Source organism: Hyphobacterium sp. CCMP332, from assembly GCA_014323545.1.
Taxonomy (GTDB): domain Bacteria; phylum Bacteroidota; class Bacteroidia; order Cytophagales; family CCMP332; genus CCMP332.
This window is the reverse complement of the sequence record CP058647.1, coordinates 842,170-899,840: the sequence shown is the minus strand read 5'-3', so window position 1 is coordinate 899,840 and position 57,671 is coordinate 842,170. Positions and strand designations below refer to the sequence as shown.

The 57,671-nt window shown below is 36.4% G+C and carries 60 protein-coding genes, 1 tRNA gene and 1 pseudogene (2 of these 62 only partly in view); 37 read left to right on the top strand and 25 right to left on the bottom strand.

What is annotated here, in order from left to right:
- The 5 genes in view from HZR84_03955 to HZR84_03935 are tightly spaced (at most 49 nt apart) and all read right to left on the bottom strand, a layout consistent with a single transcriptional unit that may run on beyond the window.
- A protein-coding gene (locus HZR84_03955; GenBank protein QNL21126.1) for a WG repeat-containing protein crosses the window boundary here: on the bottom strand, window positions 1-1,084 show its 5' portion. The gene continues 932 nt to the left of window position 1, outside the view; 1,084 of the gene's 2,016 nt are visible here — the first part of the coding sequence; it begins with the start codon at window positions 1,082-1,084; the stop codon falls past the left edge of the window.
- Window positions 1,085-1,133: 49 nt separating this feature from the next.
- Window positions 1,134-2,675, bottom strand: coding sequence for a DUF814 domain-containing protein (locus HZR84_03950; GenBank protein ID QNL21125.1), 1,542 nt, complete (start codon window positions 2,673-2,675; stop codon window positions 1,134-1,136).
- Between the two features lie 9 nt (window positions 2,676-2,684).
- Window positions 2,685-3,446, bottom strand: a complete 762-nt coding sequence (locus HZR84_03945; protein ID QNL21124.1) for an MBL fold metallo-hydrolase — start codon at window positions 3,444-3,446, stop codon at window positions 2,685-2,687.
- The gene (locus HZR84_03940) at window positions 3,443-3,718 is read right to left on the bottom strand and encodes a hypothetical protein (GenBank protein ID QNL21123.1); all 276 of its coding nucleotides are present in this window, start codon (window positions 3,716-3,718) and stop codon (window positions 3,443-3,445) included. The genes HZR84_03945 and HZR84_03940 overlap by 4 nt, the downstream gene beginning before the upstream one ends.
- 1 nt (window position 3,719) lies before the next feature.
- Window positions 3,720-4,097 carry a response regulator gene (locus HZR84_03935; protein QNL21122.1) on the bottom strand — a complete coding sequence of 126 codons (378 nt, stop codon included), beginning with the start codon at window positions 4,095-4,097 and terminating at the stop codon, window positions 3,720-3,722.
- 111 nt (window positions 4,098-4,208) lie between these two features.
- On the opposite strand from HZR84_03935, the gene miaA reads away from it, so the two are divergent.
- Genes miaA through HZR84_03920 form a run of 3 tightly spaced genes read left to right on the top strand, consistent with a single transcriptional unit; the run spans window position 4,209 to window position 6,216 of the window.
- Complete coding sequence (gene miaA, locus HZR84_03930) at window positions 4,209-5,105, top strand: tRNA (adenosine(37)-N6)-dimethylallyltransferase MiaA (GenBank protein ID QNL23181.1); 897 nt, start codon at window positions 4,209-4,211, stop codon at window positions 5,103-5,105.
- Window positions 5,092-5,418, top strand: coding sequence for a Rieske 2Fe-2S domain-containing protein (locus HZR84_03925; GenBank protein QNL21121.1), 327 nt, complete (start codon window positions 5,092-5,094; stop codon window positions 5,416-5,418). Before miaA ends, HZR84_03925 begins: the two co-directional genes overlap by 14 nt.
- A 24-nt stretch (window positions 5,419-5,442) precedes the next feature.
- Window positions 5,443-6,216, top strand: a complete 774-nt coding sequence (locus HZR84_03920) for a 1-acyl-sn-glycerol-3-phosphate acyltransferase (protein QNL21120.1) — start codon at window positions 5,443-5,445, stop codon at window positions 6,214-6,216.
- A 5-nt stretch (window positions 6,217-6,221) separates the two neighbouring features.
- Here HZR84_03920 and HZR84_03915 read toward each other — a convergent pair whose 3' ends face one another.
- Both HZR84_03915 and HZR84_03910 read right to left on the bottom strand, forming a co-directional pair.
- The gene (locus tag HZR84_03915) at window positions 6,222-6,452 is read right to left on the bottom strand and encodes a hypothetical protein (protein ID QNL21119.1); all 231 of its coding nucleotides are present in this window, start codon (window positions 6,450-6,452) and stop codon (window positions 6,222-6,224) included.
- A 31-nt stretch (window positions 6,453-6,483) separates the two neighbouring features.
- On the bottom strand, window positions 6,484-7,068 hold the full coding sequence (locus tag HZR84_03910; protein QNL21118.1) for a nitroreductase: 585 nt from the start codon (window positions 7,066-7,068) through the stop codon (window positions 6,484-6,486).
- A gap of 108 nt (window positions 7,069-7,176) precedes the next feature.
- On the opposite strand from HZR84_03910, the gene HZR84_03905 reads away from it, so the two are divergent.
- The 5 genes from HZR84_03905 to HZR84_03885 are packed head-to-tail and all read left to right on the top strand — an operon-like array spanning window position 7,177 to window position 12,515.
- Window positions 7,177-9,189: a BatA domain-containing protein gene (locus HZR84_03905; protein ID QNL21117.1), complete on the top strand. Its 2,013-nt coding sequence runs from the start codon at window positions 7,177-7,179 to the stop codon at window positions 9,187-9,189.
- A gap of 1 nt (window position 9,190) precedes the next feature.
- Complete coding sequence (pyrC, locus tag HZR84_03900) at window positions 9,191-10,456, top strand: dihydroorotase (protein QNL21116.1); 1,266 nt, start codon at window positions 9,191-9,193, stop codon at window positions 10,454-10,456.
- The gene (locus HZR84_03895; protein ID QNL21115.1) at window positions 10,443-11,036 is read left to right on the top strand and encodes a hypothetical protein; all 594 of its coding nucleotides are present in this window, start codon (window positions 10,443-10,445) and stop codon (window positions 11,034-11,036) included. The genes pyrC and HZR84_03895 overlap by 14 nt, the downstream gene beginning before the upstream one ends.
- Window positions 11,026-11,544, top strand: a complete 519-nt coding sequence (locus tag HZR84_03890; protein QNL21114.1) for a DUF4199 domain-containing protein — start codon at window positions 11,026-11,028, stop codon at window positions 11,542-11,544. Before HZR84_03895 ends, HZR84_03890 begins: the two co-directional genes overlap by 11 nt.
- 11 nt (window positions 11,545-11,555) lie before the next feature.
- The gene (locus HZR84_03885; GenBank protein ID QNL21113.1) at window positions 11,556-12,515 is read left to right on the top strand and encodes a glycosyltransferase family 2 protein; all 960 of its coding nucleotides are present in this window, start codon (window positions 11,556-11,558) and stop codon (window positions 12,513-12,515) included.
- On the opposite strand, the gene HZR84_03880 is transcribed toward HZR84_03885, so the two are convergent.
- Both HZR84_03880 and HZR84_03875 read right to left on the bottom strand, forming a co-directional pair.
- On the bottom strand, window positions 12,512-13,279 hold the full coding sequence (locus HZR84_03880; protein ID QNL21112.1) for a class I SAM-dependent methyltransferase: 768 nt from the start codon (window positions 13,277-13,279) through the stop codon (window positions 12,512-12,514). The two genes, HZR84_03885 and HZR84_03880, sit on opposite strands and share 4 nt — an antisense overlap.
- A 57-nt stretch (window positions 13,280-13,336) precedes the next feature.
- Complete coding sequence (locus HZR84_03875; GenBank protein QNL21111.1) at window positions 13,337-13,918, bottom strand: pseudouridine synthase; 582 nt, start codon at window positions 13,916-13,918, stop codon at window positions 13,337-13,339.
- Window positions 13,919-14,051: 133 nt separating this feature from the next.
- Here HZR84_03875 and HZR84_03870 point away from each other — a divergent pair, with 133 nt between their 5' ends.
- Window positions 14,052-14,468, top strand: a complete 417-nt coding sequence (locus HZR84_03870) for a hypothetical protein (GenBank protein QNL21110.1) — start codon at window positions 14,052-14,054, stop codon at window positions 14,466-14,468.
- A gap of 4 nt (window positions 14,469-14,472) precedes the next feature.
- Here HZR84_03870 and HZR84_03865 read toward each other — a convergent pair whose 3' ends face one another.
- Window positions 14,473-14,718 carry a hypothetical protein gene (locus HZR84_03865; protein QNL21109.1) on the bottom strand — a complete coding sequence of 82 codons (246 nt, stop codon included), beginning with the start codon at window positions 14,716-14,718 and terminating at the stop codon, window positions 14,473-14,475.
- An 81-nt stretch (window positions 14,719-14,799) separates the two neighbouring features.
- On the opposite strand from HZR84_03865, the pseudogene HZR84_03860 reads away from it, so the two are divergent.
- Window positions 14,800-15,152, top strand: a pseudogene (locus tag HZR84_03860) (DUF3127 domain-containing protein).
- On the opposite strand, the gene HZR84_03855 reads toward HZR84_03860, so the two are convergent.
- On the bottom strand, window positions 15,149-15,412 hold the full coding sequence (locus tag HZR84_03855) for a hypothetical protein (protein ID QNL21108.1): 264 nt from the start codon (window positions 15,410-15,412) through the stop codon (window positions 15,149-15,151). The pseudogene HZR84_03860 and the gene HZR84_03855 sit on opposite strands and share 4 nt — an antisense overlap.
- A 164-nt stretch (window positions 15,413-15,576) precedes the next feature.
- On the opposite strand from HZR84_03855, the gene HZR84_03850 reads away from it, so the two are divergent.
- Window positions 15,577-16,650 (top strand): endonuclease, encoded by a 1,074-nt coding sequence (locus HZR84_03850; GenBank protein ID QNL21107.1) that lies wholly within the window; start codon window positions 15,577-15,579, stop codon window positions 16,648-16,650.
- A gap of 15 nt (window positions 16,651-16,665) precedes the next feature.
- On the opposite strand, the gene HZR84_03845 is transcribed toward HZR84_03850, so the two are convergent.
- Window positions 16,666-19,062, bottom strand: a complete 2,397-nt coding sequence (locus HZR84_03845) for a TonB-dependent receptor (protein ID QNL21106.1) — start codon at window positions 19,060-19,062, stop codon at window positions 16,666-16,668.
- A gap of 236 nt (window positions 19,063-19,298) precedes the next feature.
- Here HZR84_03845 and HZR84_03840 point away from each other — a divergent pair, with 236 nt between their 5' ends.
- Entirely contained in the window at window positions 19,299-19,712 is a 414-nt protein-coding gene (locus tag HZR84_03840; protein QNL21105.1) for an OsmC family protein, read from the top strand.
- Window positions 19,713-19,836: 124 nt separating this feature from the next.
- Here HZR84_03840 and HZR84_03835 read toward each other — a convergent pair whose 3' ends face one another.
- Both HZR84_03835 and HZR84_03830 read right to left on the bottom strand, forming a co-directional pair.
- Window positions 19,837-20,007 (bottom strand): hypothetical protein, encoded by a 171-nt coding sequence (locus HZR84_03835; GenBank protein ID QNL21104.1) that lies wholly within the window; start codon window positions 20,005-20,007, stop codon window positions 19,837-19,839.
- 39 nt (window positions 20,008-20,046) lie between these two features.
- Window positions 20,047-21,380 (bottom strand): IS3 family transposase gene (locus HZR84_03830; GenBank protein QNL21103.1). Its coding sequence is split into 2 segments (ribosomal slippage): window positions 20,047-20,939 and window positions 20,939-21,380, totalling 1,335 coding nucleotides; the frame shifts between segments, so codons are not numbered across the junction.
- A 131-nt stretch (window positions 21,381-21,511) separates the two neighbouring features.
- Between HZR84_03830 and HZR84_03825 the strand changes: the two genes are divergently transcribed.
- Genes HZR84_03825 through HZR84_03815 form a run of 3 tightly spaced genes read left to right on the top strand, consistent with a single transcriptional unit; the run spans window position 21,512 to window position 24,098 of the window.
- Complete coding sequence (locus HZR84_03825; GenBank protein ID QNL21102.1) at window positions 21,512-22,267, top strand: hypothetical protein; 756 nt, start codon at window positions 21,512-21,514, stop codon at window positions 22,265-22,267.
- Window positions 22,264-23,055, top strand: coding sequence for a hypothetical protein (locus HZR84_03820; protein QNL21101.1), 792 nt, complete (start codon window positions 22,264-22,266; stop codon window positions 23,053-23,055). Before HZR84_03825 ends, HZR84_03820 begins: the two co-directional genes overlap by 4 nt.
- A 5-nt stretch (window positions 23,056-23,060) precedes the next feature.
- Window positions 23,061-24,098 (top strand): hypothetical protein, encoded by a 1,038-nt coding sequence (locus HZR84_03815; protein QNL21100.1) that lies wholly within the window; start codon window positions 23,061-23,063, stop codon window positions 24,096-24,098.
- On the opposite strand, the gene HZR84_03810 is transcribed toward HZR84_03815, so the two are convergent.
- Both HZR84_03810 and HZR84_03805 read right to left on the bottom strand, forming a co-directional pair.
- A complete protein-coding gene (locus tag HZR84_03810; GenBank protein QNL21099.1) occupies window positions 23,986-24,852 on the bottom strand; it encodes a DDE-type integrase/transposase/recombinase in 867 nt (288 codons plus the stop codon). The two genes, HZR84_03815 and HZR84_03810, sit on opposite strands and share 113 nt — an antisense overlap.
- A 14-nt stretch (window positions 24,853-24,866) precedes the next feature.
- Window positions 24,867-25,217 carry a transposase gene (locus HZR84_03805; protein ID QNL21098.1) on the bottom strand — a complete coding sequence of 117 codons (351 nt, stop codon included), beginning with the start codon at window positions 25,215-25,217 and terminating at the stop codon, window positions 24,867-24,869.
- A gap of 880 nt (window positions 25,218-26,097) precedes the next feature.
- Here HZR84_03805 and HZR84_03800 point away from each other — a divergent pair.
- The 3 genes from HZR84_03800 to HZR84_03790 all read left to right on the top strand — a co-directional run bounded on the left by HZR84_03800 (window position 26,098) and on the right by HZR84_03790 (window position 28,922).
- A complete protein-coding gene (locus tag HZR84_03800; protein QNL21097.1) occupies window positions 26,098-27,417 on the top strand; it encodes a phage integrase SAM-like domain-containing protein in 1,320 nt (439 codons plus the stop codon).
- On the top strand, window positions 27,407-27,841 hold the full coding sequence (locus HZR84_03795) for a hypothetical protein (protein ID QNL21096.1): 435 nt from the start codon (window positions 27,407-27,409) through the stop codon (window positions 27,839-27,841). Before HZR84_03800 ends, HZR84_03795 begins: the two co-directional genes overlap by 11 nt.
- A gap of 349 nt (window positions 27,842-28,190) precedes the next feature.
- On the top strand, window positions 28,191-28,922 hold the full coding sequence (locus HZR84_03790; GenBank protein ID QNL21095.1) for a hypothetical protein: 732 nt from the start codon (window positions 28,191-28,193) through the stop codon (window positions 28,920-28,922).
- A gap of 212 nt (window positions 28,923-29,134) precedes the next feature.
- On the opposite strand, the gene HZR84_03785 is transcribed toward HZR84_03790, so the two are convergent.
- Window positions 29,135-29,809 carry a hypothetical protein gene (locus HZR84_03785; GenBank protein ID QNL21094.1) on the bottom strand — a complete coding sequence of 225 codons (675 nt, stop codon included), beginning with the start codon at window positions 29,807-29,809 and terminating at the stop codon, window positions 29,135-29,137.
- A gap of 363 nt (window positions 29,810-30,172) precedes the next feature.
- Between HZR84_03785 and HZR84_03780 the strand changes: the two genes are divergently transcribed.
- Genes HZR84_03780 through HZR84_03770 form a run of 3 tightly spaced genes read left to right on the top strand, consistent with a single transcriptional unit; the run spans window position 30,173 to window position 32,836 of the window.
- The gene (locus HZR84_03780; protein ID QNL21093.1) at window positions 30,173-31,105 is read left to right on the top strand and encodes a Dam family site-specific DNA-(adenine-N6)-methyltransferase; all 933 of its coding nucleotides are present in this window, start codon (window positions 30,173-30,175) and stop codon (window positions 31,103-31,105) included.
- Window positions 31,106-31,127: 22 nt separating this feature from the next.
- Window positions 31,128-32,009 (top strand): type II restriction endonuclease, encoded by an 882-nt coding sequence (locus HZR84_03775; protein ID QNL21092.1) that lies wholly within the window; start codon window positions 31,128-31,130, stop codon window positions 32,007-32,009.
- Window positions 32,006-32,836: a site-specific DNA-methyltransferase gene (locus tag HZR84_03770; GenBank protein QNL21091.1), complete on the top strand. Its 831-nt coding sequence runs from the start codon at window positions 32,006-32,008 to the stop codon at window positions 32,834-32,836. The genes HZR84_03775 and HZR84_03770 overlap by 4 nt, the downstream gene beginning before the upstream one ends.
- Here HZR84_03770 and HZR84_03765 read toward each other — a convergent pair.
- The 4 genes from HZR84_03765 to HZR84_03750 all read right to left on the bottom strand — a co-directional run bounded on the left by HZR84_03765 (window position 32,820) and on the right by HZR84_03750 (window position 34,645).
- Window positions 32,820-33,392: a hypothetical protein gene (locus tag HZR84_03765; GenBank protein ID QNL21090.1), complete on the bottom strand. Its 573-nt coding sequence runs from the start codon at window positions 33,390-33,392 to the stop codon at window positions 32,820-32,822. The two genes, HZR84_03770 and HZR84_03765, sit on opposite strands and share 17 nt — an antisense overlap.
- Window positions 33,393-33,395: 3 nt before the next feature.
- Window positions 33,396-33,881, bottom strand: a complete 486-nt coding sequence (locus tag HZR84_03760; GenBank protein ID QNL21089.1) for a hypothetical protein — start codon at window positions 33,879-33,881, stop codon at window positions 33,396-33,398.
- 5 nt (window positions 33,882-33,886) lie between these two features.
- Window positions 33,887-34,378 carry a DNA adenine methylase gene (locus HZR84_03755; GenBank protein ID QNL23180.1) on the bottom strand — a complete coding sequence of 164 codons (492 nt, stop codon included), beginning with the start codon at window positions 34,376-34,378 and terminating at the stop codon, window positions 33,887-33,889.
- A gap of 193 nt (window positions 34,379-34,571) precedes the next feature.
- Window positions 34,572-34,645, bottom strand: a tRNA-Asp gene (locus HZR84_03750).
- A 574-nt stretch (window positions 34,646-35,219) separates the two neighbouring features.
- Between HZR84_03750 and HZR84_03745 the strand changes: the two genes are divergently transcribed.
- The 5 genes from HZR84_03745 to HZR84_03725 all read left to right on the top strand — a co-directional run bounded on the left by HZR84_03745 (window position 35,220) and on the right by HZR84_03725 (window position 40,040).
- On the top strand, window positions 35,220-36,164 hold the full coding sequence (locus HZR84_03745) for an acetyl-CoA carboxylase carboxyltransferase subunit alpha (protein QNL21088.1): 945 nt from the start codon (window positions 35,220-35,222) through the stop codon (window positions 36,162-36,164).
- A gap of 61 nt (window positions 36,165-36,225) precedes the next feature.
- Entirely contained in the window at window positions 36,226-37,062 is an 837-nt protein-coding gene (locus tag HZR84_03740; GenBank protein ID QNL21087.1) for an MBL fold metallo-hydrolase, read from the top strand.
- Window positions 37,063-37,069: 7 nt separating this feature from the next.
- Complete coding sequence (locus HZR84_03735) at window positions 37,070-37,690, top strand: class I SAM-dependent methyltransferase (GenBank protein ID QNL21086.1); 621 nt, start codon at window positions 37,070-37,072, stop codon at window positions 37,688-37,690.
- A gap of 54 nt (window positions 37,691-37,744) precedes the next feature.
- Window positions 37,745-39,433 carry a urocanate hydratase gene (gene hutU / locus HZR84_03730; protein QNL21085.1) on the top strand — a complete coding sequence of 563 codons (1,689 nt, stop codon included), beginning with the start codon at window positions 37,745-37,747 and terminating at the stop codon, window positions 39,431-39,433.
- 4 nt (window positions 39,434-39,437) lie between these two features.
- Entirely contained in the window at window positions 39,438-40,040 is a 603-nt protein-coding gene (locus HZR84_03725; GenBank protein QNL21084.1) for a PorT family protein, read from the top strand.
- On the opposite strand, the gene HZR84_03720 is transcribed toward HZR84_03725, so the two are convergent.
- Together HZR84_03720 and HZR84_03715 are read right to left on the bottom strand one after the other, a co-directional pair.
- A complete protein-coding gene (locus HZR84_03720) occupies window positions 40,037-41,323 on the bottom strand; it encodes a tyrosine--tRNA ligase (GenBank protein QNL21083.1) in 1,287 nt (428 codons plus the stop codon). The genes HZR84_03725 and HZR84_03720 overlap by 4 nt on opposite strands.
- Before the next feature lie 2 nt (window positions 41,324-41,325).
- Entirely contained in the window at window positions 41,326-42,435 is a 1,110-nt protein-coding gene (locus HZR84_03715) for a T9SS type A sorting domain-containing protein (GenBank protein QNL21082.1), read from the bottom strand.
- Window positions 42,436-42,537: 102 nt separating this feature from the next.
- On the opposite strand from HZR84_03715, the gene holA reads away from it, so the two are divergent.
- The 11 genes from holA (at window position 42,538) to gdhA (ending at window position 56,966) form a co-directional block, all read left to right on the top strand.
- A complete protein-coding gene (gene holA / locus HZR84_03710; protein ID QNL21081.1) occupies window positions 42,538-43,560 on the top strand; it encodes a DNA polymerase III subunit delta in 1,023 nt (340 codons plus the stop codon).
- Window positions 43,561-43,672: 112 nt separating this feature from the next.
- Window positions 43,673-46,000, top strand: coding sequence for a carboxypeptidase-like regulatory domain-containing protein (locus tag HZR84_03705; GenBank protein ID QNL21080.1), 2,328 nt, complete (start codon window positions 43,673-43,675; stop codon window positions 45,998-46,000).
- 7 nt (window positions 46,001-46,007) lie between these two features.
- Complete coding sequence (locus HZR84_03700; GenBank protein ID QNL21079.1) at window positions 46,008-49,046, top strand: tetratricopeptide repeat protein; 3,039 nt, start codon at window positions 46,008-46,010, stop codon at window positions 49,044-49,046.
- Window positions 49,039-50,688, top strand: coding sequence for a hypothetical protein (locus HZR84_03695; GenBank protein QNL21078.1), 1,650 nt, complete (start codon window positions 49,039-49,041; stop codon window positions 50,686-50,688). Before HZR84_03700 ends, HZR84_03695 begins: the two co-directional genes overlap by 8 nt.
- The gene (locus HZR84_03690; GenBank protein QNL21077.1) at window positions 50,688-51,752 is read left to right on the top strand and encodes a hypothetical protein; all 1,065 of its coding nucleotides are present in this window, start codon (window positions 50,688-50,690) and stop codon (window positions 51,750-51,752) included. Before HZR84_03695 ends, HZR84_03690 begins: the two co-directional genes overlap by 1 nt.
- Window positions 51,753-51,757: 5 nt before the next feature.
- Complete coding sequence (locus HZR84_03685; GenBank protein QNL21076.1) at window positions 51,758-52,435, top strand: MotA/TolQ/ExbB proton channel family protein; 678 nt, start codon at window positions 51,758-51,760, stop codon at window positions 52,433-52,435.
- A complete protein-coding gene (locus HZR84_03680; GenBank protein ID QNL21075.1) occupies window positions 52,435-52,824 on the top strand; it encodes a biopolymer transporter ExbD in 390 nt (129 codons plus the stop codon). The genes HZR84_03685 and HZR84_03680 overlap by 1 nt, the downstream gene beginning before the upstream one ends.
- Complete coding sequence (locus HZR84_03675; protein ID QNL21074.1) at window positions 52,824-53,663, top strand: hypothetical protein; 840 nt, start codon at window positions 52,824-52,826, stop codon at window positions 53,661-53,663. The genes HZR84_03680 and HZR84_03675 overlap by 1 nt, the downstream gene beginning before the upstream one ends.
- 6 nt (window positions 53,664-53,669) lie before the next feature.
- Window positions 53,670-54,944, top strand: a complete 1,275-nt coding sequence (locus HZR84_03670) for a bifunctional folylpolyglutamate synthase/dihydrofolate synthase (protein QNL21073.1) — start codon at window positions 53,670-53,672, stop codon at window positions 54,942-54,944.
- Window positions 54,945-54,946: 2 nt separating this feature from the next.
- Window positions 54,947-55,615, top strand: a complete 669-nt coding sequence (trmB, locus tag HZR84_03665) for a tRNA (guanosine(46)-N7)-methyltransferase TrmB (GenBank protein QNL21072.1) — start codon at window positions 54,947-54,949, stop codon at window positions 55,613-55,615.
- A gap of 1 nt (window position 55,616) precedes the next feature.
- Window positions 55,617-56,966 carry an NADP-specific glutamate dehydrogenase gene (gdhA, locus tag HZR84_03660; protein QNL21071.1) on the top strand — a complete coding sequence of 450 codons (1,350 nt, stop codon included), beginning with the start codon at window positions 55,617-55,619 and terminating at the stop codon, window positions 56,964-56,966.
- On the opposite strand, the gene HZR84_03655 is transcribed toward gdhA, so the two are convergent.
- The gene (locus tag HZR84_03655; GenBank protein QNL21070.1) at window positions 56,963-57,595 is read right to left on the bottom strand and encodes a PorT family protein; all 633 of its coding nucleotides are present in this window, start codon (window positions 57,593-57,595) and stop codon (window positions 56,963-56,965) included. The two genes, gdhA and HZR84_03655, sit on opposite strands and share 4 nt — an antisense overlap.
- Window positions 57,595-57,671, bottom strand: partial view of a hypothetical protein gene (locus tag HZR84_03650; GenBank protein QNL21069.1) — the 3' portion only. It continues 517 nt past the right edge of the window; 77 of the gene's 594 nt are visible here — the last part of the coding sequence; its start codon lies off the right edge, out of view; the stop codon is at window positions 57,595-57,597. Before HZR84_03650 ends, HZR84_03655 begins: the two co-directional genes overlap by 1 nt.

Sequence of the window (57,671 nt, the reverse complement as noted above, 5' to 3'; positions counted from 1 at the left end):
AAAATTTTTCCGATTCTGCTTTTTCGGGCAATAGAAACCATTGGTTATTATTTTTTGCAAAAAGCTTTCCACTATTATAAAGCAATGAATCCATTCCGGCAAAAAGCACTTGGCCCTCCCGGTTTATCAATGACCATTTATTAGCTTTCTTAACCATAGCACCGGTTGCAAAAAAGTCTGTAACCATATCGTACAATGAATCATTGACGGGAAATAGATTTTCCGTAATAAAGAACCATTTGCCTGATTTCTTTAGGGCAAGTCTTCCGTAATGATAGCTTTTAATGCTGTCGTATTCGAGGCTCAGTATTTCTCTGCCGGAAGCTGTAATTAATCCCCATTGCTCCCCCAACCTAACTTTCGCCAGCCCATTACCTGCAGACAAAATCTCGTGATACGGGTTTTTAAGGATGGATTCTCCTTTTAGATTAATGATATCAAAGAGGCGATTCCGGAATCTCAATTTTATAAACTGCGTGCTTACTTTTTGCGCATTGACGATCTCTTCCGGAATTTTAAACTGACAGTTTTTGTGATTGATGATTGCAAAATAACTGTCATTGGAAACCAGGCTCAGCGTATCGGAAAGCAGTTTTACCATAGTAAATTCCTTCTCACATATTATTTGCCCATCGACTTCATCTAGAATTTTCCATTTTCCATTTTTTTTGACCCATGCATTGGAATGCCAGATACTGGCCCTTTTATAATCATCAAAAGCGATTTTTGTGAGTTCCGTACCCGATGAATCCCATAGATGCCAGCCTTCGGCGTCTTTAGCCCAAATTCTGCCAAAACTAAAAAAGCTCAGTTCTTCAAATTTTGGGGGCACCACTTCCTTGCCTTCACAATTGATCATTCCATAGAAGTCGCCAAATCTCACTTTGGCAAATCGATTTTCAAAAGGCGAAACTTCAAAATATTTTGGCTTTATTTTCCAATTGTCAAAGAGGTCAACAAAACCCATTTTACCATTGCTCATAAATCGTCTGGGAAGCAGATCATCCGGACAGCTGGAGCTCTGTGCAACTGTGCTTATGAGAACACAAATGTTTAGCAGTAATAATAAAAACAGTTTTTTCATAATTAATACTATCACCCTTTAAGCTAAGAATTTGTAATGAGATATTGAATTAAGGCAAGCCGGGCTTTACGATCAGAACATCGTATTTATCTACAAATACCTGTCCTGAAGCGAGGCCTTTTCCTTTTCTTACGTATTTTCTTTCCGTATAAATGACAGGGAAAAGCGTATCGTTTTTACCCTTGGAGTACCAAGCAGCAATGGAAGCGGCTTGTTCGAGTACATCGGAAGGAATCTTTGTGTTTTTGTCTTTTCTAATGATCAAATGCGAACCGGACACGTCCTTGGCATGCATCCAGATATCGTTTTTTTTTGCAAATTTTGTCGTCAACTCATCGTTGTTTTTAGCATTTTTCCCGACATAGATTACAAAGTCTTTAATTTTGAATTCTTTAAACTTCGAACCTTCATTGGAGCTATTCCCGTTTGATTTTGGACTCCTCTTTTTTAACCATTCCCTGATCAGTTTTGGATTATCGAGATTCTGAATTTCATTAATATGGGATTCTATTTTTTCCAGTTCGGCATTATTTTTCTCAATGCTCTTTTCCAGATTTCTTATCTCTATACTTTTGTTTTTTGACTTCTTATAGAGTGATTCAGCGTATTTCTGTGCACTCATTCCTTTTTTAATTTTAAGAGCTTTATTGCGCTCATTATAAAAATCAAAGACTTCTGCTACATCTTTACCATCATTAAAAAGATGAAGATTGGCCATAATTAGATTGGCCTCTTCCTCCCAGTCATTATTGTTTTGCAAACGGTTTAGCCTATTATTCATTTTCCCCAATGACTTTGACAACTTGCTGCCTTTGGCTCTTAGTTCTTTCAAAATTTGACTTTTGTGCTGATTGACAAATCTATTTTTACTTTCGAGACCCGAATAAGTATTGACAGCTTCTAAAAGATCAGAAAATTCTCTTGCTTCATTTTGTAATTTCAATTGATGTAAATGCCAGGTGGCATTTTGCTGAAAAAGATAAATCTTCTTTTCTTCCAATTTGGATAATAAATCATTCAGAATTCTATGTTGAGAATCTAAAGAAGCCTCAAAAAAATTCTGATCCATAAGATGGGAGATGGCTATTTTATCCAAAATGGGATAAGCTGCTTTTAAGCTTTTAAGTGTTTCTATCTTTTCATTTGGCAAGCCATAAAATTTACCATCAGGAATTTTAAATGCATAATCCTTTTTGATATCCGTACGGAAGAGAGTCGTTTTATCCGCCTCTTTTAAAATTAAATTAGATCTTCCGGCATGTAGTTTGAAGATAAGTTGAGTTTTATTATCCAATTCAAAATGAAAACTGCGTTCTCCCATATGCATATTGATTGCCACAATTTTTACATCAATGATTTCGGGGAAGAGATCTAGACTATTTCTTTTTGCACGATTGTAGTCATTCAAAAATCGCATGTGAGGGAAAGAGGGGTCAAAATTCAATATCCAATAAAAATCCTGTGCCTCCTTTTGATAAAAGCCAATGATGATCTCATTCTTGTTTTGAGTAAATACTTCTCCAATTTTTAAAGAATGAAGTCTTTTGATCAGTATTTCTGATAGCCATTTAATTGTGAAATAGTTCCACATAAGAAAATTTTAAGCTTCCAGTTTTAAACCATCGTAAGCAAGAAACATATTTTCAGGTAAATCTTTTTCGACTTCCTCATGCAATCCCATCCAATGACTGATATGCGTGAAATAAGCTTTTTCAGCTTTGAGATCCTTAGCCAGGGCTATGGCTTCTTTTAAATTCAAATGCGAGTAATGCTCTTTTTGGTGAAGGGCGTTTAAGACCAGCACCTTGGAACCTCTGATTTTTTTTCTTTCCTTCTCTGAAATGGTTTTGGCATCGGTAATATAAGTAATATCACCAAAGCGAAATCCGAATACCGGAAGTTTCATGTGCATGACTTCAATGGGAATGATTTCGGTATTTCCTATAGTAAAAGATTTGTTTTCAATTTCCTCCACCTTTATCCTTGGTATTCCCGGATAGGGAAGGTTTTCAAAAATATAAGCAAATTCTCTTTTGAGCTGTTCAATTACTTCTTTGCGCGCATATACCGGCATGTCTTTTTTCTGCAGAAAATTAAATGAGCGAATGTCATCCATGCCCGCGGTGTGGTCTTTATGCTCATGTGTGAAAAGAAGGGCATCCATTTTGCGGATTCTTTCTCTTAATACTTGTTGACGGAAATCGGGGCCAGAATCTACGATAATGCTGGTATCCCCATCTTCGATATGAACTGAGCTGCGGAGCCGGTCGTCTCTAAAATCCAGAGATCGGCATACCTTACAATCGCAACCAATAACGGGAACGCCCTGTGATGTGCCTGTGCCTAAAAAGGTGAGTTTCAAACTTCGAGCTCTGTTTGTCTTAATTTTTGATATAAACTCCGATTCTTTTCGCTGAGTTTTTTTGGATCTACTTCTATTTCCTTGAGTATTTCAATCAGACAGGATATTTTCCCCTCAAGGGCATAATATTTATTGACAATGATCATTTTGGAATCTTTGATAAGACAATAGCCCGATTTGAAATTGCCTTTTTCGTACCGAAGCGTGTATTCGGTTTCTGAAATAAGATCTTCAAGTTTGTTGAGGCTGTGTTTTGTATTAGCTAAAATCATCTTAGTTCAAAGTACTGGAAATTTTTTGTGCCATTTGATCGAAATCAATTGGTTTTTGAATCAGATCATTGATGCCAATGGCCTGATACTCTTCTACACTTAAATTTTTGTCATTTCCCGACAAAGCTATGATCGGAATATTTTTAATCCGCTTGTCGTTGTGATCCCGGATATGTTTAGCACATGTAATCCCATCCATTTTTGGCATATTTATATCCATGAGAATGAGATCAAAATTTTCTTTTTCCATTTTGCTTAAAAGTTCTTTTCCATTTTTTACACCAAGTACCTTGTAATTCATGTTTTCCAGAACTTTGGATACCACATTCAAAACGATATTTGAATCTTCGGCAATTAAAATCTTTTTTTGGATGGTCATAATTGTTTCCGAACCTTGGAAATTACAAAACTCGAATTTAAGTATATTAACTAAGTCTTCGATTCTTTTTTCAAATTTGTCATTTAAAAAATCCTTTTGGACAAAACTTTAATAGTCATACAAGGGCCTACTGCTGTAGGCAAAACTTCTATTGCCATTAATTTGGCGAGACAATTAAATACGGATATTATTAATGCTGATTCAAGACAGGTTTACCGTGAAATGAAAATTGGCACAGCTCCTCCTACGAAGGAAGAGCAAAAAGCCGTGAAACATCATTTGCTTGCCCATAAAAGTATTTTAGATAAATACAATGCCGAAATGTTTGCTGCCGAAGCCAGGGCTGTATTGAATGAATTATTCCAAAAAAATTCAACCCTAATTCTTTGCGGTGGTTCGGGTTTCTACGTTCAGGCGCTTTTACAAACCATGGATGAAATACCTGATATTCCGGAAAAACTCAGAAATCAGGTCAATGAAGAAGTAAAAAAAAATGGACTTTCAAATATGCTCAATGAACTCAAGGAAAAAGATCTTGAATATTACAGTTATGTTGATAAAAACAACCCACAAAGAGTTATTAGAGCCATCGAAGTCATACGACATACCGGACTTGCTTTTTCATCTTTTCATAGCAATAATGCCTCTCAGTTGCCATATAATATTTTAAATTTTGCAATTACAAGAGAACGAGAACATCTTTATTCGAGAATAAATCAGCGTGTTGATAAAATGATTGAGGCAGGTTTGGAAGAGGAGGCAAAACGATTGAAGGATCAAAAGGAATTAAATGCATTGCAAACAGTTGGTTATTCGGAATTTTATGAATATTTAGATGGGAAGATTGACAGAGGAAATTGCATTGAATTAATTAAGCGCAATACCAGGCGATTTGCAAAAAGACAACTGACCTGGTTAAGACGTTTTGATGATTTAATCTGGATAAATGTTGATAAAGAGAAGGATGCTATAAAAATTATATTAAATCAGATAAATGGCCTGGCTTAAACTATTTGACGATTTTAAAGAATTAAAAAAAAGATTTGGTGATAAATCGCCAATTCTCCTCAAAATCGGAGAACAAAAAATTTGTTTGGTTTTTTACAATGAAGAAATTTTTGCCTTTGACAATAAATGCCCGCATAATGGAGCGCCTCTTCACCGGGGCCATTGCAATAATAATATGGAAATAGTTTGTCCCCTTCATTTCTACGAATTCAATCTCAAAAGTGGTAGGGAAGGATTTGGAAGACAATTTGAATTAAATACCTATCCGGTGAAAGTGGATAAATCTGCGCTTTATATAAGAATCAAGGATTAGTATTACTTTTGCCCTGCGATTGACATGAAACTACGAGACCCCTTCGGTAATTTCTATTTTATAAAAGCCATCCTTGTCTTCCTTGTCGGATGGATGAGCTGGCCCGGTTTCGATTTGGTCAACAAATTGAATTACAAGGGTTTAAAAAATTTAAAGGGCCTCCCTAAAAAAGGTGTTCTGTTTGTTTCCAATCATCAAACCTATTATGCCGATGTTGTTGCCATAAATCACGGATTTCATAAAGCAAGAGGTAATAAAGACAAAAGGCGCATGGGGATCCCCTTTTATTTATTTTGGCCGATTGTCAGGACTTATTATGTTGCCGCAAAGGAAACCATGACCGAAAGTGGTTTTTTACCAAAAGTATTTTCTTATGGCGGTGGAATTCTCGTGAAACGCACCTGGAGAGAAAAAGGAAAGGAAATTAGCAGAAACGTGGACATGAGTGATCAGAATAAAATAGCAAAGGCTTTGAGTGGGGGATGGATTGTAACTTTTCCTCAGGGTACTACCAAGCCTTATTCGCCATTAAGAAAGGGCACTGCGCATATTATAAAAGATAATAACCCTATTGTCGTTCCCGTAACTGTAGATGGATTTAGAAGGGGTTTTAATAAAAAAGGCTTGTTCTTTAAGAAAAAAGGAATTGAATTAAAAGTTGAATTCAAAGAACCCATTCGATTCGAGGAATATGAAACACCTGAGAATATTCTGGCGAAAATTGCCAGGGAAATAGGACAGGATCACGTTCCTTTATCTATTGTGCTTAAAGAAGGCGATGATTATCAAAAATCTTAAATCGTTCAATTGATTCGACTATCGGGTTTTTGTATAATTCTCAGCATAAACTCGTGCTTATCACCGTCCTTATCCTTTGTTCGTATTATTAGGTCCGGGTTATCGGATGCAAGATCTTTCACAACTTCGGTAATTTGACTTTCATCGAGTTTTGCGGAAATTTCATCTTTAAGGTCAAAAATGATATTGGTAATTTCCACTTCCAGCGGGCTGGGGTTGTAATTTTTTGTAATCATTTAAGTATTTTTTGATATCACAATATAGGAATTAGCTTATCCACTTTACAAAATCTTCATAAGGTTTTCTTATGCCTTTGGGCCATTTTTCAATTTTCAATTCACCAATAAAGAAAAAACCCATCAATTTGTCATTTTCTTCAAGGTCAAAAAATGCTTTAGCCTCTTCAAAATAGGTTATTCCACCTGTGCCCCAATAGGCTCCAAGGCCATAAGCAGAAGTAGTCAGATGCATGTTTTGTACGGCACAAGCCACCGAAGCAATTTCTTCTATTTCCGGCACACTTTTTTTTATATCTCTTTTCATGCCAATGGCAATAACATGCGAAGCCATCAATGGCTTTTGATTGAGTTTTTCGTATTTCTCTTTATCGAAATTACCATTTTCGGTACTTTTCTTTTTGTACAACTCGCTTTGAAAATGAGCCAGTTTTTGAAGGCCATCTCCTGAAAACACCGTAAATCGCCAGGGATAGGTTCTTTTATGCGATGGAGCCCAATTCGCATTTTCAAGAATTTCACGAACTATGGCATCATCTACTTTTTTATTACTGTATTGCGCGGGATAAAGACTTCTGCGCTCTTTGATGTATTCACTTATAAATTTTGACTGCATTTATTTATAATTTTTGCTTTTGACTGATTAACAAAGAAAAATGGTTTTAATTCAACAATACTTATTATAATTTCACGTCGTTGGAAATACAGAGAGGTTGAATATATTATGAATTTTCTTTATCCCCAGTTTCTCTGGGCACTTGCAGCTATCAGCATTCCCATAATAATTCACCTATTTAATTTCCAGAGGCCAAAAAAGATTTTTTTCTCCAATGTAAGTCTGCTTGAGAGTGTAAAAACTCAAACAGCATCAGTCCAGAATATAAAACATTATCTCGTACTTCTCAGCAGGATTCTCTTTCTGTTATTTTTAGTCCTGGCATTTGCTCAACCTTTTCTGCCCGCTTCAAAAGAAAGCGCCAACACGGAGAAAAGAGTAAAGGTATTTTATCTGGATAATTCGTATAGCATGCAGGAGGAAAAGGATGCCAATACACTTTTGGAGGAAGGGGTGGCAGGATTGGAAGCGCTTTCGGACATAATCGGGAATAACGAAGATGTGTATTTCCTCGATAATAATTTTAATGTCAAGGACATGTTTCCCTATACCAAAGCAAAATTTTACGACAGATTGGCGGAGATCAATGAATCCTATATTCCGAGAACTTTTGATGAGGTATTGCGTCGAATTGATCAAATTGAACACAAAGGGCCAAAGGAAATATTTTTCATCTCTGATTTGCAAAAATCTACGCTTGGAGATCCCGAAAACATTATTCTTGATTCAAATAATATTTATCATCTTATTCCGGTTCAAAATAACAATAATGCCAACGTATCAATTGATTCGGCCTGGCTGGACAATCCTTTTATTTTTGGCAGGCAGGAAAATAATATTCATGTACGTTTAAATTATGACGGAGATGAAAGTATTGAAAATTTCCCGGTAAAACTGTTTATCAATGAAAAGCAGGCTGCGGCGAGCAATACCAACCTTACAGCTAATGGAAATTCTGAATTGCAATTCTCAATTCGAAATACAGAGGAGGACGAAAGTCTTGGCCGAATTAAAATCAATGACAGCCCGGTATTTTTTGACAACGAATACTATTTTGTTTTAAAGTCTTTAAGTAATATATCGGTTCTGGTTGTATCGAAGGAGGAAAATCAATATTTCAAGGCTTTATATCAAACCGAAGAGTTTTTCAATTACAGCTTTATGGCTATAACCAATCCCGATTTCAATTTATTGCGTTCTGCAGATTTTATCGTGGTTGATGCGCTTGATGAATACCCCGATTTTTTTATCAGTATTCTTAATGAGCATATAAAGGAAAATGGACATGTATTATTTATATCAGGTAAAGAAAATAACAATTTGAAGAATGTACTTGAAGAATTTGGTATCCGAAATATTTCCGTACTCGAGAATGACAAGCCACAAACAATCGCGGATCCTGATTTGAACAACCCTTTCTTTGAAGGTGTATTTGAAAGATTTGAGAAAAATACGGATATGCCCGATGCTATTCCAAAACTGGATATTAGAAATATGGACCTTGTTCATTTGAAATTTAAAGATGGAAAAGCTTTTCTCGGTGAAAAATCTTATGGAAAAGGAAAAGTTTTTGTGATTACGGGAGACATACAGAAAGGGAGAAGTAATTTTTTCAGACATTCTATTTTTGTACCAGTTATGTACAAAGTCAGTACGTCTTTTATTGGAAAATCTTCCACTCGACTTGCTTATAATTTTGGTGAAAAATCAATCCTTTGGAAAATGCAACGGACAAATCAAGGAGAGTCAGCTATAAAATTGAGAAATGAATCCTTTGAAATTATCCCGGAACAGAGACCGGTTCCGGAAGGAACAAAATTTGATTTACCCGCTGAAAAGCTGGAGCAGGGTTTTTATCAATTGGTGATCGATGATAGTGTTTTGGGAACTATTGCAATCAATACAGATAAGGAAGAGTCGGATTTAAATTCATATGAAGCCCCTGAATTAAAAGAAAAAATTAAAGGCGGAGATGCTATTAACCTAAATGATGATGGGGAAATAAGAGAGTTTGCGGGAGAGTATAAGGAATCGCATTTTGGTACGCCGCTATGGAAATATTTCTTAATTTGCTCTCTGTTATTCCTAGTTGCAGAAGTATTGTTATTGAGATACCTCTAATATGAAATACGCCATAAATAATGTCACTATTCTCGATCAGGGTTCTGATTATCACCAGCAAAAAATCTCTTTGCTAATTGAAAATGGCAAAATCAAACAAATTTCAAAAAAGGAATTAAAAGCATCCAAATCTTTTGATGGTGATGATCTCTATTTGAGCAAAGGCTGGACCGATCTGAGAGTTCATTTAAAAGATCCGGGATTTGAGCAGGATGAGAAATTAGAATATTTAATGGAATCTGCCTCCAGAGGTGGTTTTACCTCTATTTTAACACTGCCGAACACCGACCCCGTTGTCGGGCACAAAGATATGGTCAAAAGCCTCTTTAATAGCGCAAAGCCCTATGCGGTAAATATATTACCTTCTGCTGCCCTGAGTAAAAATACAGATGGAGAGGAATTGGCAGAAATGATAGATCTGCATCATGCGGGTGCGGTCGCTTTTACCGATGGCGACAAGGATTTAAAGAACACTGAGCTCCTGGCGCATGCACTGCTCTATGTTCAAAAGTTTGATGGACTGATTATGTGTCATGCCGAAGATTTGGAAATTTCCGAAAACGGCCAGATCAATGAGGGCGAAACAAGTACCCGACTCGGACTAAAAGGAATACCCAATATTGCGGAATCCTCAAGGGTACAGCGAAATCTCGAATTACTTGAACATTATGGCGGTCGTTTGCATTTTGCACATATTTCAACCCCTAAAAGCCTTGAATTAATTAGAGAGGCCAAAAAAAAGAAATTAAAAGTTAGTTGCGATATTGCCGCCCATCATTTAATCATGGATGATTCTTCACTGATGGATTATGACAGTAATTACAAAACCAGACCTCCGCTGAGAACTAAAAAAGATATAGAATTATTTTGGAAAGCATTGAAAGACGACACCATCGATGCCATTGTTTCCGATCACAAGGGCATAAATGAAGAGGGCAAAAATCTCGAATTTGATCTGGCAGATTTTGGAATTATCGGCTTGGAAACATTATTTCCAATGTTATATAAAAAAGCAGATCAGGTTATTGGGCTGGAGAAGTTGATTTACAAAATTACAGATGGCCCCGATTCCATTTTAAAAAGAGCAAGGCCGGCAATAGCAGAAGGTGTAAATGCCGATTTAACCCTATTTTCACTAAATTCAGAATGGCAATTCAATCCTAAAACAGGAGGAGGCAGACCTCAAAACAGTCCTTTGATAGGCCATTCATTTAATTCGCGAATTATTGCCACATTTAATAAAGGAATAGCATTTGTCAACCTCTGATAAGATTAAAAGTGTACTGGCACCCTATCTTTTGATTGGTGGAATAGGAGGTGGAATTGCATTGATTCTAATGTTTGTCCTGGTATACTTCTCAGGATTCAATCCACTGAATTCGGAATTTCTTTTTTGGGATGTAATTCTGCTGGCATTTGCTGTCTTTTTGGCATCATTAAACTATCATATTAAAAATGCATTCAAATCTTATAAAATCCTTCAAACCATCGTACTCAATGCACTGGCTACATTGCTTGGCATTATGATTTACGTTTCATTTATGGGTATGGCTCTTCCCAAAATGGAGGATACAGTCCAGGAATATAAGGATAAATCGATTGTAGAAATTAACAACAATCGAGAAAGTTTTACTGAAAGAGGGTTAAAAGAAAACGAAATTGATATTTACATAAATGATATTGAAGGGAAAACGGCCGGAGATATTAGTGCCGATACTTTACAGAAATTATTTTTGGCGAGTCCTTTTATTGTCTTTATAGCTTTTGTACTTATTTTGCTCATGCATTTTATTATGATATTGAGTAGAGATCGACTAATTAAAAAAAACAATCAAAATGGAAAATGAATTAACAATTAAAAGCCAGGGAATGAAATGGGGATTGATTCTCGGTTTGATGAGCACTATTGTAGGCCTGGTAGTTAACCTTTTTGACCTTTATGCAAACGATGGCATTATTCAACTTGTTAGCCTGGCTTTGGTATTAGGTGCACTTATTTTTGCTTTTCAGGAATATAAAGCAGCCAATGAAGGATTTATGGAATTTGGTGAAGGCTTTGGTATGGGCATGCTTATTCTCGCCATATCCGGTGTTTTTTCAGGCATTTTATCTTATATATACATGAAATTTATCGATACCGGGATTGTAGAAAGAATAAAGGATATTCAATTAACCGAAATGGAAAGTCAGGGCCTCAGCGATGAGCAAATTGACATGGCCATGAGCATGTCGGAATGGGTTATGAATCCTGAAATGATGACGGTAATTGGTTTTGTAGTTAATATTTTTCTCGGGGCAATTATTGCACTTATTGTAGCTGCAATTATGAAAAACAAAAAGCCCGTACAACTTTAAATCCTGTATTATTGGATATTTCTATAGTAATTCCACTTTTAAATGAGGCGGAGTCATTGCCTGAACTTTGTGACTGGATAAAACGGGTGATGAATGAACATCACTATAGCTATGAGGTGATTTTAATCGACGACGGAAGCACCGACAATTCATGGGAAGTGATTGAAAGGCTCTGCCATGAAAATTCAAGTATTAAAGGAATATCCTTCAGAAGAAATTATGGAAAATCGGCAGCGCTAAATGTCGGTTTTGAACATACACTTGGAAAAGTCGTATTTACGATGGATGCCGATCTTCAAGACAGCCCTGATGAGCTTCCTGCCCTTTATAAAATGGTCACTGAAGAGAATTACGATCTTGTTTCAGGATGGAAGAAGAAGAGATACGACCCAATTACCAAAACGGTTCCCACAAAACTGTTCAATGCTGTCACCAGGGGTTTTTCCGGAATTAAACTGCACGATTTTAATTGTGGTTTGAAGGCCTACAAAAAGGAGGTCGTCAAGCAAATTAATGTCTATGGTGAATTACATAGATACATCCCGATGCTGGCAAAATGGAATGGATTCAGCCGCATTGGTGAAAAAGTAGTGGAACACCGGGCCAGGAAATACGGAACAACGAAATTTGGCCTCGAACGATTTATTTTTGGATTTCTCGATCTCCTTTCAGTCACATTCATTACCAAATTCAAAAAACGCCCCATGCATTTCTTTGGCTCATTTGGAATCCTTTCTTTCTTCATAGGATTTCTTATCAGCGCATTTATACTTGGTCGAAAAGTCTACGATGTTTATAAGCACATTCCGGCAAGACCGGTCACCGAGCAACCATTATTTTATTTAGCCCTGGTTGGAATTGTGGTAGGGGTACAATTATTTCTGGCGGGCTATCTCGCTGAATTGATCAGTCTGGATTCTAATAAAAAAGGGGATTATCAGGTTGAGGACATGATCAATTTAAAGGCTTAATTTTTTTTGCAGAAATAGATCATTTCATCGGGTGCGAGAGCAAAACGCTTTACTTTTTCTTCAGGAATCTGTTTGACGTAATCATCCACTTTTACTTCAAAACCTGCAGATTCCAAGCGTTTATTATAATCCGTACCGTAAAGCCTTACATGATCTCTTTGTCCAAAATGCTTTTCTCTATCTGAGGGTTCTATGATATCCCAATTCTCATAGGTTTCGCTTCTGGAAGTATCCAATGGCACTTGCATTATTGCCCAGCCACCCGGTTTTAATACCCTGTATATTTCTTTCATGCAGGCGATGTCATCTTTCACATGTTCCAGGACATGGTTGGCCATCACACAATCAAATTGGTTATCGCCAAAAGGGATGTTGTGAAGATCCATTTTTACTTTGGCCAGCGGAGATACCAGATCGGCCGTTACCCAGTCCAAATTGTTCATTTTTTCAAATCGATCCATAAAACACAATTCCGGAGCCACATGGAGAAATCGGATGTCTTCAGTAAAAAAATTGGTTTTCTCTTTGAGGTAAAGCCATAAAAGTCGATGTCTTTCAAGTGAAAGCGAATCAGGACAAAGGGCATTTTCTCTGGGATTAATTCTGCCATAAGGCAAAAATTTTCTGTAAGTCTTTCCTGAAATTGGACATTCTACATTGTTTCCTCTGTAAAATACCGCCATTATCCTCAAGCCAATATGGCTAAATCGCTGAAGCGTGGTCCGGGGTACAAATCGGATCAAAAAACTGATCAAATACTTCATAATAATCGAATTGGGCTGCAAATGTAGTTTAATCCGATTAATTGAGGAACCCTTATTTTATTCATTTATCTTAAGTTTTCGATAAACTACATTTTTTGATAGCTCAACTTTCTCCCCGGCAGCGAGGTCGTTTAAAGCTATATCTTCAATAGCGATTCGGATCAAACGGAGAACCGGATGGTTAACTGCGGCACACATTTTTCTTAATTGTCGGTTTTTCCCTTCAGAAATGCTGATTTTGTACCATTGACTCGGAATATTTTTTCTAAAACGAATGGGTGGTACTCTTTCCGGAAGGCTGATATCCATTCTTATAATTTCGGCTGGCCTGCTTTTAAACTCTTTGCCTTTAATGTTTAGTTTAAGCCCATTCTTAAAATTCTGTATTTCCTCCTCCGATAAATCTCCTTCTAATTGCGCCAGATAAGTCTTTTTATGATTGAATTGAGGATTGAGAAGCAAGTGATTGAGCTTTTTGTCATCACTGAGAATTAAAAGTCCTTCTGAGTCATAATCAAGACGCCCCAATGGATAAATATTTTTTGGAAAATTAAAATCCTTAAGTGTCTTTTTATCCCCTTCGGGACTGAATTGGCATAAAACGCGAAAAGGTTTATTAAAAATGAAATAACGCACCACTCAAAATACATGACTTATATGAAAAAATAAAATTAACTCTTACAATGCTCTTAAAATGTTTGAAATAAGTCTGATGTAATATTCAATTAATATTCTTAAATTTTTATAGATATGTTATTAACATATTTGTTTTATGCAGAGCAATAGCAAACATAATCTGGTAAATATTGAACAGGCTGCAGGTTTTCCTATTTTAAATGCGAAGGTAATTCAATCAATTTTTGATCTCGGTGATCGTGAATTCGCAGAAAATTTAATTAGTCAATATCTCAAAAAGGCGAAAGATATATGCCATCAAATTCAGGAATTCATAAAGAAAAAGAAAACCTCGGAAATTTATGCTTTAGCCAATGAATTGAGGGATTCATCGCTTTACATCGGAACAGAAAGGGTGGTGGTTATCAGTACTTTTATTTATAAGCATGCAAAAAAGAGAAATATTCCTCCTTTAAAAAATGCGGGTATATTGTTGGCTGAGGTATTGAAAGAAAGCGAAAAGGCCTTGAATTTAATTATCAAAGAAAGATCTGAAACAAAAGTGGGGAAATAATTAATCAGGATATTTTGATTTCCTTATCATAACCTTCAGGACTACTGGAAATCCTGCTACAGGAAATTCTCATAATTCTACTCATTCTCAAATGCATCCAGGCTTCCGCAAAAAAATCTTCAAATTTATAGAGGTACACATTGTATTCACCCTCACTTTTCCATGCAAGGTATTGTGCTTCGGCAGTCAAAAGATCAACCTGTTTATCCAAACTTAATTGCTGAAATTCGAAAAGACTTAGGCTGTGCATCTTTTTAAAATTAGTAAATTTGAATCCCGTTTTAAAAATGGAAGTGATTTAAATAAAAATATAAAAAAATAACAGGCCTTAATGGAAATAGCAGGTAAAGTTGTTCAAAAGTTACAGGAAGAATCAGGACGTCCAAAAATGGTAATCAATGGCGAAAACAAAGCATTGTAATAGAAACCGAAGGCCAATACCCCAAGAAAATATGTTTTACGCTTTGGGGGGATAAGATTGATGAGGCCAACATAACAGAAGGTGATATGATCAGTGCAAAAGTTGATATAGAAAGCCGCGAATATAACGGCCGCTGGTACACCGATGTCAAAGCATGGCAGGTTCAGAAAGCGGGTGAAAATTCAATACCTGATGAATACAATCAGGAGCCGGATGTAAGTTCTTTTGGAGATCAGGAAGGTTCAGATGATTTGCCTTTTTAATTATACAGCTTCTCGGCGATATTAAAGATCATTAATACGATTACAATCAGTCCGATAATTAGAAATATATTCACAAGATTCGCAAAACGGGAAGTGTTTTCTCTTCTTCGATTTCTGATGTCTTCGATTTCCTGGAGGTTTTTATCGCGATTTTCACTGCTCTGATTTTTTCGATCTTGTTGCGCTTCGAATTTTTTTCCGAACAGTTTTGATTTAACCTTTCGCAGTTCTTTATTGGTATAATAATCCCGGGAATCCATTAAATCATCTTTTTTTTTCTACAATATCGGTAATTTGGAGAAATTAAAGAAAAGCCAATAGGCCATAGAATTTCAGATTAAATTAGTCAATTGCGCCTAAATTTATATCGTCTATTAGTCAAGTTTTTTTATTCTTTTGTATTTACCCTTCTTTAAAGGAAGTTATGAGAAAATTATTTTTTGCACTTATCTGCTTTGGTCTTTTTACTAATTCTAAGGCGCAGGACTCTGCTTATTATCACACGGCATTCAATTCTTCAGGAGACACTCTTAAAGCTAATCTTCACAACATCATAAAAGGACATACAACTTTTCCTTATTCGTCTTCTTCCACAGATGTTTGGGATATGCTAAAGCAAAGTGATAAAGATCCTGCTAATCCGAGCAATGTAATTCTAATTTATTCAGGTAGAAGCGTAGATGCAGCACAGGAATTCAACAATGGCAACGGATGGAACCGCGAGCATGTCTGGGCCAAATCAAGAGGAGATTTTGGCAATAATCCTCCTGCAGGTACTGATGCCCATCACCTGAGGCCTAGCGATATAAGTGTAAATGCAGACAGGGATAATAGAAATTTTGATGATTGTATTACTTGCATCGACATCATTGACAACGGTTTTAATACCGGCTCAAAAAAAGATGCCAATCTTTGGACCTTTGAACCAAGAGATGCCGTAAAGGGCGATATCGCCAGGATGATCTTTTATATGGCGGTGCGCTACGAAGGAGATGGTAATGAACCGGATTTAGAATTGAGCAATACATTGCAAAGTCAAAGCTCAAAACAACCCCTTCATGCGGTTTTAAATACCCTATTGAATTGGAATCGACAGGACACAGTGGATGCTTTTGAACGCAACCGAAATCTGGCAATATATAATTTTCAGGGCAACAAAAATCCATTTATTGATCATCCTGAACTGGCTGAATATTTATGGGGTGACAGTCTTGGTATGGTGTGGAAGCCAGAACTTGTTGTAATAGGTTTAGATCAGCAAAATAGAAATGATTTTAGTATTTACCCTAATCCTTCCAGTGGTCATATAACTATCAATTCTAGTCATGATGCAGAGTCAGTAAGAATTTATAATCAAATGGGGAAAGTAGTACTATTCCGAAATACTGATATAAGAAGTCTGCATTTAAACTTAAATGAATTACAAGATGGGCTTTATTTTATTCAGATGAATTTTGAAGGAAATATTGTCAGAAAAAGACTCTTAATTGTGAATTAATAATTTATAATTGTTTTATCGTCGTCTTCCGGAATAGACCATCGCTTCGCCATCGCCAAAGCTATAGCTCAAACCAAGGGTGTAAAATGTTCCTCTTCTTGAATAATTATAAAGATCGAAATCATCCTGAATCAGATTGCTCTCTCTAATTCGTGTTGCAAACATGTCTTGTACTGCTGCATTGATCACCAATTTGCCTTCCATTACTTTTTTTCTCAATCCTGCATTTAAAAAGGCATAGCCCGAAACTGATCCCTGAATTGTTTTGTAAGACGATTGATAATTTCCGGTCAACTCAAGATCAAATTGAGCAGGGAATTTAATTTTGGTGTTTAACCTTGATGACCACTGATCCCCGGTAAAATCAAAACTGCTCACTTCAAAGGTTCCCTTTCTCTGAAAAAAACCATAATTGAAATCACCGTTGAAGGTCAACCATCGTGATGGGCTGTATTTTCCGTTTATTTCCAATCCCGTTTTATGATTTACCCCTATGTTCATTGGCATGGTCACATTCACATTGTTTTCAATAATAGATACACGTTCTACTACATCGGTAGTGTAGAGATAGTAGACGCTAGAATTCAAAGAGAATTTCTCAAAATTAAAGATGGCAGTCAGTTCATAAGAATCTGCGTATTCAGGTAATAGATCGGGATTACCTCTACGGATATTAAAATTGTTTCGAATATTAAAGAAGGGGTTTAAGTCCCAGAGCCGTGGTCTGAAAATACGTTTTGAATATCCGATTTGCAGCGATAGTAATTGTGAAAGTTTATAGGAGGCGTGAAAACTAGGAAAAAAATTGGTGTAGTTCTGATTGTTTTCTTCACCGGTGGTTTCCAAAATAGTTCTCAGATCTGTAATCTCAGGTCTAAGGCCTACTTTTACACCCCATCCGTTTTTCTCATAGGCAATAGTCGTATATATGCCGAGTACCTGCTGTTTCCATAAAAAATTATTGGTGAGACCGGAATCGGGAACAAAGACACCATTTTCAAGATTCCTTACCGTAAAATCATTTCCAACGTCATTATTTTCATAAAGCGCTCCGCTTTCTAAGGTGATATTTTCATTGAGTGGATTGATGTAATCGAGTTTAAATGTATAATCGGATTGATAAAAATCCGTTTCAGTTTGTTGTCGGTTAAAATTTTGAGTTCCGATTATATCGGTATTGGTAAATTCAGAATTGAGCTTTTTTCCAAAGAATCTTCCCAGGGTGCTGAATTGCAATTCATGGTCCTTTTTATTTTTGAATTCGCGTTTGTACTGCAGGTCGTATTGGTATTTGGGATTGCCTGCACTGGTTTCCTCATTTCTTTTGTATTGGCTTACCAAATTTCCTGCATCAAAGATGTAGAAATCCGTTTCCGAAGGTTGAGATTCATCCTCAAAAGCAAAACTTCCTGAAAGAGTGATGGTGTTTTGATCATTAATGTAATAGTCGGAACCAAGGGTGATATTGCTGAATTGTTCATTCCTGAATTCCTGACCATTGCTTTCGATCCTGCTGTTTTCAGCAAAGTTATTATTGATATTTTTCGTAATTGTGGGAATTGACCGGTATCCTACACCAAACTGGGTAAAGAAGTTGAATTTATCCGTTCGCTTGTTGAGACTTCCGCCAATGCTGTGGTTATCAGGTAAACCCGTATTGACAGATACCGATCCGTTAAGGCCTTTTTTCTCTTGTTTTCTCAAAACGATATTGATAATTCCGGATGAGCCTTCAGCCTGATATTTCGCCGAAGGATTGGTGATCACCTCAACTTTTTCAACCATATCGGAAGTAATGCTGTTCAAAGCCTGACTTCCTTCATCCGAAAGTACCGAAGGTTTGCCATTGATCAATAATTGCACACCGGAATTTCCTCTCAGTTTTACATTGCCTTCAAGATCTACACTGACAGAAGGCACATTGTTCAGCAGTTCAAGCGCACCCATACCCGTGCTGCTGATGTCCTGGCCCACATTAAATACGCGTTTATCCAATTGAAATTCCACCGATGATCGCTCGGCCTGAACCACGACCTCATCCAGACTTTTGGAATTGGGCTGAAGTACAATTTCTTTTAAGTCTATAATTTTTTCTGAAGCTGGCAGATCGGAAATGATTTTTTTCTCAAAACCCAGAAAACTTATCTGAACTGAAAAATTGTCTTTTTTCGTCCTGAGCTCAAAGCTTCCATCATCGGCAGTTGTGGTTCCGGAAAAAGGTTTTGAATTGGAATTATCGATAAGTGCGACGGTTGCATAGGGTATTGGCGACCGATTATTGGCTTCTATCACTGTGCCTTTTACGATTATGGGTTTTGCTTCTTGTGCCATGAGCGAGGAGAAGGCCAATGTTGAAAAAATGATGCTTAATTTTATGTTTTTATTTACTCTTCTGAGTAGTTCTTTGTACATAGATAGTGTGATTCTATTTATTTTGAACAGAATAATTCGTCTTTAGATTTATTTCAGCTCAAATTTATATGTATATACATGAATTATAAAAATTCAATTAAACTGATATTTGGATTAGATGATGAAATTTTGGAAAACTTGTGCAAGGTTGAGATTAAATTTTATTTCTACCAGGACTTTTGTAACAAAAGCTGCATTCAGATATCTTGACTTGATTAGATTTATAAAAAAAAGAAATGGAACATAAGGTAAACACAAAATGGACAGAAGGGCTGAGTTTTAAATCGGATGTGAGCGGGTTTAATATAGTAATGGACGCCAAGCCCGAAGTAGGAGGGCAGGATATGGGGCCAAGCCCCAAAAAATTAATGTTGTCTTCCATGACCGGCTGCACAGGTATGGATGTCATATCCTTATTAAAGAAAATGCGACAGGAGGTTACTGATTTTGAAATCGAAGCAGAAGCGAGACAGACCGAGGAGCACCCCAAACATTACGATAAGATTCATATTACCTATAAGTTTAAAGGCAATAATCTCGATGAAGCCAAAATCAGAAAAGCGGTGAATTTATCGCTTGAAAAATACTGCGGTATCAGCTATATGCTCGGGAAGGCTGCGAAGATTGATTATGAAATTGTGATTGAGTAGGTATATTGATTGTATATCATACTCATTAAATCAAAGGAAGAGTGCAGAAATAAAAGAATTCCCCTTAACTAGTCCGTGTATAAGCGTATGGAAAAGCGCCGGAAGTGTGCGGATCTATTCAGATTTAAATTACCCTCTTTTTCAAAAAAGCTTTTCCTGAACCACCTTTAAAATAGCGTTCCAGTTTTAATGCTTTCTTTTTTGAATCCACAGCCAGATATCCCATAAGTTTAAGTGGTCTTTGAAATTTAGTAGAAATAACCTTACCGGCATTGTGTTGCTTGTATGTCTTCAAAGATTTGGGACAAAATGTTAAGAGACAGTTTTCCTGATTTCAAGTTACAATTTTCTGATTCATTTTCTTTCTGTTCTTCATAGTTCTTTGTTTGGTGAGTCTTCTCTGTTTGAGAATCTTTTCACCTAATCCAAAGTACACCTGATATGGAGTTAAGTTGTTGAGTGCTTCATGATACCTGTGATTATTGTACCAGTTCACCCATTCAGCTATTCTTACCTTTAACTCATCTGGACTGTAATACACATCGAGTTTGATGATATTTTTCATCGAGCGATGATAGCGTTCAATCTTACCTTGTGTCTGTGGATGATAGGGCTTGCCATTCACATGGGTAATTTGCTGTGTTTCCAGAAAACTTTTAAGTTCACCGGACTTATAGCATGGACCGTTATCTGATAGAAGTTTTGGTCGATAACTTTTCCCTAATCCTGCTTTCTGAATCGCTGCAATAATGTTTCTTTCCACATCCTTATCGGTCATATTGCTACATAGTTCCCAGTGGATAATATAACGAGAGTAATCATCAAGAATGCTGGACAAGTAATACATTCCCCAACCGATGACTTTCAGATAGGTAAAGTCTGTCTGCCACATTTGATGTACTCTTTTGGTCTTATCTCTGAATGAATCCGATGCTTTCATTACCATGTATGCAGGAGATGTAATCAATCCATGACTCTTAAGAATCCTGTAAACTGTAGATTCTGAGACATACCACCGCTCTTTGTCTGTGATGTGATAAGCAAGCTCCCTTGGAGAGAGTTCGGGCTGCTCCAAAGCTACTTCCACAACTCTTTGCCTCTCCCAGGGCGGTAGCTTGTTCCAGAATCGTTTCTGTTGCTTTGCCCTGCTGGCAAGTCCATCATAGCCTTCTTCAAGGTATCTGCCATACCATTTATAAAAAGTGCTTTTAGGAATACCTAATTCAAAAGGGTTCGAACTACACCTATTTCTGAGCCTTCCACAATGCGGATGATCTCCATTTTCTCTGACTGGCTATATCGCATATATCTGCTGATTTTTATTCCAGTCCTCTCAAACTTTTTCAGAACCTTATTCTTCAAACTCAGCTCTGCTACCAGCTTTTTGAGTTTATCATTCTCTGCTCGAAGTTCCTTTACTTCATCCGTATTAGCTTCTCTTTGGGTGTCTCCCTGCATTCTTTTCTTCGCCGCTTCCATGAAGTCTTTACTCCACTTATAATACTGATTAGGATGGATACTTTCCTTTCTACAGATCTCAGAGATACTCTCTTCTCCTCGCATACCTTCAAGGACAATTCGAATCTTTTCTTCGGCTGAAAATTTTCTTCTGGTTTTTCTTTTCACATCTCTGATCAGAGATGTAGTACTGCTTTTCTTAGCTTTCATTTTTAGATAGATAATAGTTAAACAATTTAATAAAATCTATCTCTTAACTTTAGAACTAATTAGTCCACTTTACTCTGAAGGGATACAATATTTCTGATAACACTTCGCAGAATGGAGGAAGCCAAAATAGAATGGGTACTGTATTTAGAGATTACAGCATTATCAATGATGGTCTATTTAAGATCACTTATTCGGAAGACGGTTCAAATGTTTCAAATTTATTGAGCATGTCAACAGGCCAAACAATAATCAAGACTCCTCTAAAAGTTGAAGGCTCTAGTCTTCTAGAAGGTCTTGCCTGGATGAAGGATGATGCACTTCTGGAGACTGGAAATCTTGTAATCGGCGTAGGAATAGGTGCGCTTAATAATATTACTGATCGAATTCATTTGAATGGCTCTATGGCTATTACAAATAAGAATTATATTGAATTTGGAAAAGGTTTGGAGAAGGATGAAAATGCGGGTAGAATATTCTATAATGAGGAAGATACTCGGCTTGAGATTATTGGAGCAGGAATTGAATTTGGTGAAAGAAATATTTTTCTAAATGATAATGTCATTATTGGTAATAAAAATAATGGCCCACATTCAGATTCCAGACTGTTCGTTGATGGTAAAATCACAGCAAAATATTATATAGCAACACTTGATAACTGGCCAGATTATGTATTTGAGAAGGACTATTATCGAATGCCCTTATATGAATTGAAAGATTTTATTAATAAAAATGGTCACTTGCCAAGTATTCCCTCCGCAGATTATGTGAATTCCAATGGTGTTGACTTAGGTGAACTTAACAAAAAACTACTCGAGAAGGTAGAGGAACTTACACTTTATGTGATAGAACTAAAAGAGCAAATTGATACACTAAACGACAATGAATGAGAATTATAGCTTGTCTATTATTGACCATTTTCATGCTGGGGTGTAATAATTCTGATGATGATCCGGATCTGGTTTGCAATGATCCGACCAATCCAAATTGTCCGAATTTTGATCCTTGCTTTAATAAGTTTCCAACTACCGCGGATTTTTCGATATCTAAACAATTAGGTTTCACTGAGCCGTGGAATGAGGTTTACGTTATAGATACTGTTTTCTTTGGAGGGATAATAAGGTTTCGTGCAATGGATTCTTTGGCTGATACATACAAATGGTATTTAGGAGCCGAAATAATAGAAGGAGGTCCGGAGTTATTTGAAATCGAAAGAAGCTTCTTTGCTCCATTACAACCTGGTATATACAATGCGGCATTAGTGACTTCAAAGACAGCAGATCAGGAGTGTTTTCCAAATGATACCGGGATTGATTCGGTTTTCCGAGAATTCGTTATAAAGGATAATACCTGTGAGGCTTTAGTCATAAATAAGTTCAAAGGGACATTTGATGACGCAATAACAGATACTGTAGTTATAGAATTACTATTCGCATTTAACCGCATTCCTACATGTGATGATGACAAAGCACTACACGCGGTAAACTTCTTCGGGAATCAGGACACAATTTTCTTTAATGGGAGTTTGGTCGGATTCACCAACCGTCGAGTGCAATGGTCTACAAATAATCCAAATTCAGATCCAGTGGGATATTTAGAAATTGACTCCTTGAATAATGTTCGGGCGGAGTATGAATTTATGACTAAAAAAACATTTACTGGTAAAATATTTAATTGAGAATAATGAGAATATTCAATATAACAATACTAATTATTGCCCTATGTGTAAGTACAGCCTTTTCGCAGGGAAACTGTGTAAAAGGAATAAGTACGAACCCGGCTAATCCTATTAACAATGAGTTTCAGGGGCTTATCAATCCCTGGTTAAATACTTCTTTTGAAGTAGCGCCTATAGATGAAAATGGATTTGGTTTTGAGCCTTTAAATATGAACAATACGGCAGGCTGGTCAGTACCAAACTATGTATCCGGAAATTTATTAATGGTTAGTCCGTATGATGATGGTGTTCCGGGACGCCCAGAACTCTATGAAGTAGTACCTTTTGAAGAAAGAGATTTCCATTGGGAGGACGGATGGGAACTACTTTGGGTAGGACTTGGGTACTATCCCAATGGAGAGCCAGTTAATTCTACAAATCCTAACCGCGTTTATTCAACATCACAAAATGTGAAACATCCATCTGTACCATACATAATAATGTATAATAGATACAGAGGAGTAATACGAATCTTTGCCAATATATTAAGTGAATTAACAGCTTATGATCATGTAAATGTCTATTTGGAATTTAACAATACAAGTGGCTTGACATCTCCTGTTTCAGGGCTTTTAAGACATGTCCGCTCTTATGATCAAGCCTTAGATAAAAATACCGTAGGAGTTTCTGCAGTAAGTAATCATGCAAATGCGGGAAATCAAACGAATTGGTTTTCAACTGATATCCAGATAGGATTTGACCCTTGTACATGTTATTTCGGTTCAAAGCTGCGATTGCGTTTCGAAGGTGTAGATGTTTCGGATCTTGTTTTGAAAGGGAGATCCGTGACCATTGAAGATGAATTATTTGATGAGAATGGAGATCCTAAAGATTATGCACAAATAGATTTTCTTAATGTAAGAGACTTCAATAGCGAACCAGCAGGGAACATCATTTATAAGCGCATAGAAGGGATGATTGATGACTGTGATTATTGTACCAGTTCACCCATTCAGCTATTCTTACCTTTAACTCATCTGGACTGTAATACACATCGAGTTTGATGATATTTTTCATCGAGCGATGATAGCGTTCAATCTTACCTTGTGTCTGTGGATGATAGGGCTTGCCATTCACATGGGTAATTTGCTGTGTTTCCAGAAAACTTTTAAGTTCACCGGACTTATAGCATGGACCGTTATCTGATAGAAGTTTTGGTCGATAACTTTTCCCTAATCCTGCTTTCTGAATCGCTGCAATAATGTTTCTTTCCACATCCTTATCGGTCATATTGCTACATAGTTCCCAGTGGATAATATAACGAGAGTAATCATCAAGAATGCTGGACAAGTAATACATTCCCCAACCGATGACTTTCAGATAGGTAAAGTCTGTCTGCCACATTTGATGTACTCTTTTGGTCTTATCTCTGAATGAATCCGATGCTTTCATTACCATGTATGCAGGAGATGTAATCAATCCATGACTCTTAAGAATCCTGTAAACTGTAGATTCTGAGACATACCACCGCTCTTTGTCTGTGATGTGATAAGCAAGCTCCCTTGGAGAGAGTTCGGGCTGCTCCAAAGCTACTTCCACAACTCTTTGCCTCTCCCAGGGCGGTAGCTTGTTCCAGAATCGTTTCTGTTGCTTTGCCCTGCTGGCAAGTCCATCATAGCCTTCTTCAAGGTATCTGCCATACCATTTATAAAAAGTGCTTTTAGGAATACCTAATTCAAAAAGGGTTCGAACTACACCTATTTCTGAGCCTTCCACAATGCGGATGATCTCCATTTTCTCTGACTGGCTATATCGCATATATCTGCTGATTTTTATTCCAGTCCTCTCAAACTTTTTTTCAGAACCTTATTCTTCAAACTCAGCTCTGCTACCAGCTTTTTGAGTTTATCATTCTCTGCTCGAAGTTCCTTTACTTCATCCGTATTAGCTTCTCTTTGGGTGTCTCCCTGCATTCTTTTCTTCGCCGCTTCCATGAAGTCTTTACTCCACTTATAATACTGATTAGGATGGATACTTTCCTTTCTACAGATCTCAGAGATACTCTCTTCTCCTCGCATACCTTCAAGGACAATTCGAATCTTTTCTTCGGCTGAAAATTTTCTTCTGGTTTTTCTTCTCACATCTCTGATCAGAGATGTAGTACTGCTTTTCTTAGCTTTCATTTTTAGATAGATAATAGTTAAACAATTTAATAAAATCTATCTCTTAACTTTAGAACTAATTAGTCCACTTTACTCTGAAGGGATACAGATGCATATGATTTAAAGATAGATAAGTTATTATTAAAACTTTCAACTAACAGGATTGTAATATTTAAGAAAGACAAAAGATTACTTTTTGAATTAATTAAGAAAATAAGTCAATATAAATCTTCTTATGAGCTAGATATAGAACATTTTGATGGATTCACCATAATCAAATCAAAGGGAGAGATAGTGTAAGAGAACTGAGGGAGTTGTCTAAAAATTGAGGGGTTTTACACTCATGGTGCGTCTCTCAGAATTTTGGTTTTTAAATGGGGATTTATTGCATATTTTTTACAAAATAATTATCAATAGCGACCATGGATGACAATTAAGTTGTCAATTTTTTAGTTTGAAGTTTCTTGACATATCCTACAATTTTCGTATAAAATCGAAATCATATCAATGTTATAATCACAAGGTGCTTACCAAAAATGAGATGTTATAAGACCGCGGCTTTCTAAGGCCAATTTGGAAAGTGGATTTTATTTAAGGTAGCAGGAAAGATTACTGTTGATTATAAATTATTTGAATTTTGATCGTAGCCACTCCAAGGTATAAAACAATTTATATTTCCGACTACCATAACGACTACATAAAATAAAAAACCCCTACAAAACATTGTGTTGCAAGGGTTTATAAAAATTGAAGCGGTCCGGACGAGACTAAAACCATCTTTAATAGATTAATATTTTTAACAATCATGCATTTAACTTGCTGTAAATGATATTAAATCCACAATAGTATTATCTTAGTACCAAGATTGAATTGACCCTAAAACAGACCTTATCATTGCTCCATGATAGTAAGATTAAGACCAACTTTCAAAATAAAAAATACCGGCCATACTCAATTAAGAACTCATTACAATAAGAAAATGGTGCAAATCGCAATAGGTCATATTAGCGAACCAGATTCATGGAATTCAAAGGGAGATCCTTTAGAAGGTAAAAAAGTAAAACCAGGCGATCGAAAACTTTTTGATCAATGGAGAAAAAACCTTCAGAAAGTGGAAGATTTTTTTAATCAACAAAAAATTGACCCTACATCCCATGAAATAAAATTGGCTCTTGAGAATGTTAAATACAATAGAGAGCTCTCTTCACGAACCACTGCAATGACTTTTATCGACTTTTTAGATGATTGGTTTTCAAATGATTTTAAACACCAACATCCGAAAGGTAATACTTTCATTAGGTACTCTTCAGGTGCAATGCACAATAAGGGGCAGTTTTATAAAGTAATTAAAAAATACAATGAAGAAATTCATCGTATTTCCTTTTCCACAATAGATCTGAAATTCTACCATGATTTTGTAACATTTTTAAAAAATACACAGACAGAGTCGGGTAAAAAGGGATATGGTATCAATACGATTGGAAAATACATTAAGGAATTAAAATTCTTTTTAAGAGAAGCTGAATCTGAAGGACACATTGTGAACCCAGCTTATAAGAATAAAAAGTTCATGGTTATCCAGGAAGAATCGAATGAAGATGAATCTATTGCATTAACACCGTTAGAAATTTTAAAGCTTGCTGATTTTCCATTACCAATTATTGAAAAAGAAAATTCATTAAGTGAAAAACCCAAAACTGTTTATCGGGATTGGTTTGTTTTAGGTTGTTGTCTGGGATTAAGAGTTGGTGACTTACTGAAGCTTCAGAAAAGTGATATTATAAAAGAAAATGGTTTTAGATTTATTCATGTTAGAACAGGCAAAACTGGTAGAGAGGTTTGGATACCAATTCAAGGTTTAGCTGAAGAAATTTTAGAGAAATACAACAATAATTTCCCACCAAACATAACCGAGCAAAAACTTAATAAGCATATTAAAGAAATAGGCAAAGCAGCGGGATTAGATAGATGGCGTCATTTGAAAACACATGTTATGAGAAGGACAATGATTACGAATGCTTATTTGGATATGGTCAGGGAGGGCATAGATAGAACTACAGAGCTCATGGAAATTAGTGGTCATACAACAATTAGTAATTTTATTAGATACATAAAAATCTCACACGAAAGTCATAAAAGAAATTTCAAACCATTAAAGATTAATGTCAAGCAAAACTACAGAGACCTTCTCAGCTTAAATAAATCTGAAAATGTTCTTTAATAAGGGTATTCAAAAGATTATTACTAACCATACCATTGTCATGGAAAAACTTCGAATAATGGGTTTAATTCCAGATTCAAGTTCAAAAAGAGGTATTCATAGGGCTCTGTTGTATTTAGAATTAGCTAAATTTAAAAGCGGGATTAGTTCAAGAGATGTAAATTCAAGTACCATTGTAGAAATCGCAGAAGAATACGACGTTTCATTAATTTCTTTAAGAAGAACTTATAATAGAATAATTTCTGAAGAAGGTAAGATAGTTGACCCCTTAGCAAATTTTAAACATGGATCAGCTAGAGTACAAAAGGAAATTATAAAATCTTTGATGTTAGCACTGGAAAACATTGGTCCCGTTCACGAATCGAAAACAAATGTGACTCAAGTTGAATTAGAAAATTGGTTGCTAAATGTCAGGCAAATTTAAATCTGAGACAATTGAGACAGAAGTAATGGAATGAAGCATATTATTTTGATTCATTGTTAAACTAAAAACGATGAAGATGGATAATCCATTTATTACATTAAATTCTAGCTTAGAGGAGCTAAAGAATACCTTAACCAGAATAGAGAAAAGGCAATTAAAGGAGCAAATCCCGGAACTTCTGACAATCAGTGAATTTGCACAAAAATGCAAAATAAGTTACAACCATGCTCGAAGTCTTGTCCAAAGCAGCAAAGTTCATTCAATTAAGAAAGGTGACCGAAGATTAATCCCATCAACTGAAATAATCAAAGATCATTCTTGGTAATTTTTTTATAGATGTAGAAGTTAAATGGAACAGAAGGATTTTTCGAGACCAAATTTTAAAGTAACAAAAGGAAAGCAATTTAGAATTAACGAAGACATCTTCATTAGAGCTTTTCTAAAAGTCCTAGAGTTTCATTCTCCACAAATTTCAATGACATTTTTTGCTATTTGTCATATAAACTCATGGAGACTGAAATATAATAGGAGTAATTTCCGAATTAATGTATCAACATTGAAAAATTGGCTGAGTCTAAGTGATAGGCAACTAAGAACTCATATTAATGAATTAGAAAAAAGTGGATTTATTATTAAAACTGGTGCACATTTCACATTTAACATAAAAGTTAATTCAGAATTTGACACAATTGAAGATTTAAATGGCTGGAGACCAATTCCAGCTCTTGTTTGGAAGGATGAAACTATTAGGGCAATAGATAAAATTCGATATGCTGAAATTTATGGCGCTTCATTTTTAGATTATTTACAAGAATCTGGAGGCGGGCAATTTGATGCTCAATCGATTCCAAGCCTTAATCGCATGTATGCTTGGGGTAATTCCGCTAGGAAAATTTTATATCCAAATGAATCACGACAAAGCATTTCTCAGCAATTAGGTCGTCTTGTGAAATCCGGTCACTTGCTTTATATAAATGATGAAGATCTTTTTCAATGTCTTTCTCTGAGTCCAATTCTTCAAAATATAACTCTCAATCACATAGATAAAATTTCTTTCGGGAGATTTAATTACAATTATTAATTTTTGAATCCAATTTGGTTGTAGATCAGAACTTCCGTTTTAAGCAATAAAACTTCAATTGGAGTATTCAAAACTGCCTATATAATAGAACATTTAAAATAGTACCTATACTAGACGTCATTTTCAATGACGTAAATGATTAAGTTAGAGGTTATAATATTTATTTGCTTTCACGACGTAACAAATGTGACACTAAAAAAGGGCTGGACGGGCTATGTTTTTATTTCGGGATCAGAAATAAAGTGAAGTAATTCTTTACCTAAAGGAGTTGTTATTCCCGATAAGCCACCTCGAAACATATCTTTCAAACCACGTTTTTCAATCAAACCATAACTCACAAGATCATTCCAAATGAGCTCATGGTACTGTTTTTCTTTCTTTAATTGAGGATATGCGTCTAAAATAATTCGGTTTAAACTATCCGTACTTCTACCCTCATATACTCTATCTTTTCTTTTATAAGGAGCATCTAGAAAAGATAGTATATCGATATGCCAGGTGGTCAAGGAATTTAAGAAATTAATAAGAACATTCGCCCGAAACTCGTCAAGCGAAGTGTCAATTATAGAATTAATAATTATATTCTGATAAGCTTTAATTTTTTCTTCTTTATGGGTTTTTAGGGCTTCTGAAGTGGCTTTCAAAACTAGGTTAATGAATACATCATTGTTGCTTAGATCTTCTAGCGTAATTAATTTCTCTTGCTCAAGTGATTTGATTCTTTCATGAAGTCCATTCAACCATTCAGCCTGTCTCTTTTGCAAAGGAGGTGTTAGAATAAGATCAAACAATTCGGCGGCCCCGGTACCTACTAAGCCCGCCAGTGCTTTACCGATGCTTAAGTAATAATCACCCGAAGATTTATCTTGAGGGAAATTGTCAGGCATAATAATTTGAGGTTTAATGACAATTTAGCAAGACCAGGTCTAATACAGACATAAATTGTAATTAAAAAATCATAGTAACTGAGTTTTGGGTGTACTTTTAGTCCATAATGAAACACTGCTAATAAATTTAAAATGAATTTCATTTTAATACTATTTCATGCTACTTCAACTTTTGATGGCAAGATTTTCGAACAAAATCGTTTCTTTAAAAAAAGCATGTGAAATTTATGGCGTATCGAAACCCTGGCTCTACAAGCTGGATAAAGAATTAAATGTTTTTATTCGCTATTCAGGCAGAACATTTTTAGACCTAAAGGACTTTGAAAATAAATTACGAAAACATGCAAAACCGAATTCTATAAAATGACAGAACTTTTTCCAGAATACACACAAAAAGAGAAGCAATTAAAGCCATTTTTAAAGTGGGCTGGAGGTAAAACTCAATTACTAAATGATATTAACAAATCAATTCCAGAACGAATCCTAAATTCAAAAAAATTCGTCTTTATAGAGCCCTTTGTAGGCTCTGGAGCCGTTTTATTTCACATGTTGAATTCAATGTCCAGTAAAATAGAAAAAGCTGTTATAAACGACATTAACACCGATTTAATCAATGCTTACAGAACTATTCAAAACGAACCCGCTAAACTTCTAGATCATCTAGATAGTATGAGTAATAAATACCAGTCCCTTAATGATGAAGACAGGCAATCTTACTTTTTAGAGAAAAGGGAGGAATTCAACTTTCAAAACATAAAAGTTGATAAAAAGTCGGCTTTGTTAATTTTTTTAAATAGAACTTGTTTTAATGGATTATATAGAGTGAATTCAAAAGGATATTTTAATGTTCCATATGGTCGATATAAAAACCCTAAAATACATAATCCTGGGCTTATCCTGGCCTTACACAAAGCTCTCAAACATGTAGTCATTTTAAATGGAGACTACAAAGACACGTACAAAGAAAGAGGTGAAATCAACTTGTTTTATTTTGATCCTCCTTACAAGCCTTTAAATAAAACATCATCATTCAATTCCTATGCTAAAAATGGTTTTGAGGATACCGATCAAATTCGATTAAAAGAATATTGTGATAAGATAAGTGAATCCGGTGATTCATTTATTTTAAGTAATTCGGATGTTAAAAATGCGGACAGTTCGAATGAATTTTTTGATGACCTATATGCGGCATACGAGATAAAAAGAGTAAAAGCCAAGAGGAATATTAATTCAAAAGCCAATAAAAGAGGTGAAATCTTTGAACTTCTAGTGACTAATAACAATCTTGTAAGGTGATTCTATATCCAATCTTACATATATGCAATTTCAGAAGTCAGATGCTGGTTTTAATTCTTTGGTAAGCACATTTAAAAAGAAAATAACAACCTGGGATTATTTTGTTAATTGGTCTAAGGTTCGTACAAATGTAGCAGAAATTGAAAAGGAATTGAACCTGTTAAATGTCTTAATAGGCAAAGAGAATTTTCGAGAGGAGGCTTTTAGTTTATTATCCACTTATCCAGAAACAATAAAAGCTTTTCCTTCATTGATTGCATCAAGGGACTCAAAAATTGAAATTCTTACTGATGTTTCAAATTTTGTATACCAGTACTATGACTTCAATAAGAAGCAATTAAATGAGAAGGAAATAAATCAAATGATTGACTTTCTTATTAAAAGTGGTATTGGCCCCCTTTTAAAAGATAAATCCATTAAAAATTTAGTTGATTTTGTTTATGGAGTCGAGGCCGGACTTGACAGTAATGGAAGAAAGAATAGAGGAGGGACATTGATGGAAAAAATCGTGTCAGAATTTATTTCAGAGACAAATCAGGAAATTGATTTTAATTGGATTGAACAGGCTACTGCAGGCAAGTTGAAAAATGAATGGAACATTGATTTCAAGGTTGATAAGGCAAATCGTATAATTGATTTTGCAATTCTTAGGGGTTCTCAGCTCTATTTTGTTGAAGTTAATTTTTATGGTGGTGGAGGATCGAAATTAAAAGCAACTGCAGGAGAGTACATTTCGATGAATAAATTTTGGAATGAACAAGGAATCAAATTCATTTGGATAACAGATGGAGCCGGATGGCATACGACATTGAAGGCACTTAGAGAATACTACGATAAAAGCGATTACCTAGTAAATTTAGAAATGCTAAAAAATGGATTCTTAAAAAATCTACTTAAAGGATGAAGCCATTTTTTGAGTCAAAAGAAAAGAACTTTGTTCTTTATAATGGAGATTACTTCAAATTGTCCGAGAAATTAAAGGAGAAAGTAAATTTAGTTTATGCAGATCCCCCTTACTTTCTTTCATCAGGAGGGAATACGATTCACAGTGGAGAGATAGTCAAAGTGGATAAAGGAGAATGGGATAAATCAATGTCGGAACAGGAAATACTTAATTTTAATCGAGAATGGATAGAAAAAACTCTTCCATTGATGAAGGAGGATGCTACACTTTGGGTTTCTGGAACTGCACATAACATCTTCTCAATCGTATTCGCCATCAAAGAACTTGGAATGAAATTGTTGAATGTCATTGTTTGGCAAAAGACTAATCCTCCACCAAATTTCTACACCAAAATTTTTAAACACTCTACTGAATACATTGTATTCGCAAGAAAATCAAAGTCAAGGTCGCACTTTTTCAATCATGAGCTTTTAAAGACCATCAATGAAGGTAAAAGAATGACTGACGTATGGACCATGCCTTCTATTTCAAATTTTGAGAAGACTTTTGGAAAACACCCTACCCAAAAACCTTTATCCATTTTGGTGAGAATTCTATTAGCTGGAACAGAAAAAGAAATGATTGTACTAGACCCATTTGCCGGAAGTTGCACAACTGGAATTGCAGCTAATTTATTAGGAAGAAAGTTTATAGGTTTTGATTTAGAAAAAGAATTTATTGAATTAGGAAAAAAAAGATATTTGGAAATTCAGGACCCTAAAACTAGAAGTGATTTTAAAAATAGAATTAATGATTTATCGCAATTAAATTTCAAAATCCAGCTTTAGCTGCTGACACAACTTGGTAAAAATCAGCTTCATCATCTGTGTATCTCCTTAACATTCTTAAAAGGTTAGGAAACATTTTATAACCTCTAGGAGTCTGCTTTTCACAAACAGTGAATAGTTCAATTATTGAACAAATGAATTCAATGGAATAAATTCCCTTAACTTCTTTTTCTTTTGGAAAATTCTCCATCATCTTTTCGACGGTAATCAGTTCATAATTGTTTCGTTCTTCGAGGTTTTTGACAGGATTGGCTTTTTCATACCAATTATTATAGAATTGAATAATTTCGGAAACTCGTTTCTGTTGATTAACCGAATTAATAAGAAGTGAAACTGTCCAGTGGGTATGGCTTGGTGTCCTTAGTTGACTTTTTGTTCCTGGCTCCAAATATTTGATTATGAAATCTAGATCTGGACGGTCTCCTCTATTTCCTTGGAACATACCAATTAGCACTCCATTTTTCATTCTAAATACCCTAAAACTTTGGAGTTTCTTTCCTTTAGTTCTAAGCCTACCATCTTCCAGAAAGAAGGTTGAATTGTATTCAAAAGACATCTCCTAAAAACCCTTTTCTCTACATATTACGTCTAATTCCCTCCATTTCTTTCCTCGACTAAAATGTGCAGCAGTTGAAGGATTTATTCCATCTATTAAGACTTGATGCATTCCTAATCTTTTTATCCTCTTTTTTAGGATTGCAAAACTCTTGTTTTCTTCAGCAATCATTCCTCCGTAAATGACCGTGAACCATTCATCAATTGTTGAAGCATGGGAACCATATTCATTCGAAATTGTCGTGATTAATTCAAGCGTAGAAGAATTTATTTTTGCACTAGTGACTTCATAAATTTTTACAAAATCCTGATAAATTTTTGAATGAGAGTAACTGCTTCCTAGTTCATTCAATTCAGAAAAGTACTGTACATCGGTTGGTGCAAATCGAGCTTGATTTGGTCTAGTTAAATAGACACACCAATCGTCAAAGCTACCGGAGTCAAATTCTACAATGCTACCATTGGATAATTCTTTTATAATTCTTCCCATAACGATTAAATGTTTAACGCGTCCATGAATTTTTGTCTTCCCGAATAATTCCAATACGTCACATCCTGTTCAATAAATAGCCACTTTATTACTAGCAGCAATGTTTCTGCTTTCAGCCCTTCCTTAAAAGAAATTGCTTTCACTTCGGAATTTGAAATGTTCTGACAATTAAAAACTTTTGAAATCAACTGCTTTAGTTTATCATACTCAGTTGAACTTTCATTCTTTTTTAATTCTAAATCTTTAACTATATCCTCATGTCTTGGTCTAGTCTTAATTCTTCCTCCAAACTCCTCACCTTCCACATGAATTTCAAAATCGAATCCTTTATTATTGAAAGCAGGTCTCTTTAAATAAATTCGATTACCATTACTTAGCCTTTCAACATCATATCTGTATTTTGAAGTACTTTCTCCTATACCGGTACCAGGGATTTCTTCTAAGAATTCATTCACAACCTGACGTCTGATTTCTTCTCTAGTTAAATCGTTTTTGATTGAAAAAGATTTCTGATTAGACACCAATAGACCGAAATTGAGTGTGACCTGATACAGTGAAGATAAAAATAAATAAGATTTTAAAGTTCTATGTGTGAACTTTTTTGATATGGAAAAATGAATTGAAAAAGCTAAGAAAACTGACCCTAAAACAGACTAAAAAGCCCCAGAGTTACTCTGAGGCTTGATTTTGCGGTCCGGACGAGACTCGAACTCGCGACCTCCTGCGTGACAGGCAGGCATTCTAACCAACTGAACTACCGGACCAAAAGCGATATTTATCGCAAAAACACTTATTCACAGTATCATTTATACTGTATCAACTTAATATACTGCCGAGTCCTGAAGGCTAATGTCCTTCATGGACCGGACCAAAAGCGATATTTATCGCAAAAACACTTATTCACAGTATCATTTATACTGTATCAACTTAATATACTGCCGAGTCCTGAAGGGCGAAGGTCCTTCAGGGCCGGACAACACAGAAGAAAATAGTCACTTAAATCTTCTGTGATCCAATGTCAATTACCAAAAAAAAGGGTAAAAACATAAATTTTCTCAAAATGTTAATGCAACATCTTGTATGTTGCTTTATGCCCTGCCTCTTGAGGTAAAAGACCTTCATCGACAGTACAAAATGAGTTTTTCATACCTTTTGTATGAAAGCGACTGCAAATGTAGAGGAATCGAAATTATTTGCAAAGTATTCATTTCATAAAATTTTCATATTTAATTAAATGTTTGCTCTTTATGGCAAATATTCCTTCCTTCATTTCTTATTGGGTTTTTTATACTGTTTGTGAATAATAATCATATAAATTTGCAAGCCTAATACAAAACTATGGTACTTGAATTTGAAAAGCCCATCGCTGATCTGGAAGCAAAACTAAAACAGATGGAAAAGGTGGCAGAAGATAATAAAGTCGATGTTTCTGTACAGGTGAAAGCACTCACTGAAAAGATTAAAAAGCTGAAAAAGGAGACATATTCAAATTTGACCCGCTGGCAAAGGGTCCAGCTTTCACGACACCCCGACCGTCCTTATACCCTTGATTACATCTATAATGTATGTGATAACTTTATAGAACTTCACGGTGATCGGAATTTTCGCGACGACCCTGCAATGGTTGGTGGTTTTGGTGAAATAAGAGGTAAAACCTATATGATCATCGGTCAGCAAAAAGGAAGAAATACCAAACAGAGACAAATGCGAAACTTTGGGATGTCGAACCCCGAAGGTTACAGAAAGGCGCTTCGTCTAATGAAACTCGCTGAAAAATTTGGCAAACCCATCATTACACTTATCGATACACCGGGAGCATTTCCGGGTATGGAGGCTGAAGAACGAGGTCAGGCAGAGGCAATAGCAAGAAATCTTTACGAAATGGCGGGGCTAACGGTGCCCATAGTTTGTATAATAATTGGAGAAGGTGCCTCGGGTGGAGCCATTGGCATCGGTCTGGGTGATAAAGTTCTGATGTTGGAAAACACATGGTATTCTGTCATTTCACCGGAGTCTTGCTCTTCAATACTTTGGAGAAGCTGGGAATACAAAGAACAAGCGGCCGAAGCATTAAGACTAACCGCAGAAGATATGCTTGGTTTTGGCTTAATCGATGGAATCATTAAAGAACCCATAGGCGGAGCTCAATCTGAACCTGAAACCATGTACAAAAAAGTGAAAAAAGAAATTCAGGATCAGGTGGCCGCACTTGAGAAATTAAAACCGGATCAGCTTGTGAAGAAAAGAATTGAAAAATTCTCTAGAATGGGCGTAACTGCATAGAATTGTCAATTGCGAATGATATAATTTACATTCGTCATTCGCAATGGAAAATTGAACATTTATGCAACTGCATATAATAGAAACAGGAAACTTCAAACTTGATGGTGGTGCGATGTTTGGTGTTGTTCCAAAATCGCTTTGGAGCCGCAGACATCCGGCTGATGATAAGAACATGTGCACATGGTCCATGCGCTGTCTTTTAATCGAAGAAGGGGACCGCTTAGTATTGATTGATACCGGAATAGGAGATAAGCAGGATGATAAATTTTTCTCATTCTATTATTTACACGGAGAAGATTCTCTGGACAAATCTTTAAAAGCAAAGGGCTTTCACCCCAATGATGTGACGGATGTGTTTTTAACTCACCTTCATTTTGATCATTGCGGGGGTGCACTGATTCGAAATGGAGAAAAAATAGTCCCGAAATTTCCCAATGCAAAATACTGGTCCAACGAGGAGCATTGGAATTGGGCTACCAAACCGAATCCTAGAGAAAAAGCCAGTTTCCTTAAAGAAAATATTTTACCAATTCAGGAATCCGGGCAATTGAATTTTATCGAATTTGACAAAAGTCCTTTTGAATTTATGGACATTATTTATGTCGACGGGCATACGGAAAAGCAAATGCTTCCTGTAATCCACTACAAGGATAAAAAAATAGTATTTTGTGCTGACCTGCTTCCTTCAGCTCACCATGTTCCAATTCCATGGGTAATGGCTTATGACACGAGACCTCTACTGACCATGAATGAGAAGACTGAATTTCTTGAAAGGGCAATCCTTGAAAATTATATTCTCTTTTTTGAGCACGATGCTAATAATCAATGTGGGAATCTGGAAAAAACCGAAAAAGGGATACGACTGAATCAAACATTTAAGCTCTCGGAGGTTCTTTAATTATAAAATGTCAAAGGCCGGTCTTTATCTCAATAAATTTAGATATACCTTATATACACCCATTTATGATTTAATGGTTAAGCCTGTTTTTAGAATACAAAGGGAAACTTCCATTCGAAATCTGGGCATTGAAGAAAATTCCAAAGTATTAATAGTAGGAGCAGGCACCGGATTGGATTTCGAATTTTTAATAGGTAAAAATTTAGAGATCCATGCAGGGGATATCACCTCGTCGATGGTAAAAAAGATGCATTCCAAAGCCAGAAAAATGCAGCTCAATGCTCAAATTTCAGAGATGGACGGACAAGATCTCAAATACGAAAACGATTATTTCGACTACATCATTCTTCACTTAATTGTGGCAGTAATTCCGGATCCTGTACTATGTATAAAAGAAGTAGAGCGTGTTGCAAAAAAAGGTGCCCGAATTAGTGTTTTTGATAAATTTATTCACCCTGGCACAAAAGTTTCCTTTATCAGAAAGATTCTCAACTTGCCCACCGCTTTATTGTTTTCAGATATAACAAGGGATATCGATCAAATAATATCCCATACTCAACTAAATAAAGTTAATGATAAGCCCGCCGCTTTTGGTGGCAACTTCAGAATTATAGAATTGCAAAAATGAAACCTTAATTAAAAGCAGAATCAATAAATTTGCAGAGACCGCAAAGATTTTATCATGACAGAAATTAAAACTTCGAAACGCTTAACATTTGAAACAAAAGGCCCAACTCCTACAGGCAATACATTAAATACGAAAGGGTGGATACAAGAAGCAGCCCTGAGAATGCTTTACAATAATCTCGATCCCGATGTGGCAGAAAGACCTGAAGATCTCGTGGTTTACGGAGGCACCGGACGCGCAGCCAGAAACTGGGATGCTTTTGACCTAATTGTAAAGGCCCTGAAAGATCTTGAAGATGATGAAACACTTCTGGTACAATCGGGAAAACCGGTAGGAATTTTACCTACCCATAAAGATGCTCCCCGGGTACTGATATCCAATTCCATGTTGGTTCCGAATTGGGCCAATTGGGAACATTTTCGCGAGCTTGAGAAAAAAGGTTTAATGATGTACGGACAAATGACTGCCGGCTCCTGGATATATATTGGTTCACAGGGAATTGTTCAGGGGACTTATGAAACATTTGCTGAGGTAGCCCGGAAACATTTTAATGGTACGCTCAAAGGAACCCTAAATGTAACAGCAGGTCTCGGCGGAATGGGTGGAGCACAGCCACTTGCCATTACAATGAATGAAGGGGTATGCCTGGCTGCTGAAATGGAAGAATGGAGAATCGATAAAAGAATAGAGACACGCTACATAGATAAAAAAACAAATGACATCAACGAAGGGATTTCAATGGCATTGGATGCTAAATCGAAGGGCGAAGCCCTTTCCATTGGTGTTGTTTGCAATGCTGTAGATCTTTTGCAGGCATTGATCGATCAAAGTATAATACCCGATACCCTTACCGACCAAACTTCTGCGCATGATCCATTAGTAGGTTATTTCCCCCAAAACATGTCCGTGGAGGAAGCAAATGAGCTTCGCAAAAATAATCCCGATTTATATGTAGAAAAATCTTTGGATACTATGGCCAGACATGTCAATCAAATGTTGGAATTACAGAAAAAAGGTGCCGTTACCTTTGATTATGGAAATAATCTTCGGGGTCAAGCCAAAGATAAACGCGGTATCAAAAATGCCTTTGATTTTCCCGGATTTGTACCCGCATATATTCGTCCTTTATTTTGCGAGGGGAAAGGCCCATTTCGCTGGGCGGCATTATCAGGAGACCCACAGGATATTTACGAAACAGACAAAGTCATTCTCGAACTTTTCCCTGAAGACAAAGCTCTAAGGCGATGGATAGAAATGGCACAAAAACGAATAGCTTTTCAGGGTCTGCCATCAAGAATTTGCTGGTTGTCACAAGGGGCCAGGGAAAAAGCAGGACTCGCATTTAACAAACTCGTAAAAGAAGGAAAAGTAAAAGCCCCAATTGTGATTGGAAGAGATCACCTTGATACGGGTTCCGTGGCTTCACCTAACCGGGAAACAGAAGCCATGAAAGACGGGTCGGACGCTGTGGCAGACTGGCCGATACTCAATGCACTTATCAATACAGCTGGAGGTGCAAGCTGGGTATCTGTACATCACGGTGGAGGTGTTGGGATAGGTTATTCCATACATGCGGGCGTGGTAATCGTTGCCGATGGCAGCAAAGATGCGCAAACAAGAATCAAAAGAGTATTGCATAATGACCCTGCCATGGGTGTTTTGCGGCACATGGACGCAGGTTACGATATTGCACAAGATACCGCAAGAAAACATCGTTTGGATATAAAAGACAGACTGAGATAATTCTTTGAAGCATTTAATCCTTTTATTTTCGACCATTTTAATATTTAATATTTCCCAGGCTCAAAAAACAGTTTATAAAGATTTTGAATTTGGATTGAGAGGGGGAATTAATGTATCAGGATTGCGAGGTAACTTTCCCGACTCTATGGATGCCAATTACAAAGTGGGTTTTCAATTTGGAGTTTATTCCAGATATCACATTACGGATAAATTAAAAACCTCTTTCGAAGTATTATTCACAAGAAAAGGATTTAAAGCCAATGTTATTGACACCTTTACTTTTGCTACCCTGATCTATGTGGAAAATCATTACAATATTGAATTTCCACTGATGTTGGAATATCAGCTTTCAAAGGAATCCTCTTTGGAATTGGGGGCTTCCTATAGCCTGAATCTTATTAATGATAAAGTTAACTTTCCCGGATTTAATCCCTTTACAGAAAATTCCGCAGACCTGACAGCGTTAATTGGGTTTAACTATTTTATAGATGAAATAACTACCCTCGGTTTTCGCTATTCTTATGGATTAAATCCAATTATTGAAACTGCAAGTAAGAAAGGCTATTCTAGCAATTTTCAGATATTAATTAAATCTAGACTATTCTAATTCTTAGACACTTCAATCAGAAAATAATTTTTCTTACCTTTTTGAACCAATAAATATTTATTCTGAATCAAATTAAATTTTGCTTCCTGGTTGGGATCAGTAATCTTATTTTTATTAACCGAAACACCGCCTCCCTGAATCATCCGTCTTGCTTCACCTTTTGAAGAAAATATGATTCCACCGGTTTTTAATGAAAGCAAGTCACTTACGTTTTCACTTGAGTCAAGATCAGCTTTTTTTAATTCGGTTTTTGGCACGCCTTCAAAAACGGAAAGAAATGTTTTTTCATCAATTGATTTTAACGCTTCGGTTGGATTTTTCCCAAACAGTATTTCAGAGGCACTCAGTGCCATTTGATATTCCTTTTCACCGTGTACTCTTAGGGTAACATCTTTAGCTATTTCCTTCTGAAGCGATCTCAAATGCGGAGCTTCTTCGTGTTTTTTAATAAGCGATTCGATCTCTTCTTTTTCAATTAAAGTGAATACGCGAATGAGCTTTTTTGCATCTTCATCAGATGTATTCAACCAAAACTGATAGAATTTATAAGGCGAAGTCATGTTTGGATCGAGCCAGACATTCCCTTCTTCCGACTTACCAAATTTACTTCCGTCCGCCTTGGTCATTAAGGGTGCAGTTAGTGCAAAAGCCTCACCCTCTGCTTTTCTCCTTATAAGTTCGGTTCCGGTCACAATATTTCCCCACTGATCAGACCCTCCCATTTGCAAGAGACAGTTTTTAGTTTTGTACAAATGGTAAAAGTCATAACCCTGTAAAAGTTGATAGGAAAATTCAGTGAATGAAATACCCGTTTCAAGACGTTTTTTTACAGAATCCTTAGCCATCATATAATTGACGGTCATGTGTTTACCGGTATCTCTTAAAAACTCAAGAAATCCTATTCCCTCAAACCAGTCGTAATTGTTTATAACTTCAGCAGCATTGGGGCTATCATCAAATACAAGAAATTGTCGCAGCTGGGCTTCAATGCACTTTTCATTATGACGCAATTGCTCTTCCGACAGAAAACTCCTCTCTTCACTCTTTCCGGAGGGATCGCCGACCATGCCTGTAGCACCACCAACGAGGGCAATGGGTTTGTGTCCTGCTCTTTGAGCATGCATTAAAAGCATGGTGGGGACCAAATTCCCGATGTGCAAGGACTCTGCGGTAGGATCAAATCCCACATATACCGTTACGGACCCTTTCTTTAATAATTCCTCGGTTCCCGGCATGATATCGTGTATCATACCCCTCCATGTCAATTCTGAAACTAAATCCATTCTTATTTTTTGAAAACGCGAAATTGCGCAATTCCATTTGAATCTTCAGACTTTATGATGAGAATATAAAAGCCGGAATTTATTTTTTCAAGATTAATAAAATCTTCTTCATTTGTAAATCTTCCAGAACGGATAAGCATACCCACTTCGTTTCTGAGTTCGTAATATGAATTCCTTTCTAAACCTTGGATTGATATAAAATTTTCGGCGGGATTGGGAAAAACCGAAATATTTTGAAATGCCGGGGTCAAATGAACCGTGGAATCAAATCCGCTGGTATCCATTTGGAATCTGGCTGAAATTATCTGATCAAGAGAATCCGTATTTAATTCCAGTACCGGATAGTTTTCACCTTTTGCAAGAAAAGAATAGGAAGTGCTTTCAATATCCGAAAATGTTCCTGCCGGTATCGGAAACCAAATAAAAGGAGGAGGGAAGGGTAAGGGGTTTGGAATGAGAACAGAAACTGAAAATGATAAATTGATAGAGCTTTTTTGACGAAGCACATCAAATTGCTGTTGCCCGGGTAATAAGAGAGTACCAAAAGCATTGACGGAATCCACTTTATTAATGGTCGGATTAATGCGAATCGAATCCACATAAAATGTAAAGGATGAAATGGTAAGCGTATCTTTTACGGGAAGTGTAATGGTATTGCTGGTATAAGTACCCGAGTTGCTCGAAGCATAGGTCATTGGAAATTTATACACTTCCAATTGGGGATTGGATTCCACTAATAAATTGCTGGCAAAAGTATCCAGATCAAGGGTCAGCGCATAGCCAAAAATTCCATTGCTATTGGCTTCTATAAATTGTAAGGAAGATCCATCTTTTAGCACCAGATTAACATTTGAGCTTAATCCGGAACTTTGCGGAAAGCCGGCAGGATCAAGGAAAAAGAGGGTGTCGGGAATAGTATCTGTTTGAAGCATAGAAAAATCCCATATTTGAGATGCCCCTGATGAACCCGGACTCAGAGAATCAAGTCCAAAGAGCGTCCTTTCGAGTAAAATAGTATCTCCAATAACACCGAAATCATTTCTATCGATGGTGATTTGAGAAAAAACGGATTGAAATAAAAATAATAAAGAAAAAAGTATGTTTACTCGCATAAGCTGCCTTATTCAGAAGACAAAAGTAAATCATTCACAAGGCAATTAAAAAGCTATTGCTTATGAGATATACTTTACGAAATTTGTCGACTTTTAAGGCTTATGACAAATTCTTATGAACAGGTAATTCAGGAACTCAGTGAAAATAAATACGCCCCATTTTATTTTCTCGAAGGGGAAGAACCTTTTTTCATTGATCAAATCATCGAGTACATAGAAGAAAATGCACTTGAAGAGAGCCAAAAATCATTCAATCAAATGGTGGTTTACGGCAAGGATTGTAAAATGTCAGATATAATAGGCCATGCCAAACGATTTCCCGTTATGGCAGACCGCCAGGTGGTGATCGTAAAGGAGGCTCAGGAAATTGCGGACTTCGGCAAAGAAAGCGCCAATAAAATATTTGAGGCATATTTAAAGAATCCTGTCTCCAGCACAATTTTAGTATTGGGCTTTAAATACAAAAAAATGGATAAACGACTTGCCATTACAAAGTTATTGTCCAAGGCCGGGATCCATTATCAGGGGAAAAAAATATATGAAAATGATCTTGAGAAATGGATTAAATTTTTACTAGATCAAAAAGGCCTAAAGGCTGATTCCAAAGCTGTTTTCTTAATATCCGAGAACATCGGAATGGATTTATCGAGAATAAATAATGAGTTGGAAAAAATCAAGCTGAGTATAGACAGTTCAGAAACGCTGGATGAAAAGACAGTAATGAGATTTATCGGCATAAGCAGAGAGTACAATGTTTGGGAATTTCAAAAAGCCATAGCTAAAGGAGATCGAAAAAGGGTTTTTTCAATTATTTCCTATTTTGAAAAAAATCCCAAGGCAGCTTCAGTAGTCACCATTCTCCCTACTTTATATACATTATTTTCAAAAATTTTGATCTTGCAGCAGAAAAATGTACAAAATCCAAAGTCGGCACAGGATCTACTGGGTTTGAACTACTATGCAGCACAGGAATATTTCACCGGGGCTAAATTTTATCCACCGGATAAGGTGCCAAAGATTATTTCAGATTTGAGATTGGCTGATGCACAATTTAAAGGATTGGAGGCTTCACAAATGAAAAGCTCTGAAATATTGAGGGAATTGGTCTTGCGAATCCTTTATTAACTACCGATTATCAAATAAATAAGCTATTCGGGAAAAATATATCGGAAATTTCGATACATAACTTTTCGTTTAAACCATATTTCATAGTTTTGAGCGATTTTAAAAAATCAAGATGCAAAAACTGTTACGAGGTCTAATTCCGGTTTTAATCTTTCTTGTTTCTCATTCCGCGTTTGCCCAAACCGGAGAAGTAAGAGGATTTGTTTACGACAAAGCAAGTTCCGAACCGGTGATTTTTACTACCGTCTTTCTGGATGGCACCAATTTTGGAATTAGCACAGATATCAACGGCTATTTTTCTATTACCAAAGTTCCGGCAGGCACCTATACGCTAAAAGTTTCTTCTCTGGAGTATGCTGATTATACCGAAATAATCACCATAGCATCAGGAAAAATCATTACCAAAAGGATTGAGTTGGAAGAGAGCAATGTGCAATTGGATGAGGTAACCATTTCGGGTAAAAAAATTGCCGCACAGGAAAATATCCAGGTGGCAATAAACACCGTTAAGCCAAGAGAAATCAAGATCATGCCAAGTGTCGGTGGAGAACCGGATCTGGCACAATACATTCAAACCCTTCCCGGTGTGGTATTTACAGGTGACCAGGGAGGTCAATTGTTTATAAGAGGTGGTTCACCGGTACAAAATCTGATTTTACTTGATGGCCTATTGGTATATAACCCATTCCATTCAATCGGTCTCTTTTCAATTTTTGATACGGATATCTTAAAAAATGCTGATATCTACACCGGTGGATTTAATGCAGAATACGGAGGAAGAACCTCTGCTGTAATAGATGTGGCCACCAGGGATGGTAATAAAAATAGGTTTGGAGGTAAAGTTTCAGCCAATCCATTTACATCTAAGCTAAACCTTGAAGGTCCGATTTCTAAAGGAGAAAATGGAGGTGGAGTTTCTTTTGTACTTAGTGGAAGAACATCTTACCTCGATAAAACAAGTAAATTATTTTATGATTATGTAGAAACGGAAAATGGTTTACCTTACAGTTTTAACGATATCTATGCCAAGACAACCATTTCTTCAAGTCAGGGTAGTAAAGTAAGCTTTTATGGATTTAATTTTTCAGATCGAGCAGGCCTGGATGCCAATAGCACCTTTGGATGGGATCAAATTGGAGTAGGAACAAACTTTTTGTTTCTGCCAACCGGTTCATCACAACTAATCACGGGAACCATAGGGTATTCCAGTTATGATATTGGAATTGAGGAAGCCACCCAAAGTCCGCGAAACTCTAAGGTTTCGAGTTTGAATTTAAGTTTGGGTTTTACCTATTTTATTAAAAAGAGCGAAATAAAATGGGGAATTCAATATGTGGGAAATTCAACTTCATTTAACACAGTTACACCGAACAAGGTAAATGTAGAAGACAATCAGAATAATACCGAAATGGCCGGATATTTTAAATACAGAATTGTACAGTCTAGATTTGTTTTAGAACCTAGTGTAAGACTACAGTATTATGCCTCTTTGGGTAATTTAAGTCTTGAGCCGCGATTTGGAGCCAAATTAAATGTAACCGACGATTTCAGATTAAAATTCGCAACCGGATTGTTTACACAAAACCTAATAGCTACACGATCCGACAGGGATGTCGTCAACCTCTTTGCGGGATATATTTCATCTCCATCTTCATTATTTAATGAAAACAGAGAGTCGGTGGATGTAAAACTGCAACAGGCACAACATTATATCGGAGGCTTTGAACTGGACCTTTTCAGAGACAGAATTGAAATAAACGTAGAGCCCTATATAAAACTCTTTACCCAAAATATTAATATAAATCGCCTAAAAGTATTTGCCGATGATCCCGATTTTATTGTAGAAGATGGCCAGTCCAGCGGTGTAGATTTTCAGGTTAAATACGATGACAGAAATCTTTTTATCCAGGCAGGCTATTCCTTAGGATTTAATGAAAGAAGAGGCCCGGTAGGTGATGGTATCGTAAGACAGGGTGTTAATGACGATGCTTCTCAACCTTTGGCTTACAGGGTTTATAATCCGAGTTTTGACAGAAGACATAATGTCAATATGATTGTGTCTTATGCATTTGGCAATAACGACAGTTGGGAGCTATCTGGAAGATGGAATCTGGGTTCCGGTTTTCCATTTACGCAAACAGTGGCTTTTTATGAGAATGTAAATTTCTCCGGAGGCACTAATGCCAATCCAGTCAATGAAAACGGCGAACTGGGAATAATTTATGATGACTTCAATAAAGGAAGACTCCCATATTATCACAGATTGGATTTGTCTGCCAAAAAGAAAATAGAGTTTAATAGCAATTCTACTTTAGAAATCTCCGCCAATTTGATAAATGTATACGATCGGGATAATTTATTCTATTTTGACCGCGTTAACTTCGAAAGAGTAAATCAATTGCCAATTTTACCTAGTTTAGGGCTGAGTTGGAGTTTTTAATTTGTCTATGAAAAAAGTTTGGCCGGGAATCTTAGTATTAAACCTGGTTTTTAACGTCTGTTTTGCACAAAACACACAGATTTACAAGGATAAAGAGCTTCTATACAATAGGGCATTAGACTTATTTGAAAAGCAATTATATAATCCTGCCAGGTCTGCCTTTTCGGACTATGCACAAAGTTATTCTGACGAAAGAAGCATTTCAGCCCATTATTACAAATCGCTTTGCGGCTTGTATCTGTTCCACCCCGATGCGGTAGATGGACTTAAAAATTTCCAAAACAACTATCCGCAAAACCCTCACTCGCTGAGAATCAATTTCGATTTAGGCACTTTTTTTTATCAAAAAGGCAATTTTAGTGATGCGTGCATTTATTTAAGGAAAGTTGACTATAAATATTTAACACGAGAAGAAAGCGTTGAATCCCAATTCAAACTGGCCTATTCTTTCTTTAATCTTCAGCAATTTGATGAAGCTGCCCCCTATTTCAACCGTGTGAAAGGTTCCAACAGCAAATACGGCAATGCGGCCTATTATTATTCGGGCATAATTGCTTACAAATCAGGAAATTACAATCAGGCTGAAATGGATCTGAGATTTCTTGAAAGTGACGCTTCATATAAAAATTTAATTCCTGAACTCTTGGCAAATATTTACTACAAACAGGGCGAATATGAAAAACTTAAAAAAATAGGCGAGGATGTTCTGGAAGATCGCGGGGTTAGAAATAAAAGATCCATTTACATGATTTTAGCCGATGCCTATTTTAATGAAGGAAACTATGAAAAGGCCAATGAATATTTTGATAATTTCAATGAAGGCCGACGCTCTTTGCCCGATGCAGGTACTTCCTATAGAATAGGATACACAAAATTTCAGCTCAAAAATTTCGAAGAAGCAGTGCCATTCCTTGATCAGGCTGCATTCAGAGGCAATGACTCTTTGGTTCAAATGGCATCCTTTTATTTGGGAAGAGTTCATTTAAAAAATGACAATATCCCATATGCGGAAAATGCATTTGAAAAAGCCAGCAGTCTGAATATTAACAAAAATGTGCAGGAGGAATCATTTTTTGCCTTGGCCAAACTGAAATTTGATTCAAGACTCAGAGCACAGTCAATTGATTTATTTCAGAATTATCTTGAAAAATACCCCAGGGGAAAATACACAGAAGAAGCCAATCAATATTTATCCGAAGCTTATTTGACATCGAATAATTATCAAGCTGCAATAAAACACATTGAATCGTTGAAAATAAGTAATAAAGTCATTGACGAAACCTACCAAAAAGTTACATTTTATCGGGGTGTTGAGCTGTTTAACGATCGAAGTTTTGAAGAAGCGGTGTCCAATTTTGACAAATCATTGTCAAAAGCCTTAAGCAAGGAATTTGTAAAATTAGCTTATTTCTGGAAAGGCGAGGCACTATCTATCCTTCAAAATTATGATGAGGCGATAAATTCCTATGCCGGTGTTTTTAGAAATGAAAATAGTTCTTCTGCTGAAATCTTTTTAAAAACGCGTTACGGCATTGGCTATGCTTATTTTAATACCAAACAATACGACAAGGCTTTACCGCATTTTAGCGCATACACGGACGCACTTGAATCTGCTGCGGATAAAATGAATTACGGCGATGCCCTGGTCCGTTTGGCGGATTGCCATCTTGTATTAAAAAACAACCAAATGGCATTTAATACCTATTTGAGGGCAAGCAAAGTTTATCCCGATTATCAGGATTATACTTTTTACCGATTGGGGGTTGTGAGTTGGTTTTTGGGCAATCAAGGAGATGCTTTGAAATATTTGGGAAAGATTTTAGCTGATTATAAAGACTCTCGCTATTATGACGATGCCCTTTATGAAAAAGCAAATATCTATTTTGAAAATGGAGAATTTAACAATGCGATATCCGGATTTACAAAACTTATAGAAACACAGGAAGTAAGTCCATTTATTCCTTATGCCTATTTAAACAGGGGTATATCATATACCAATCTTAATAAACCTGAAAACTCAATCAAAGACTATAGAAAAATACTACATAAATACGCATCACACAAAACGGCCATAGACGCAATTACCGGATTGCAGGAAGCCTTACATTCAACAGGAAGGGATGATGAGTATGAAGGCGATAAACAAAAATTTGCCCGGGCCAACCCAGAAAGCGATGCTTTAATTACGCTTGATTTTGAAGGAGCCCGAAACCAATATTTTGCCGGAGATTACAAAAAGGCTATTGATAAATTTAAATCCTATTTGAAGGATTACGGTGAAAACAGTTATTTCTCTGATATAAATTATTATCTCGGGGAGTCTTATTATTTAATCAATAAATACGATAGCGCCCTAAAATACCATCTTGAAGTACTTAAAATTTCAAATTCTAATTTCCTGAATAAATCCATCCTGAGAACCGCGGATATTCAATATGATAAAGAAGAATATAAAGAGGCAATACCAAAATACAATTTACTTAAGTATTTGGCGAGAACGCGAAATGAAGAAATTTTTGCATGGCAGGGCTTAATGCTGAGTCATTATTCTTTGGCAAACTACGATTCCTCCATGGGCTTTGCTCAATTAATTACAGAGCGGGGGGAAGCCGCCTTTGGTGCGAGAAATAAGGCATTGCTTTTTCTGGGGAAAGCCTCCCGGGCTATAGAAAAATTCGATAAAGCCGAAGAGTATTTCCAAAAATGTATTGAGGCGGGAGATGATGTGCATGCAGCAGAGGCATTTTTTAACATCGCCGAGATAAAATACATTTTGGGGGCCAATCAAAAATCAATTGATCTTTCTTTAGACCTGATCGGCAAATATGCTCATTACCCAGAATGGAATGATGCTGCATTTTTATTGATTGCCAAAAACTTCTTTGCAATGGAAGAATATTTTCAGGCGCGAAGTACGCTTGAATCTATCATAGCCAATTCACCTTCTGAAAATACGGTGAATGCAGCTAAGGAATTGTTAATCAGTGTCAAAGAAAAAGAGGCGATTGTGCCTATTGAAGAAATAAATTTGGACAGTATTGAATAAGCTATTTAAAATATTGCCAATAATAGCCTTTACTTTAAGTCACTCGCTTTTAGCTCAAAATAATGAAGGGGAACTTGAAGACATAGAAGTTGTAATCCAGAAAAATAAAGATATAACGCTTCCGAGGGCAAACAGAAACTATCAAAAAATAAGCGAAATTCCTCAACCTGAAATTAAGCCATCAGCTCAAATGCAATTTGGAGAACACCGAATTGGATTGTCTCCACTTGACCCTTCAATTAGAATTAACAAACTTAAAAGCGAGGGTTTGGATAAATTATACGGCAATTATGTAAGAGGGGGAATTGGGAATTATGCCAATACTTATCTCGAAGCTTTTCTTGGCAATAAAAGGGAAGACAAGGGCTATTATAATATTTATGTAGGGCATAATGCCTTTGGAAGCGGGCCGGTCGAAGATTCGGATAACAGCAGAAATCATATCGCGGCAAATGGAGGGATATTCTATGATAATTACAGCCTGAGTGCAAATGCCTTTTACGATAGACAGCATTTTAATTTCTATGGTCTATATCCTCCACGATTTGTTCCAATTATTATTAATCCTGAAGATGAGCCAATGGATCAACTGTTTAATCGCATAGGTCTAAGTACCAGTTTGAGTAAAACAGATCCATTGGATTATTTGAATTTTGAATTGGGAATAGGTTTTGAGCATCTTGATGATAAATTCAATCAAAATGAAAATTGGCTTAGTCTGAATTTAGATTCTGATTACGAGCTCAATGTTGGTAAAAAAATAAGATTGAATGCCAGATATATATTAGCTAATTACAGTCTTGATACTTTCTCAAGTACAAGGCACTTAACCGAAATAGCACCACAATATGTCATTGAAACCGGCAATTTTGAAATAAGTGGAGGTCTAAAAATGAGTATTGAATCTGATACCAATTTGCAGGGAGATTTTCACCTTTATCCATTGGCTCATATAGAGTATAAATTACTCGATGAAAAGCTAATTCCTTATGCTGGAATTGAAGGAGGAATAGTAAGCAATGGATTGAACTCATTTGCAGCTCAGAATCCATTTCTGGATGAAGGGAATATTCTCAGCCATAGCAATAAAGAATTGGAAATTAAAGGAGGACTGAGAACATCATTATTAAAAAAGTCACTTATTGACGTTTATATGTCATATTCTGCGATTGATAATTTGCCTTTATTCATCAACAATACCATCAATAACAGATTTTTGGTTTTATATGCTGAGAATGCCTCTATTTTCACGGCCGGCTTAACCTTTAATACAAAACCACTGAACAATTTAGAATTTGGAGTAAGTCTGGAATACAGGAATTACGGCTTTAGCGATACTACCAAAGCCTGGCATCTGCCTTCTGTGGAAAGCCATATTTACTCAAAATTCAATATCCAAAAGAAGATATATATGAATGTCGATATTTTTTCCATTAATGGTATATTTGCTTATACAACCATGGAAGCTAAGAGAGCACTTGACGATATTCTGGACATAAATCTTCAATTGGAATATAAGTTTTCAGAGCGCTTTTCAACTTTTGTGGAGTTGAAAAATATACTATCAAACGAATATCAGCGCTATCTTTTCTATGATAACAGGGGAATACAAGCTAGAGCTGGTTTAACTTACACTTTCTAATGGAAATGATTGCAAAGTTTTTAAGACAATATCTGGCACATAATGATCAGGCCTATATACCTAAATTGGGAACCTTTTACGCTAAAAATTTAAAGGCAGATGTGGATCCATCAAAAAAGGAAATGAAACCGCCTGTTAGAACAGTAAGCTTTAAACAAGAGGCTTCAAAAGACAATTCCTTTATAGATTTTTTAGCCAGGGTTGATGGAAAAAGCATTGATGCCATAAAGAAAGACCTGTCAAAATGGGTAGATGAGTTAAAGAAGGAAATAGTTGCAAAAAAGAAAGTAGAATTAGATGGTCTTGGCCATTTGGGTGTCAACTCAGCCAAAAAGGTTGTTTTTAAAGCACTTCCCGATTTAAATATTTCTCCGGATACGCTGGGAATGCAAAAAGTAAAAGCCGAGCCCATTAGCAAAAAAGCCAGCCCAAAACCTGATGATAATAAAGAAAAGCCAAAAGATGAGAAAAGCAAAGAGGATAAACCTAAAGAGGAACAAAAGGAGGATAAAAAAGAAGTTGTAGCTCCTATCGCAGAAACAGCTAAAGATGCCAAATCTGCTTTAAAAGATACTCCAAAAAAAGTTGAGAATAAATTTCTTAAAAAAGAAGAGAAAAAGAGAAACCCAATTGTGCTCGTATTAATAATTCTGATAATACTGGTAGCAGCTTCGGGCATAGGCTACTATTTTTTAAACCAGCACAAAGAGCCCGTGATTGTTGAAAAACCGGAACCTGTACAGGAACCGGAACCAGAGCCTGAACCGGAACCCGAGCCAATAGTCGAACCTGAGCCTGAGCCTAAACCGGTAGTTACAATTTCGGAAAAAAACGGACGTTTTTATGTCATTGGCAACAGTTTTGAAATTGAAGCTAATGCGTATAAATTCAGAGAAAATGTAATGGCAAAGGGACAGAATGATTCAAAAATTATTCTTCCAGATAATAAAAGTAGATTATATCGTGTATCTATTGCTGAAGCAGAAACCGTTGAAGGGGCTATCAGTAAAATGGAAGAATTGCGATCTGAATTCGGAAACACTATTTGGGTATTAATTTATTGATTCAAATGACATTATTGCAAATCGTTGCTGCTGATTCTTTAGGGAATGCCGCGGCACAGGAATCTGTTTCGGTTTTGGACCTCCTTTCAAAAGGGGGCTGGACAATGATTCCAATTCTACTTTTATCTATAGTAGCTGTATATATATTTGTTGAGCGGCTTTTAACACTTCAAAGAGCTTCAAAACTGCCAAAAACCTTTATTGACCAGATTAAAAAAATGGTGTTGGATGGAGATATTCAGGGTGCCAAAGCATTGTGTATCCAGGTAAATTCACCAACGGCTAAAATGATTGAAAAAGGAATCAGCAGGTTGGGCAGTTCATTAAAAAATATTGAAGCGAGTATTGAAAATGTGGGTAGAATAGAAATTTACAAACTCGAAAAAAACCTGAATGTTTTGGCCACCATTTCCGGTGCTGCTCCAATGCTGGGATTTTTTGGAACGGTTTTGGGTATGATACAGGCATTTATGGCAATTGCACAGGAAGAAGGTTCTGTAAGCCCAAAACTCTTGTCATCGGGTATTTATGAGGCCATGGTTACAACTGCAGCTGGCTTGTTTGTTGGAATCATAGCTTATATAGGCTATAATTATTTGATTACCAGAGTGCAAAAAGTGATTCATAGAATGGAATATAATTCCATTGAATTTGTTGATTTATTGCAAGAGCCAAATAAGTAATGGATTTAAGGTCAAAACATAAAATTGATTCGGGATTTAGCATGTCTTCAATGACGGACATCGTTTTTCTATTGCTCATCTTTTTTATGTTGACGGCATCCTTTGTCACACCATCGGGTTTGCCGGTTAATTTGCCCAGCAGCAAGAGCACAACCACGGTATTGCAAAAAGTATCGGTTTCCATTACAAAGGATTTGCGTTTTTTCGTTAATGATAAAGAAGTACCCAGAGCCAGGCTTGAGCCTGCGCTCAGAAATGAACTGACTGAAAAAGAAGGCGTAGTTGCCTTGCATGTCGATAAATCAGTACCCGTAGAGCATCTTGTTTATGTTGCAGGTATTGCCACATCGTTAAAGGCCAAGGTTTCGATAGCTGCAAAACCAAAATAATGCAGGAACAGGAATATAAAAGGAATCATCGCACCGGACTAATTATTAGTCTTGGCATTCATGGTGCTTTGCTTCTCCTTTTTATTTTTTTACTAGCATGGAGTCCTCCGGACCCACCAATTCAGGAATATGGCATTGAATTGAATTTCGGTATTGATGAAAGTGGTTCCGGTGAGGTTGAAACAGAAGAAGTGTCTGAAGTAGAATCTGAAGCGGAATCAGATAATGAAACAGAATCTGAGGTAGAAACAGAGCCCATTGAAGAAATAATTGAAGAGCAATCAGAAGAACCAAGTGAAGAAATCGTAGAAGAAAGTAAAAGTCCGGATTACGATGACAGCTCCAGCCCGGACAAGGTTAAAGAATCCGAGGAAACGATAGTTAAAAAAGAAGAAGTTAAAGAAGAAAAAAAGTCACCTGAAAAACCGGTTGAAAAACCCAAACCACTAATTACATATCCAAGCGGAGGTGGCAAGCAGGGAGAAGGAAATACCAATGATAAAGGTAATCAGGGTGACCCTCGCGGTGATGATGGAATCAGCTATAAGGGAAATCCCGGGTCAGGTGGGGCCAGTCTGGAAATGTCGGGTTGGAGATGGGATAAAAAACCAATTCCAAACGATCCGACGGAAGCAACCGGAAAAATTATATTTGAAATTGAAGTTGATAAATACGGTACTGTGGTATCGATTAAAACTCTGGAAAAAACAGTGAGTCCATTGGTTGAGAAAATATATCGCGACGAGGTATTGAAAACCTCTTTTTCCAAAACTTCCGCCGGTGCTGCAGCCGCCGAAAGGTCTCTTGGCAAAATCACTTTCGTAATAAGAAGCAATTAGATCTCCATGAACTATCAGGAAACTTTGGCCTATCTATTTGAAAGGCTTCCAATGTTTCAGAGAATTGGGAAAAGTGCATTTAAAAAGGATTTGAGTAATACACTCAAACTTTGCGAGGCATTGGGAAATCCACAAAACAAATTCAAATCGATTCACATTGCCGGCACCAATGGAAAAGGATCAACTGCCCACTCACTGGCTTCTATATTGCAGGAAAGTTCTTATAAAACGGGTTTATATACTTCACCTCATTTGAAGTCCTTTACCGAAAGAATTAAAATCAACGGAGTAGAGGTCTCCGAGGATTATATTGTAGAATTTGTCCACCTTCACAATGAGCTCATAGAAGATATTCGTCCTTCTTTTTTTGAAATAACCGTTGCCATGGCCTTTGATTATTTTGCTAAAGAGAAAGTGGATATTGCCGTATTGGAAGTTGGAATGGGGGGGCGTTTTGATTCTACAAATGTTATTGATCCTATACTTTCCGTGATCACCTCTATCGATTTGGACCACATGGAATTTTTAGGCCCGGATATATCAAGTATTGCATTTGAAAAAGCGGGTATAATAAAAAATGAGCGTCCCGTAGTAATTTCGGAATGGCAGGAAGAATCAGCACCAATATTTATTGAAAAAGCAAAGCAATGTCAGTCCGAAATATATTTTGCCGAAGATGATGTTGAAATTGAATCTAAAGGTGATGGAAAATACCTGGTGAAATCAGAAATTTTTTATGATATAATAGACTTTGAACTCAAAGGGGATTATCAGATTCACAATTTACCCGGTATCATAAAAAGCGCGGAATTGCTGAATTTTTTAGGCTATGAAATAAAGACAAAATCGATTTGCATTGGTTTGGAAAAAGTCATCAGAAATACGGGTATTAAAGGCCGGTGGCAGATTTTATCCAAAGAGCCCTGGATTATTTGCGACACCGGACACAATGAGGAGGGAATGCGCTACATCCTAAACCAAATCAACAATTATAAATTCGATAAACTCATTGCAGTACTTGGATTTGTCAATGATAAAAACATAAATAAAATTCTGGATTTTTGGCCAAAAGACACACTATTCATTTTTTGCCAGGCAAATATTCCGAGAGCAATGAATACGGATGAAATAATTAAAATCGCAGAAGACAAAAACTTGTGTTTTTTAATTAAAAAGGATGTAAATAAGGCCATTGAACTCGCAGAGCAAAAAGCATCTATAAACGATTTTATTTTTGTCGGAGGAAGCACATTTGTGATTGCGGAAATAAAAGACTTGTAAGAATGGCAAGACAAAAGAAGAAGAAGTTTGCCGAAAATGAACTGCGACAAAATTTAATTCAACCCGGAAAAGCAGAATTCGGCAATTTGAAAGGAAAATGGGCTTCTAATTTTTTCAAGAATGATAAACCCATTGTTTTAGAGCTGGGTTGCGGAAGAGGTGAATATTCAGTGGGTCTGGCGCGTTTGTTTCCCAATAAAAATTTTGTTGGGGTTGATATCAAAGGCGATAGAATGTATAAGGGCAGTAAAGCAGCAGAAGAAGAAAACCTAGATAATGTTGCATTTCTACGAATAATGATTCAGGAAATTGATGATCATTTTGCCGAAAATGAAATTTCCGAAATATGGATTACCTTCCCCGATCCCAGGCCTAGAAATAGGGACATTAAACGGAGATTAACTTCAGAGCGTTATTTTAAAAAATATTATCATCTAATAAAAGATGGCGGAATATTTCACCTAAAGACCGATTCTAGGCCCTTATTTGATTTTTCATTAGAACTCATAGAAAAACTTCCAAAGGACAATTTACTTTATACCTATGACTTGTATAACTCTGATTTAAAAGATGAACACTTCGGTATAAAAACGCGATACGAGGAAAAATTTATGAAAGAAGGGTTTTCTATTAATTATTTAAGGTTTAATATTATCTCAAATAAGACCTAACATGTCCGATATAATTGAAGCACTTAAAAAACGCAATCCCGGAGAAACTGAATTTCACCAGGCGGCGGAAGAAGTTATTGACACCATAAAACCGGTTCTCGATAAAAACGAAAAATATCGCAAACACAAAATTTTAGAAAGAATGTTAGAGCCCGAACGGCTAATTTCATTCAGGATAGAATGGATCGATGATTCGGGTGAAATTCAGATTAACAAAGGCTACCGCGTTCAAATGAATAGTGCAGTAGGCCCTTATAAAGGAGGTTTGCGTTTCCATCCTTCAGTAAATCCAAGTATTCTTAAGTTCCTGGCTTTCGAACAGATCTTTAAAAATGCACTTACTTCCTTACCATTGGGAGGAGGGAAAGGTGGATCCGATTTTAATCCGAAAGGGAAATCAGAATTTGAAGTAATGCGTTTTTGTCAGGCATTCATGAAGGAACTGTATCGACATATTGGCCCCACTCTGGATATTCCCGCAGGAGATATAGGCGTAGGAGGCAGGGAAATTGGTTATTTATTTGGTGCTTACAAAAAGATTGTCAACGAATTTACCGGTGTTCTTACCGGAAAGGGGCCCGGATGGGGTGGTAGCTTGATCAGGACAGAAGCTACAGGTTATGGCCTGGTTTTCTTTGCTGAAAATATGTTGAATGAAAAGAATGACGATCTGAATGGAAAAGTATGTCTTGTATCGGGTTCCGGGAATGTGGCTCAATACACCATGGAGAAATTAATACATTGTGGAGCAAAGGTGGTCACGTTTTCAGATTCTTCCGGTTATATATATGATGATGAAGGTGTGAGTCAGGATAAATTGGAGTTCATTAAGGAATTAAAAAATGAAAAGAGAGGCAGAGTAGAGGAGTACGCCAAAAAATACAAAAACAGTCAGTTCACTGCAGTGAATAAAGATTCGGATTCTAATCCTTTATGGGATAACAAGGCTGATTGTGCTTTCCCCTGTGCCACGCAAAATGAAATCGGCACTAAGGATGCCAATAACATTGTAAAAAATGGCATTAAACTGCTTGCAGAGGGGGCTAACATGCCTTTGACTGCAGAAGCAATAGAGATCATTTTAGATAATAAGATAGCTTATGCCCCGGGGAAAGCGTCCAATGCAGGCGGAGTTGCGACTTCAGGCCTTGAAATGACCCAAAACCGATTGGGTATGTATTGGGAAGCTACAGAAGTAGAAACCAGATTAAAATTAATCATGAAGGGCATTCACAACAGTTGTCTGGAAGCTAGTAAAAAGTACGGAATGGAAGGAAATTATATGGCTGGTGCAAACATAGCAGGATTTACAAAAGTCGCGGATGCTATGCTGGCTCAGGGGATTGTTTAATTTAAAATAATAGGCAAGGTATATCCTGTCAGAATCTGAATATTAAAGGATCTGAATTCATCAACCTGGGCATTATTGGGAAAAATTATTCGCTCCCTACGCATATTTGTGATTCCACTTGCCATTCTCACTCCGACATTTAAGCCAAAGTCAAAATCATAATCCACCTGGAGTATAGCGGCTACATCCCAGGAATTATACAAATCTTTGTTTTCCCTGGAAGTGTCTTCTGATCTTATATGTCCGCTAATAATATTTGAAAATTGCAGACCGGCTTTTAACTGAAAAAAATCTTTGGATGGTTGTATTCCAATTAAAAAGGGAAAATCAGCATATGTGGTGATTAATTCTAACCTCGGAAATGTATCAAAGGCGGTTTGTATGGAACCCTTCGATGTTACCTGCATTCCTGTTTCAAAAAGAAAAATATCATTTGGCCTGAATTGAAAATACAAACCGGCTGCAGGCCCGCTTCTCATTAAATGTTGTATTGAAGGATAATTTAGTTTATAAGTTGAGAAAGAATAACCGAGTTTTGGGATCAGGCTAACTTCAAGCTGAGAAAAAGCTTTTTGAGAGGAAATGAACAAGAAGCATATAAGAAAAATATTTAGGACTCTTTTTTTCATCAATCTATTTCAAGATATTCAAGAATATCAGCGAGTTCATCAAAATCTTTAAACCCCGGTCTAATTTCATTGCCAC

Excerpts from the sequence above, each read along its gene's own strand:
- HZR84_03825 (QNL21102.1), top strand. The coding sequence starts at position 21,512 with ATGGGTACTGTATTTAGAGATTACAGCATTATCAATGATGGTCTATTT.
- HZR84_03935 (QNL21122.1), bottom strand. The coding sequence starts at position 4,097 with ATGACCATCCAAAAAAAGATTTTAATTGCCGAAGATTCAAATATCGTT.
- HZR84_03800 (QNL21097.1), top strand. The coding sequence starts at position 26,098 with ATGATAGTAAGATTAAGACCAACTTTCAAAATAAAAAATACCGGCCAT.
- HZR84_03940 (QNL21123.1), bottom strand. The coding sequence starts at position 3,718 with ATGATTTTAGCTAATACAAAACACAGCCTCAACAAACTTGAAGATCTT.
- HZR84_03840 (QNL21105.1), top strand. The coding sequence starts at position 19,299 with ATGGAACATAAGGTAAACACAAAATGGACAGAAGGGCTGAGTTTTAAA.
- HZR84_03715 (QNL21082.1), bottom strand. The coding sequence starts at position 42,435 with ATGCGAGTAAACATACTTTTTTCTTTATTATTTTTATTTCAATCCGTT.
- HZR84_03905 (QNL21117.1), top strand. The coding sequence starts at position 7,177 with ATGAATTTTCTTTATCCCCAGTTTCTCTGGGCACTTGCAGCTATCAGC.
- holA (QNL21081.1), top strand. The coding sequence starts at position 42,538 with ATGACAAATTCTTATGAACAGGTAATTCAGGAACTCAGTGAAAATAAA.
- trmB (QNL21072.1), top strand. The coding sequence starts at position 54,947 with ATGGCAAGACAAAAGAAGAAGAAGTTTGCCGAAAATGAACTGCGACAA.
- gdhA (QNL21071.1), top strand. The coding sequence starts at position 55,617 with ATGTCCGATATAATTGAAGCACTTAAAAAACGCAATCCCGGAGAAACT.
- HZR84_03810 (QNL21099.1), bottom strand. The coding sequence starts at position 24,852 with ATGCGATATAGCCAGTCAGAGAAAATGGAGATCATCCGCATTGTGGAA.
- HZR84_03890 (QNL21114.1), top strand. The coding sequence starts at position 11,026 with ATGGAAAATGAATTAACAATTAAAAGCCAGGGAATGAAATGGGGATTG.
- HZR84_03865 (QNL21109.1), bottom strand. The coding sequence starts at position 14,718 with ATGCACAGCCTAAGTCTTTTCGAATTTCAGCAATTAAGTTTGGATAAA.
- HZR84_03745 (QNL21088.1), top strand. The coding sequence starts at position 35,220 with ATGGTACTTGAATTTGAAAAGCCCATCGCTGATCTGGAAGCAAAACTA.
- HZR84_03870 (QNL21110.1), top strand. The coding sequence starts at position 14,052 with ATGCAGAGCAATAGCAAACATAATCTGGTAAATATTGAACAGGCTGCA.
- HZR84_03925 (QNL21121.1), top strand. The coding sequence starts at position 5,092 with ATGGCCTGGCTTAAACTATTTGACGATTTTAAAGAATTAAAAAAAAGA.
- HZR84_03760 (QNL21089.1), bottom strand. The coding sequence starts at position 33,881 with ATGGGAAGAATTATAAAAGAATTATCCAATGGTAGCATTGTAGAATTT.
- pyrC (QNL21116.1), top strand. The coding sequence starts at position 9,191 with ATGAAATACGCCATAAATAATGTCACTATTCTCGATCAGGGTTCTGAT.
- HZR84_03780 (QNL21093.1), top strand. The coding sequence starts at position 30,173 with ATGACAGAACTTTTTCCAGAATACACACAAAAAGAGAAGCAATTAAAG.
- HZR84_03805 (QNL21098.1), bottom strand. The coding sequence starts at position 25,217 with ATGAAAGCTAAGAAAAGCAGTACTACATCTCTGATCAGAGATGTGAGA.
- HZR84_03855 (QNL21108.1), bottom strand. The coding sequence starts at position 15,412 with ATGGATTCCCGGGATTATTATACCAATAAAGAACTGCGAAAGGTTAAA.
- HZR84_03690 (QNL21077.1), top strand. The coding sequence starts at position 50,688 with ATGGAAATGATTGCAAAGTTTTTAAGACAATATCTGGCACATAATGAT.
- HZR84_03670 (QNL21073.1), top strand. The coding sequence starts at position 53,670 with ATGAACTATCAGGAAACTTTGGCCTATCTATTTGAAAGGCTTCCAATG.
- HZR84_03845 (QNL21106.1), bottom strand. The coding sequence starts at position 19,062 with ATGTACAAAGAACTACTCAGAAGAGTAAATAAAAACATAAAATTAAGC.
- HZR84_03850 (QNL21107.1), top strand. The coding sequence starts at position 15,577 with ATGAGAAAATTATTTTTTGCACTTATCTGCTTTGGTCTTTTTACTAAT.
- HZR84_03700 (QNL21079.1), top strand. The coding sequence starts at position 46,008 with ATGAAAAAAGTTTGGCCGGGAATCTTAGTATTAAACCTGGTTTTTAAC.
- HZR84_03820 (QNL21101.1), top strand. The coding sequence starts at position 22,264 with ATGAGAATTATAGCTTGTCTATTATTGACCATTTTCATGCTGGGGTGT.
- HZR84_03790 (QNL21095.1), top strand. The coding sequence starts at position 28,191 with ATGGAACAGAAGGATTTTTCGAGACCAAATTTTAAAGTAACAAAAGGA.
- HZR84_03950 (QNL21125.1), bottom strand. The coding sequence starts at position 2,675 with ATGTGGAACTATTTCACAATTAAATGGCTATCAGAAATACTGATCAAA.
- HZR84_03770 (QNL21091.1), top strand. The coding sequence starts at position 32,006 with ATGAAGCCATTTTTTGAGTCAAAAGAAAAGAACTTTGTTCTTTATAAT.
- HZR84_03740 (QNL21087.1), top strand. The coding sequence starts at position 36,226 with ATGCAACTGCATATAATAGAAACAGGAAACTTCAAACTTGATGGTGGT.
- HZR84_03880 (QNL21112.1), bottom strand. The coding sequence starts at position 13,279 with ATGAAGTATTTGATCAGTTTTTTGATCCGATTTGTACCCCGGACCACG.
- HZR84_03815 (QNL21100.1), top strand. The coding sequence starts at position 23,061 with ATGAGAATATTCAATATAACAATACTAATTATTGCCCTATGTGTAAGT.
- HZR84_03655 (QNL21070.1), bottom strand. The coding sequence starts at position 57,595 with ATGAAAAAAAGAGTCCTAAATATTTTTCTTATATGCTTCTTGTTCATT.
- HZR84_03735 (QNL21086.1), top strand. The coding sequence starts at position 37,070 with ATGTCAAAGGCCGGTCTTTATCTCAATAAATTTAGATATACCTTATAT.
- HZR84_03795 (QNL21096.1), top strand. The coding sequence starts at position 27,407 with ATGTTCTTTAATAAGGGTATTCAAAAGATTATTACTAACCATACCATT.
- HZR84_03675 (QNL21074.1), top strand. The coding sequence starts at position 52,824 with ATGCAGGAACAGGAATATAAAAGGAATCATCGCACCGGACTAATTATT.
- HZR84_03785 (QNL21094.1), bottom strand. The coding sequence starts at position 29,809 with ATGCCTGACAATTTCCCTCAAGATAAATCTTCGGGTGATTATTACTTA.
- HZR84_03915 (QNL21119.1), bottom strand. The coding sequence starts at position 6,452 with ATGATTACAAAAAATTACAACCCCAGCCCGCTGGAAGTGGAAATTACC.
- HZR84_03720 (QNL21083.1), bottom strand. The coding sequence starts at position 41,323 with ATGGATTTAGTTTCAGAATTGACATGGAGGGGTATGATACACGATATC.
- HZR84_03680 (QNL21075.1), top strand. The coding sequence starts at position 52,435 with ATGGATTTAAGGTCAAAACATAAAATTGATTCGGGATTTAGCATGTCT.
- HZR84_03685 (QNL21076.1), top strand. The coding sequence starts at position 51,758 with ATGACATTATTGCAAATCGTTGCTGCTGATTCTTTAGGGAATGCCGCG.
- hutU (QNL21085.1), top strand. The coding sequence starts at position 37,745 with ATGACAGAAATTAAAACTTCGAAACGCTTAACATTTGAAACAAAAGGC.
- HZR84_03910 (QNL21118.1), bottom strand. The coding sequence starts at position 7,068 with ATGCAGTCAAAATTTATAAGTGAATACATCAAAGAGCGCAGAAGTCTT.
- HZR84_03920 (QNL21120.1), top strand. The coding sequence starts at position 5,443 with ATGAAACTACGAGACCCCTTCGGTAATTTCTATTTTATAAAAGCCATC.
- HZR84_03705 (QNL21080.1), top strand. The coding sequence starts at position 43,673 with ATGCAAAAACTGTTACGAGGTCTAATTCCGGTTTTAATCTTTCTTGTT.
- HZR84_03765 (QNL21090.1), bottom strand. The coding sequence starts at position 33,392 with ATGTCTTTTGAATACAATTCAACCTTCTTTCTGGAAGATGGTAGGCTT.
- HZR84_03775 (QNL21092.1), top strand. The coding sequence starts at position 31,128 with ATGCAATTTCAGAAGTCAGATGCTGGTTTTAATTCTTTGGTAAGCACA.